Source organism: Bacteroides sp. AF32-8BH, from assembly GCF_003435205.1.
GTDB lineage: Bacteria > Bacteroidota > Bacteroidia > Bacteroidales > Bacteroidaceae > Bacteroides > Bacteroides ovatus.
This window is the reverse complement of record NZ_QVLZ01000023.1, coordinates 57,672-110,713: the sequence shown is the minus strand read 5'-3', so window position 1 is coordinate 110,713 and position 53,042 is coordinate 57,672. Positions and strand designations below refer to the sequence as shown.

The 53,042-nt window shown below is 41.0% G+C and carries 36 protein-coding genes (1 of these 36 only partly in view); 6 read left to right on the top strand and 30 right to left on the bottom strand.

Annotated elements, in window-relative coordinates; translation table 11 throughout:
- Positions 1 to 117: 117 nt before the first annotated feature.
- From DWZ47_RS17070 to mobV, 6 genes are all read right to left on the bottom strand, one after another.
- Entirely contained in the window at positions 118 to 2,418 is a 2,301-nt protein-coding gene (locus DWZ47_RS17070) for a DUF5703 domain-containing protein (RefSeq protein WP_117513919.1), read from the bottom strand.
- 33 nt (positions 2,419 to 2,451) lie between these two features.
- Entirely contained in the window at positions 2,452 to 3,885 is a 1,434-nt protein-coding gene (locus DWZ47_RS17065) for a sialate O-acetylesterase (RefSeq protein WP_117513917.1), read from the bottom strand.
- 311 nt (positions 3,886 to 4,196) lie between these two features.
- Positions 4,197 to 6,815 (bottom strand): UvrD-helicase domain-containing protein, encoded by a 2,619-nt coding sequence (locus DWZ47_RS17060; RefSeq protein WP_117513916.1) that lies wholly within the window; start codon positions 6,813 to 6,815, stop codon positions 4,197 to 4,199.
- Between the two features lie 15 nt (positions 6,816 to 6,830).
- A complete protein-coding gene (locus DWZ47_RS17055; RefSeq protein WP_117513914.1) occupies positions 6,831 to 7,490 on the bottom strand; it encodes a hypothetical protein in 660 nt (219 codons plus the stop codon).
- Positions 7,491 to 7,521: 31 nt separating this feature from the next.
- Positions 7,522 to 8,019, bottom strand: a complete 498-nt coding sequence (locus DWZ47_RS17050; protein ID WP_013611433.1) for a hypothetical protein — start codon at positions 8,017 to 8,019, stop codon at positions 7,522 to 7,524.
- A gap of 312 nt (positions 8,020 to 8,331) precedes the next feature.
- Positions 8,332 to 9,636 carry a MobV family relaxase gene (gene mobV / locus DWZ47_RS17045; RefSeq protein WP_004307704.1) on the bottom strand — a complete coding sequence of 435 codons (1,305 nt, stop codon included), beginning with the start codon at positions 9,634 to 9,636 and terminating at the stop codon, positions 8,332 to 8,334.
- 33 nt (positions 9,637 to 9,669) lie between these two features.
- Between mobV and DWZ47_RS30355 the strand changes: the two genes are divergently transcribed.
- Together DWZ47_RS30355 and DWZ47_RS30350 are read left to right on the top strand one after the other, a co-directional pair.
- Complete coding sequence (locus DWZ47_RS30355) at positions 9,670 to 9,897, top strand: hypothetical protein (RefSeq protein ID WP_147330786.1); 228 nt, start codon at positions 9,670 to 9,672, stop codon at positions 9,895 to 9,897.
- A gap of 25 nt (positions 9,898 to 9,922) precedes the next feature.
- Complete coding sequence (locus DWZ47_RS30350; protein WP_128857356.1) at positions 9,923 to 10,234, top strand: hypothetical protein; 312 nt, start codon at positions 9,923 to 9,925, stop codon at positions 10,232 to 10,234.
- A 252-nt stretch (positions 10,235 to 10,486) separates the two neighbouring features.
- Here DWZ47_RS30350 and DWZ47_RS17035 read toward each other — a convergent pair whose 3' ends face one another.
- The 15 genes from DWZ47_RS17035 to DWZ47_RS16970 all read right to left on the bottom strand — a co-directional run bounded on the left by DWZ47_RS17035 (position 10,487) and on the right by DWZ47_RS16970 (position 29,618).
- The gene (locus DWZ47_RS17035; protein ID WP_004307705.1) at positions 10,487 to 10,861 is read right to left on the bottom strand and encodes a hypothetical protein; all 375 of its coding nucleotides are present in this window, start codon (positions 10,859 to 10,861) and stop codon (positions 10,487 to 10,489) included.
- A 24-nt stretch (positions 10,862 to 10,885) separates the two neighbouring features.
- A complete protein-coding gene (locus DWZ47_RS17030) occupies positions 10,886 to 12,118 on the bottom strand; it encodes a site-specific integrase (protein ID WP_004307706.1) in 1,233 nt (410 codons plus the stop codon).
- Between the two features lie 268 nt (positions 12,119 to 12,386).
- On the bottom strand, positions 12,387 to 15,686 hold the full coding sequence (locus DWZ47_RS17025; RefSeq protein ID WP_117513912.1) for a glycosyl hydrolase: 3,300 nt from the start codon (positions 15,684 to 15,686) through the stop codon (positions 12,387 to 12,389).
- A 124-nt stretch (positions 15,687 to 15,810) separates the two neighbouring features.
- Entirely contained in the window at positions 15,811 to 16,428 is a 618-nt protein-coding gene (locus DWZ47_RS17020; protein ID WP_117513910.1) for an RloB family protein, read from the bottom strand.
- Positions 16,429 to 16,430: 2 nt separating this feature from the next.
- On the bottom strand, positions 16,431 to 17,642 hold the full coding sequence (locus DWZ47_RS17015) for an AAA family ATPase (RefSeq protein WP_004325956.1): 1,212 nt from the start codon (positions 17,640 to 17,642) through the stop codon (positions 16,431 to 16,433).
- A gap of 196 nt (positions 17,643 to 17,838) precedes the next feature.
- Positions 17,839 to 18,735 (bottom strand): AraC family transcriptional regulator, encoded by an 897-nt coding sequence (locus DWZ47_RS17010; protein WP_117513908.1) that lies wholly within the window; start codon positions 18,733 to 18,735, stop codon positions 17,839 to 17,841.
- Between the two features lie 52 nt (positions 18,736 to 18,787).
- A complete protein-coding gene (locus DWZ47_RS17005) occupies positions 18,788 to 19,171 on the bottom strand; it encodes a DUF4469 domain-containing protein (protein ID WP_117513906.1) in 384 nt (127 codons plus the stop codon).
- 41 nt (positions 19,172 to 19,212) lie between these two features.
- Positions 19,213 to 19,449, bottom strand: coding sequence for a hypothetical protein (locus DWZ47_RS31035; RefSeq protein ID WP_233525066.1), 237 nt, complete (start codon positions 19,447 to 19,449; stop codon positions 19,213 to 19,215).
- Between the two features lie 2 nt (positions 19,450 to 19,451).
- The gene (locus DWZ47_RS17000) at positions 19,452 to 19,985 is read right to left on the bottom strand and encodes a hypothetical protein (protein ID WP_233525065.1); all 534 of its coding nucleotides are present in this window, start codon (positions 19,983 to 19,985) and stop codon (positions 19,452 to 19,454) included.
- Positions 19,986 to 20,020: 35 nt separating this feature from the next.
- Entirely contained in the window at positions 20,021 to 22,327 is a 2,307-nt protein-coding gene (locus tag DWZ47_RS16995; protein ID WP_117513904.1) for a DUF4906 domain-containing protein, read from the bottom strand.
- Positions 22,328 to 22,355: 28 nt separating this feature from the next.
- A complete protein-coding gene (locus DWZ47_RS16990) occupies positions 22,356 to 24,842 on the bottom strand; it encodes a fimbrial protein (RefSeq protein WP_117513902.1) in 2,487 nt (828 codons plus the stop codon).
- A 21-nt stretch (positions 24,843 to 24,863) separates the two neighbouring features.
- The gene (locus tag DWZ47_RS16985; RefSeq protein ID WP_117513900.1) at positions 24,864 to 25,835 is read right to left on the bottom strand and encodes a FimB/Mfa2 family fimbrial subunit; all 972 of its coding nucleotides are present in this window, start codon (positions 25,833 to 25,835) and stop codon (positions 24,864 to 24,866) included.
- 3 nt (positions 25,836 to 25,838) lie between these two features.
- Complete coding sequence (locus tag DWZ47_RS16980; RefSeq protein WP_117513937.1) at positions 25,839 to 27,425, bottom strand: Mfa1 family fimbria major subunit; 1,587 nt, start codon at positions 27,423 to 27,425, stop codon at positions 25,839 to 25,841.
- 56 nt (positions 27,426 to 27,481) lie between these two features.
- A complete protein-coding gene (locus tag DWZ47_RS16975) occupies positions 27,482 to 29,023 on the bottom strand; it encodes a DUF3868 domain-containing protein (RefSeq protein ID WP_117513898.1) in 1,542 nt (513 codons plus the stop codon).
- 7 nt (positions 29,024 to 29,030) lie between these two features.
- Entirely contained in the window at positions 29,031 to 29,618 is a 588-nt protein-coding gene (locus DWZ47_RS16970) for a DUF3575 domain-containing protein (protein ID WP_004314797.1), read from the bottom strand.
- A 622-nt stretch (positions 29,619 to 30,240) separates the two neighbouring features.
- Between DWZ47_RS16970 and DWZ47_RS16965 the strand changes: the two genes are divergently transcribed.
- Together DWZ47_RS16965 and DWZ47_RS16960 are read left to right on the top strand one after the other, a co-directional pair.
- Positions 30,241 to 30,765 (top strand): hypothetical protein, encoded by a 525-nt coding sequence (locus DWZ47_RS16965; RefSeq protein WP_117513935.1) that lies wholly within the window; start codon positions 30,241 to 30,243, stop codon positions 30,763 to 30,765.
- 131 nt (positions 30,766 to 30,896) lie between these two features.
- Entirely contained in the window at positions 30,897 to 31,178 is a 282-nt protein-coding gene (locus DWZ47_RS16960; protein ID WP_008775716.1) for a DUF3791 domain-containing protein, read from the top strand.
- Positions 31,179 to 31,224: 46 nt separating this feature from the next.
- Here DWZ47_RS16960 and DWZ47_RS16955 read toward each other — a convergent pair whose 3' ends face one another.
- From DWZ47_RS16955 to DWZ47_RS16930, 6 genes are all read right to left on the bottom strand, one after another.
- On the bottom strand, positions 31,225 to 32,748 hold the full coding sequence (locus DWZ47_RS16955) for a TlpA family protein disulfide reductase (protein WP_117513896.1): 1,524 nt from the start codon (positions 32,746 to 32,748) through the stop codon (positions 31,225 to 31,227).
- Positions 32,749 to 32,910: 162 nt separating this feature from the next.
- The gene (gene mgtA / locus DWZ47_RS16950) at positions 32,911 to 35,562 is read right to left on the bottom strand and encodes a magnesium-translocating P-type ATPase (protein ID WP_117513894.1); all 2,652 of its coding nucleotides are present in this window, start codon (positions 35,560 to 35,562) and stop codon (positions 32,911 to 32,913) included.
- Positions 35,563 to 35,682: 120 nt separating this feature from the next.
- A complete protein-coding gene (locus DWZ47_RS16945; RefSeq protein ID WP_087322273.1) occupies positions 35,683 to 37,050 on the bottom strand; it encodes an ATP-binding protein in 1,368 nt (455 codons plus the stop codon).
- Positions 37,047 to 37,733, bottom strand: a complete 687-nt coding sequence (locus tag DWZ47_RS16940) for a response regulator transcription factor (protein WP_004296049.1) — start codon at positions 37,731 to 37,733, stop codon at positions 37,047 to 37,049. Before DWZ47_RS16940 ends, DWZ47_RS16945 begins: the two co-directional genes overlap by 4 nt.
- A gap of 145 nt (positions 37,734 to 37,878) precedes the next feature.
- Positions 37,879 to 40,728, bottom strand: coding sequence for a glycoside hydrolase family 2 protein (locus tag DWZ47_RS16935; protein ID WP_117513892.1), 2,850 nt, complete (start codon positions 40,726 to 40,728; stop codon positions 37,879 to 37,881).
- A 36-nt stretch (positions 40,729 to 40,764) separates the two neighbouring features.
- Positions 40,765 to 44,028: a glycoside hydrolase family 2 TIM barrel-domain containing protein gene (locus tag DWZ47_RS16930; protein ID WP_117513890.1), complete on the bottom strand. Its 3,264-nt coding sequence runs from the start codon at positions 44,026 to 44,028 to the stop codon at positions 40,765 to 40,767.
- Between the two features lie 126 nt (positions 44,029 to 44,154).
- Between DWZ47_RS16930 and DWZ47_RS16925 the strand changes: the two genes are divergently transcribed.
- Positions 44,155 to 45,684 carry a TlpA disulfide reductase family protein gene (locus DWZ47_RS16925; protein ID WP_117513888.1) on the top strand — a complete coding sequence of 510 codons (1,530 nt, stop codon included), beginning with the start codon at positions 44,155 to 44,157 and terminating at the stop codon, positions 45,682 to 45,684.
- Between the two features lie 172 nt (positions 45,685 to 45,856).
- A complete protein-coding gene (locus DWZ47_RS16920; protein WP_004310768.1) occupies positions 45,857 to 47,359 on the top strand; it encodes a sensor histidine kinase in 1,503 nt (500 codons plus the stop codon).
- Here the strand turns inward: DWZ47_RS16920 and DWZ47_RS16915 are convergent.
- The 3 genes from DWZ47_RS16915 to DWZ47_RS16905 all read right to left on the bottom strand — a co-directional run.
- The gene (locus tag DWZ47_RS16915; protein ID WP_004306159.1) at positions 47,356 to 48,201 is read right to left on the bottom strand and encodes a helix-turn-helix domain-containing protein; all 846 of its coding nucleotides are present in this window, start codon (positions 48,199 to 48,201) and stop codon (positions 47,356 to 47,358) included. The genes DWZ47_RS16920 and DWZ47_RS16915 overlap by 4 nt on opposite strands.
- A gap of 214 nt (positions 48,202 to 48,415) precedes the next feature.
- The gene (locus tag DWZ47_RS16910; protein ID WP_117513886.1) at positions 48,416 to 52,615 is read right to left on the bottom strand and encodes a malectin domain-containing carbohydrate-binding protein; all 4,200 of its coding nucleotides are present in this window, start codon (positions 52,613 to 52,615) and stop codon (positions 48,416 to 48,418) included.
- A 331-nt stretch (positions 52,616 to 52,946) separates the two neighbouring features.
- Positions 52,947 to 53,042 carry the end of a hypothetical protein gene (locus tag DWZ47_RS16905; RefSeq protein WP_165860915.1) on the bottom strand. 2,604 nt of this gene lie beyond the right edge of the window, so the window shows 96 of its 2,700 coding nt (coding positions 2,605-2,700); its start codon lies beyond the right edge, outside the window — the gene reads right to left on this strand; the stop codon is at positions 52,947 to 52,949.

Sequence of the window (53,042 nt, the reverse complement as noted above, 5' to 3'; positions counted from 1 at the left end):
AGGGCGGAACCGTATACAATTATGCCCTTTCAGGGCGCAAATTCAGATTGTCGTTTTTACGTAGGGCGTTGCCCTACGCTATATAATTAAGCCCTTTCAGGGCACCCCGCAAAATTATCATTTTTCCTTTTCAATCATTATAACAATATCCTTTTTTCTACTTTCCGGTAAAACTTTCAAGTCCGTCACTTTTCCGTTTTTGAGAGTGGCTTCTACTGTTGTTTCGCCCGGAGCATGAAGTTTGAAATGTACGTTCCATTCTTTCGGCCATGCCGGGAAAAGGAGTATTTGTTCTCCATTGGTTTGCAATAGCATTTCCTGAAGTCCTATCATGCCGCTACCTCCCCAGTTGTGATCGGGTGTCCAATCATATCCCGGTCCCCAAAATGCGGGGAAACGATGCGGTCCATTCGATAATTTGGCTAAAGATAGTTTCTTTGCTTCTTCGGTCAGGCCTAAACAGGCAGCCCATATATTATCTTGTTTCCATCCGGTATGCGAACGGAACTTGATGGCATCCGGGTCATAAAAGTAGGTATTACGGGCTATATCCAGATCCTCCTTTCCTACTCCATAAATACGCCATGGAAACACTGGATAAAGTTGTGGCGTTTCAACATTATTAATTCGTTCCCAACTTACGGCGGGCGAAATTGTTTGCTTCAAGACCGGAGCAATAGTCGGATTCAACGTATCTTTTATTTCTATGTACCGCAATGGAATCGGAGGGATTGTCTTTAGCATCTCTTTTTTCTTTCCGTATGTTTCTAATACCACTTTCAAGGCGGCGATGGTGCTGCTTGCGTTATTGGTCATTTTATATGTTTCACAAGCAGAACCCGGGAAAAGAATCAGATGTCCGTTGCCATCCAACGCTTTCCGTCCTCGGCGGGAAGCTAGTTGCCGGTAATGTTCGTCGAAGAATGTCAGCGAACTTTCGATCAGAGGTAAATAAGGGGTAATATCAGCATTTGCATAGTTCTTTGTTTCCAATATCATTTGGCAGAATTCAAGAACCGTATCCCATTCATATTCCAGCCAGGCATTATATTCCAATCCTTTGTCGAACCAGTCCGGTCGTTTGAAACCATATTCTGCGGGGTTCGGCAAACCGAAATTTTCGATCTGCTCGCTAAAGCAGGCTCCATTATGTTGCCAGTATACACGGCTCCGGAGTTCTGCATTCTTCAACATGCGGTTATAAAAATCAAACTGGGAAGGCATCATATCAAAGTCTCCGCTTTTCAGCATCGGCCAGTATACTAAACGTTGATTCTGTGCAGTCATTGTGCCACCTCCCCATTTCCGGTAGTCGGGAGTAAAAGATTGTTTTTCATCGACATGGCAAGGATCAAAGGTAAATAGTCCGCCATTGAATTTAGTCGGTACGCTGCCATAAGCATTACATCCCAGCATATAGCGGAAAAGGGTGTAGTTTCTAGTTATTTCTTTTGCTTCCCCTTCTGCTTCGATAAAACTGCGTTGCCAAAAGGAATTCCACCACGAACGTGTCTGTTTTTTATCCTGTATGATAGTTTTCGATGAAACTTTGCCTTTGGGGACTATTCTTTGTAAAGCAGTTTGTAGTCCCTGCTCCCATTCTTCTATTGTTTCTGTCTGGTCTGTATGTAACACAATACAGATATGTTCTTTCCGGGCTGCTTTGGAAGAACGAAACTTCCAGGCACGATAGTCTGTGCCGGCATATACATCATCCGCAGTGCCTGCAAATTCTAAGTTTTCACCCAAAAGAGTTCCTCCGAAAGTCAGGTTTTTCAAAGGATTCATCATTTGAGATTTGACTTCGTTCATTCCTTGTTGAGCTACAACTACATCAAAAACGGTCTGTTCGGGATTGCGATGATAGAACAGAAGTTGATTTGTATTTACGGAAACACAGTCGGCCTCCGTCACAGTACCTTTCGGGGGAGCCCATTTGTAGGAACACTGTTGCCCCTCTCCTTTTCTGACAGGTCGTTCCTGATAGCGCCAATTTTCATAAAAGACTTCAGTCTGCAACGGTTGTGCATTTGTTACCTCTACATGTATAATCGAATGAAAAACATCTACCCAAAATTGTATCTGTGTGTTTCCTGCCGCGATTTCTACATATCCGTCTTTCAGCTTCAACTCCTGACGAAAATCTTTAGCGTCTTTGAAAGGATTGGGCGACAGGCGGAGACGTACACGCCCTTGTTTTAACTGGCAGTTGTTTTCGTCGAATGTACCGCTACGGCTCATATAGAACATTACATCACCGTCTTCTACCCATATATTCATCCCAATATCTCCACCGCCACAGGGCATAGATTCAGAAGAATTACGACTGGGAGTATTCCAAATGACATTGGCATGCTGACTCCAAAGAGCCGACACGCCAACAAACAGTATGGTTATAATCAGATAAAATCTCTTCATATATTTTTCATATTTTACCTTGTCTATTTGCGATTACCAATCATCTGAACGAAAAGACCCTAAAGGCAATCCGTCGCAATATACATCTCCTTCCACATAGTTTTCAAAACAATATCGAACAGCTACCGGGTGCGGCACTTTATCGCTTTTCACCAGCATCTTACTACGTTCTATCCATGCTTTGGCCGGGTAAAAAACTTTATCTTCGCCGGCTACCTGAAAGTTTTTCGATTCGAAACAGTTCTTGCCGCTGATCCACATATTGGCACGTTCGAAGCTGACAACTACGGTGTCGTTCTTTATTTCAATGCTTTTATAATAAGGACTTTCGCCATTCACGCCTTCCACTCCATACGTTTTAGTTAAAGCCAGAAGTGCCAGGCGTTCACCTGCAACCTGTTTCTTTGCGGGATGAATACCTTTTTCCATTCCTGCATCCAGTAATACAGCCATACCGCTGTTAGCTACACGATGTTCTACTTTTGCCTGTGCCTCCCGGAGATATGCCGAATTTATCACTTCCTTTCCTTTTTCGGTAATAATCCCGTAATCATACGGAGCTATCTGGCAATAATAGAAAGGAAAATCTCCCTGTTTCCATTCGGCACGCCAACCATTAATCAATCGGGTAAACATATCAGCATACGTATGGGCACGATTCCAGTTATCTTCACCCTGATACCAAATCACTCCTTTCATGGTCATACCGATTAATGGATGCAACATACCATTATAAAGCACGGTCGGAGTACGGTTTTTAGATTTTATGTCGGTTTCCGTTTGAGGTATCTTCGCTTCCGGAAAGGCTTTCAGCCAGTCTGCCGTCATCCATGCTTCACAGGCGGAACCACCCCAGGCTGCTACAACTAATCCGACCGGAACATCTAATATTTCATTTACCAGTCTCCCGAAATAATAGGCTGTTGCACTGAAATCACGGACACTAACCGGATTGGCTTCTTTCCAGGAACCGATAACGTCATTCTGCGGAGTGAATGTAGAAGTACGTTTCACCGTAAACAGACGGATTTGCGGATTCTTGCTGTGAAGAATGTCCATATTGGCATTTTCTACCGGTTGGTTTTTGAAGCCTTTCATCGGCATTTCCATATTACTTTGTCCGGAACAAAGCCAAAGTTCGCCTATCAGAATATTATTCAGTGTCTTTTTGGTTCCATCATCAAAGGTCACAGTATAAGGACCTCCCGCTTCGGGAGTAGCTACTGTCAGTTTCCATGCCCCATTTTTATCTGCTGTTGCTGCATATTGTTTTCCATTCCAACTAGTGGTCACTGTTACTTTTTTATGAGGAGTCGCCGTCCCCCAAAGGTTTGCATTGGTCTGTTGCTGCATCACCATGCCATCAGAAAAAATAGCCGGTAGCTTTACTTCTGCGTGTGTTGACAGGCAGGCAGCAAGCAGAAAACCTGCCAACATTGTACCTGTTTTAATAATTGAACTTTTCATACTTTAGCTATATTATAATGAATTGGGCACGGATTATATGGATTGCGCTGTTACTTTATGTAATACGATTCTCATAAACCGTGTAATCCGCGTAATCCGTGTCTTAAAAATCTATTTTAGATTTTCAACGGTTTGGCACAACCATTTGAGAAATAAACATTTAACGGAGCATTTGAGAAATAATAGTAACGAATTGGCAACCGTGCGATTTTCAGCGTTTTGCGGTGCTATGCTGTCAAATAACTCGTTTCTGATGCAAAGGTAAGGAAATATCCAATACATGCAATATTGAAGAATAAATAAAATACCGACTATTGGGTAAGTTTGTTTAATCTCATTACGATTGAAGTTTGGCTTCTGCCAATTTTGGCTGCTATATATTTCACACTTTTACCCTCATCATGCAATTTCAATAAAAATTGGTCTGCTCCTCTTGTCCATCTTTTATTGGCATTAGGGTGCTTTACGTAGTTTTCTTCTGAAACCCTTTCGGGATGTAAGAACTCATCTACAAATACAGAAGGGAAACGCTTGTCATATAGCACAAGGGTTTTCATCTTTGCCCTTGTTATTGCCACATAAAACAATCTACGCTCTTCTCCATATGGAAATTGGTCACTTTTAGTGAGTACATATTTAAGCACAGGGTCATCACTCACAAGAGAAGGGAAGCCATACGTATCTTTATTACATTGCAAAAGTATTACATAATCGGCTTCAAGACCTTTTGATTTATGTACGGTCAAAAACTCGATTTTTCGTTCTCCTATTACGTAAAAGAACCTATTACCCTCTTTAATGGATTGATACATAAAAGAAAGGTAATAATCATCAAATGAATAACGCCCCAACAAAAATATAGATTTATCTGATGGAATAGATGCCACAAGTTGTCCTATCGTATTGCAATAATCTCGCCTATCGTAAGAATAGAACTCCAACTCTGTTTTCATTTCAGAACTGAACGAGTGTATATCTTTTTGTATTTGGGCTTTATTGCGCTGTATGAAGTGAGAGGACAACGAAACCAAAGGTTCTCCAAATCTGTACGTAGTTTCAATTTTGTTTATCTCCGTTGCTCCAAAGTATTCGGGGAATTGATTAAAAAGAGCCATATCACTTCCCGAAAAACGATATATGGATTGCCAATCATCACCCACGCAATACAACTTTGCAGGTGGATTTCCGTCTCGTAATACTTTCAAGAAATTGTAGCGGTCAACTGATATATCTTGAAACTCGTCCACAATGATATAGTCATACTCGACAAGGTGCGAAGTACGACATATTTCCGTGGCTTGAAGAATCGCATCGGTAAAATCAATTTGATTACTATCGCTTAATGCACTTATATAGCGCTCATATACAGGTTGAAATATATTCTTGATAATAAAAACACTTCGCTCATCATCTGCATTCTTTGCTTGTTTCAGAACTTCTTTAACTGATTTACAACTTGATTTTACTAATGTCACGAAAGTAACAGCAAGTCGTATAAATGCCTTTTCTTGCTTACTACCTTTTGGTAAAACCAAATCATATAATTCTTCATCTGTTTTCTCTTGAATTGGTACACCTGCGTCATCTAATAATTTTCGGAGTTTCCCCCTTATATCAGAGTAATGGAAATCTGCACTTGATGTTACTAAAAGTTGAGTGCCAAATTTCTCATGAGCTGCTTTCTTCCAAGTTATACCATCATTATATTTTTGATTGGCTTCTTCGTATGTTATATTTTTGTCTTTTGCAAACCAAGCGGGCACAAGACTATGTTCATCAACTCCAAAATGTTCCAAATAGATGCGTTTGATTACTCCTGCTTGCTCAAAATATATTGAGAAATCGGGGCGATATTGAGAATGCATTTCATCTGCTAATTGATGTTCGTATGGCTCTTCATATCTGAATTTTACTCCAAGTGATGATAAGACAAAGCATATCTTTTGCTCCTGTTCACTTCTCACATATATAGCCCGACCATCCATATCGGGAAACATCGCTTTTAGCTGCACGTTTTTTTGTTCCGACAACTTTTCTCGCCTTTCATTCTTGCGCTGTTCCCAATCCGCTTCATTAGATTGGTAATCAATGAAATATTCTACTACGCTATTCTTAAAAGCCTTATTCTCTAATAGAGTGTGATAAATATCTATAAACAAAGAATCTGTATTATCGCAAATAGATGGCTTTGTACCTGTCGCTTTTCCGATAATATCAATGGCTAATTTGTGAAATGTATAACCTTTCAAGCCATCAGTAGCCATTCTTTCCGTAAGTTCGGCTGCTGCTTTGTTCGTGTAACTAATGAGTAAGATTCTATGAGGTACAATGCCTTTTATTTCTGTTAGATACTTGACTTTTCCAACAATAGAAGAGGTCTTTCCACTACCTGCGCTACTAACAACCAAGCAATTATCTTCTTCTGAAACGATTGAGCGTCTTTGCTGCTTATCCAATGGATATTTCAAACAATGGTCGAAAAATTCTTTATGTGTATTAAGTAAAGAATTTATAACCGCATCATTATGTTGCTCGACAATCTTATTGATATTTCCAAAGTCACGAATTAGGTTTGAGATTGCTACAGATGGAGTGATATTGAAGGCTTCAAGTCTCTTGACTAATGAATGCGCCTCTTGAAAATATGGTATATAATGATTTGTGAAATCCTTTTCTTGCGTTGCAGAGATTATCTTACATGAAAAAACATTATTAAGGTCGGTCGGAATATCAATAAATGTTTCGTTATTTAATGCCGACAATCTCTCTTTTGCTTGCTCATAATTGGATTTATTACTATAAGAAGATATGTGGTTTAACTTTTCTGAAAGTTCCTTGGACTTGTTTTTTAGGCGTATTCGTATTGTGACTATTGCAATAACAGAAATAGCAACAAGAGAAACCACAACTATAAGTAAAACCAACTGCATATCAGAGGATGATAACTATTTAAATTTTTCAATCCACCTATAATCATCCCCCTTGGTACTCCATTGGAATTTCCATATGTCACCTGTTCTATCATTTATGAGATAGTATTGATACATGCTTGTCAATGGTTGAATAGAGAATATACAATTTTCGTTATCAGATACTAATTCGTACTTGTTTATAGGTATGCAAAATAGATTATCTAAATCTTGTGTACTATATTGGACTTGCCATAGTCGTCCATTATACGAATCTAACAGTATGAAAGTCCACATGTTTTGGGTGGCAAACATCTGAAACCTATTAGTCCAATTTGAAGTTGTTTCTGGATATGCAAGAGAGAGGATATTGATTGGGGCAGCAAACATATAATCTTCACCTTTTACACTAAATTGAACTTGCCAATTTTTACCTGTATATGTATCAAGCATTATGAAAGTCCACATATTTTGTGTTTCATAAAGACGAAACCTACTTTCCTTATCCCCTGATATTTCTCTTGCACTGCAAACAATCCAAGACTGACCATCATCCTGAATTTGCTGTACTTCACCTGTCATCGTATTTAAACGAAGCTGGTTATGATAGTTTCGCGTATTATACATTTTATAAACTTGAGCATATGATGCCAACGTAATAACCATCAATGCAAACAATGCTATAAACTTCTTCATAATCTATTGTATTATTGGTTATTAATTGATTTTATTTTTCAGGGAATAAACTTGACAATGCTCGTCTGATAGCTTGGCGAATATCATCAGCTTCTGTTTCTCCTTGTCCCTCTGCTGTGCAAGAACATATCATTTCATTGGTTTTTGCAGAACTAAATTGTATGGTTACTTCTATTGTATAGCCTAAACCTCTGTTACGCCTACCACTCTCGCCATAATTGACGATTAAGGTTTCATTCGCTAATTCGGATTTGAGTTCAGGCAATATAATATACCCCTGTTTTATCAATATTCCTGCTATCACATCACTCGGATTAACACTTTTGGTTGTCGAAGAGCCATAGATACCATATTGACCTCCATATGTACCTCCTGTGCTTGATGTCAATTCCTTTGTCGGAGAAATGTATGCGTATTTATACATTTCAATAGGAGCATTCCTTACTATTACAGGTGTTCGAAGTGGTGCACACCCATTTGCTAATAGAATGGTGCAAATAACTAATAGCCAATTTTTAATTGCGTTCATACACTACACATTTATCCTCCAGCTTCCACAAAGGATGGGTTAAATCACGAAGCGTGGAACTGTATGCCACACTCTTACTTGAAGGTCGTAGGAAACCTTGGATACGGATGTAACAATAGCAGCCCACGCTATAGCGTGAGAACCACTATGCTATCCTTGTATCCAATTTGAAAATTTCCTACGTTTTCAAGTACAAGATAAGCATAACGCTTCTTCTTTTTTCTTATGTCTTGGAAAGAGTTGCCTCAATCACGGTACAAAAGTACAAAAAAATCCGTGATGTAACTTCAACTATCACGGATTTGTTATGATTTACAGCTTAATACTCCTATTTTGTTTCTTTGTAGGCATTCCCAACGCTTCCATAAACTCGTCTTTCTTGCGTCTGAACCAACTGACGTGCGAAATACCGTCTATGTTGAGTTCAAATTTTCCCTCCGTGTTCTGTTTGAGAGAACAAACTGCATTGTCTGTTTTGAAATGCCGGTTAAACTCACGGGAATATAGTTCACCTTTAATGGAAACATCCTTGAACGTGCATAGTTTTCTAATGACGATATCGCCAAAGTGCAGAGTGTCACGCAGGAACTTTATTGTCGGCATCAACTTCTCCACGTATGGGAAATAGCATTTGACAAAGTTCACGAACTCGGACAGCTTACTATTCTGTTGGTCGTATGTGCTTTTCATTTCCTGCATCTGTTTGGCTTGTTGTCGTTCCCGTTGTCGGGCTTCTTCTTCAAGTTCAATGATGCGGTTTTGTAGAGCTGTGTTCTCCCTCTCCAGTGTCTTGACCTTGTTACTCCCGAAAAGAGAGCCGACACTCTCGGCGATGTTGGCGGCTGCGGTCGTCGCCGCCCCTTTCAACCGCTCGGTCTGTATCTCCTTTTTCGCCCGTGCAAGTTCCTCTCGTGCCGTATCTTTCCGCTCCTGCAAATCCATCACCTCCGCTTTCAGTTCCTCTGTCTGACGCTTTATGTCACGGTAGTACTGCTGCGTGGAAACGTGCCTCGCTTCCGAACCGTCAATTCCCCTTTGCAGCCCGTATTTTACCATCGCTGCGGCATAGCTGTCCTGATAGGATTTCAGTTTCAGACGGCTCATGATGTCATCTGCACACAGCCTCACGCTGTCGGCAGGTTTCTTGCGGTAGCGTTTCTTCGCCTGCTCCTCCCGTTTCCTGCGCTTGCGCTCCCCCTTGACTATCGGGACGAGCGTGACGTGCATGTGTGGCGTTTTCTCGTCCATGTGCAGGTGAGCCGCCACGATGTTCTCTTTTCCGAACGTGTCGGCGAAGTATTTCAAGTTGTCAGCGCACCACTCGTCCAGCCGTCCCTCCCGTTGGATGCGCTCCATGTCCTCGGGCGTTGCCGACACGTTGATGCGGATTGCCCTGACTTGGTTGCTGCCGACTTTGCGTGTCAGCCCGGCTTCTTCCAGCCTCCTTTGGATAGCCGCCGAACGGTCTTTCACACCGTCGGGATACTCGATGAGTTTCCGATTGAGGTGTGTGCGTGTGGGGTCGGCGTTCCTCGGTATGATTGAACGCTCGATGTGGGCGGTCGTTCCGCTGTCGGAACCGTGCGCCTTTTCCATGTGTAAGACTACAAATCCCATATAAAATTCCTTTCTTTTTTAGCTTATGAAACAATGATTCTTCGTATCTTCGGGGACGGCAAAAAGCCGTTCCCGATGGGGTGTGCAGAGGGGCTTTCCCCTTGCCTTATTGGGGAATTTTCAGCGTTGCCTGCAATGCGGCTCGGAAAATTCCCTAATAAGCTACGGTATTTCCTGTCTGTAAATACCCGTGCGCCGTCCGTCCCTGCCTGCTTTGCTTTGCCCGCCTTGTTTACCAACTTTGCATACATGACAATGTGAACAGAGTGTCGGTAGTCCGTCAGCATTGCAGCCGTCACAAACTCCCCTTGTTGTTTTTTCCTTTCGTCGTCGGTTGCCGGGGCGGTCGTTTCCGTTTACGGAGGCTCTTTTGCGTGGGGCTGTCGGATGCAAGGTTCATGGGAAGAATACTACCCGAAGCATGAGGGTGGAGATTGTTCCCATGACGGCGCAGCCGCCTGACCTTGAAGCCGACGTAAAGCCCCATGCTACCTTTGCCTCTGAAAACGGAAATGGCTGCTCCAGTTGCAGCAAATGGGAACTCTCCCTATCCCATTTCCCAGCCGGGTTGATGACGGATGAAAATCCGATAATTTGATGAAACGGCATATAAACATCTGTATATTAGCGGTATGTATGCTCATCAACTTCTCATCAGAATACTCGCCAAAAGAGAAACGACACGGTAAGGCATACTTTCCGTTCATCGACAAATATCCGTTGATGAGAATTTGATGAACACATATATATCTTATAATCATATATTTACTATATGTATTCATCATTTCATCAGAATAACGGTGTATCTTCCGACGGAAACAGTCGCACATGTTTCGTGTATGGGTACGTACTAACAGCAATACGCACCCCCGAATGATGGCAGGAACAGACATATTTTCTCTTTTTGCCGGTACATCCTCTTTAACAAGGCATTGCGCAGCCTCTCCGCACCGCATGAGACGATACGGAATGCGAGTGCGACAAGCATTTCAAAACTGTAAACGTCCAGCCCGTAACCGTTCTCCAAACGCAGACAACGCTTCGTGTCGTACTCTTTCAGAACTCCGCTTTTGTAAACAGCTCTGATTCCTGCACGGACTGTCGGGGCAATTACCCCGAACAGCCCGACAAGTTCCGGCTCGGACATCCACACATTGGCTGTATCGGTCGGCATGATGATATTGCCGTGTTCGTCCATCGTGATGGTATTTCTTTTTTCTTTCATCGGTATTCGCTTTTAAGGTCGTTATTAAATGGCACGGCAGATGTTCTTCTCCATATCCTCCAACTTGTGCGACAAGGCTTCCATGTCCCGGCTTATCTTTTGGGCGGTGATTTTGGCGTATATCTGCGTGGTCTTGATGTTCGTGTGCCCCAACAGTCGGCTCACGGTTTCAATGGGTACACCGTTGGATAAAAGCACGGTCGTGGCGTTCGTATGCCTCGCAACATGATAGGTCAAGCGCACCTTGAAACCGCACTGCCTGCCTATCTCTTTTAGTATCTTGTTGCAGGTGGTATTGCTCGGCATGGGGAAAACATGACCGTCCCGTGTCATTCCCTTGTATTTCTCTATTATCCTTTGCGGAACGTCCAACAGACGGATGTTCGATTCCGTGTTCGTCTTCTTCCGCCGGGTAATAATCCATAGATTACCGTCGAAGAAGGTTTGCAGGCAGTCGGCGGTGAGGTTCCTCACATCGGAGTACGCCAGCCCCGTGAACACCGAAAAGACGAACAAGTCCCTTACGAGTTCATGCTGCCCGTTCTTCATCGGTGTATCTATAAGCGTCTGTATCTCCGCTTGGGTAAGGTAGCCCCTATCCACGCTTTCGGGAGAGTTGATATACCCGGCAAAGGGGTTGAACGGCAACCGCCCGTCATTCCTCGCTATCGAGATGATATGTTTCAGCACAATCATGTAGCCCCACACGGTATTGGTACGGCATTTCTTCTCCGTGCGTAGGAAATACTCGAAATCGTTGATGAAAGAGAGGTTCAATTCCTTGAGAGGAATATCCTCACGCTTGTAGGTATGAGGCAGGAACTCCCGAATGTGCTTGCAGACGGTCGCATAACGTTGGTATGTTCCCTGCGCCCTGCTGTGCCCCACTTTCTTGGCGAACTCGGCGTTGTGCTGCTCAAACAGCTTCAACAAGGTCTCCTGCTTGACACCGATACCGAGATAGGTGTCTTTGAGCTTGGCGGCGGTTACATACCCGTCCGTCTGCATAAGCTCCTGATAGCGGCGGTTCACGTCCACACGGATTTTATCGACGGTACGGTTGATTCGCTGCGCCTCGACGCTCTTGCCCGAGGCACGGCTGTTTTTCACGTCCCACAAGCGTGGGGGAACGTCCAGCTTGCAGCTGAACTGTTTAATCTCGCCGTCTACTGTAAGACGGCACATCAGGGGCAGGTTGCCGTTGGGCTTTGCGCTGCCTTTCTTCACGTAGAATAAGACTTTGAATGTACTTCGCATAACTCACACTTTTTTTGGTTACAAAATTAAGTTACAGTGAGTTACCAACAGATATGCAAACCTGCGCAAATCGCAGAAATAGAAGCGTTTAACCGAAAACTTTCATCCGTTACGGTAGTAATGGGGTGGTAACTGAACTCCTGCCGCATTTGGCTTCAAAGTGGCTTTCAGTTGCTTCCTTACCACACAAAAACGAAGCGTAACGAACACTGTTTCAGTGCCATTCGCTACGCTTCGCTCAAATTTGTCTTCTCGCCATGTGTTTATTTTATTCTGTGGTAGAAAAACTCAAAGGTCCGAGTAATCCTGCCGGAAGTAACGTTTTTTCTGCCCTGCGATATTTTGCATTAGTCCAAATGCCATCAAACGGCGCTTTTCCTTCATCAGCTCCTGTCAGTGCATTCGCCCATGTATTTGTAACCTCTATTTCAAGCTCATTAATTCCTTTTTTCAAGGCACCTGTAATATCTGCACGATAAGGAGCTGTCCAGATTGTGCCACAATCTACGCCATTCACACGAACAGTTGCCAAATTATAAACTGTTCCCAGATTCAGATAAATCTGTTGGTCTTTATTCGGTTTATTTTTCCAGCGAAAAGTGGTTTTATAGGTCGCTGTCCCCGAATAATAACGTATCTGTTCGTCCGATTCTTGGCTCCAGTCGAAAAGTTCTTTTCGTGTGAGCGTTTTTTTGTTAGCTGCAAAAGTTATAGTATATTCCTTTGCCTCCAAAGCTATGTTTAAAGAGGCTTTGGCGGTGTCTTTTTTCTCCTTTTGCAGTTGGAGAGAGGACTCTCCATAGCCTTCATCTACTCCCTCCGCAGGATATACGATGAATACGGACTCGTTAGGAGCCAATGTGAGAGTAACTTCCGTCCGGTTTCCGTTGATACGATAAGAAGGATGAATATTCATCTCACCCGTCACCGGATTCCAACATTCCGGTTTCTTACCGTTAATACGCATACTTGCAGTAAACGTGCGTGTTTCGTTCTTTTGGTTGGCTACGAAATAGAGTTCGCCAAGTTCGCCACAACGATGCGTCCAGGCAATATCTTCTGGCACAATCATGTCACGTTCCAGACCATACACGGAAAAATCTTCTTCTGTATATGGTAAAGAAGGAACCAAAATGCCAGCTTCTTTTAATTCATTGATTTTCTTCTGCACTTCCGATGACAATACAGGTTCGGGATTCATAGGACGCGAAAGAGGCAGTACCAACACTTTATAACTTGCTCCACCCGGCAACGTTATTCGTCCGTTTTCGGCTTTCGCCAAACGAAGGATTGCATCTTTATTAAAACTATCGTATGCATATCCACGAAGCGGATTCACCCATTTCTCCGGATCAGCCATGTTGGCTGAATGAGTAACACCTATCGGGCGTACACGTAAAGGCTGTCCCTCATTGGCCAGACGGATGCGTTCACTTTCCACTCGTTCCGCACCGAAGATTCCCGGCAGAGAGGGAACCAATCGTTCCGGTAATATCGAACGCCTCGGCACTTCTTCACCTGTAAAGACTGCGATGTCTGTTACCGGATGCCCATATTGCAATAACGACTGACAACGGGTAGCATATTCGGAAAAGGCTTTTGCCCCTTTATCCCACCAGGTCTGATCCCGTTGGAAGAAAAGTCCGATGCCATCCAATGTCATGCCGGGCTTGCGGTCCAGCCAGGGATTATGTACATATACATGGTAGAAAAGGCGGTTGATTCCTAATGCGTAATTACGATCCAACAAGGCTTTCAACATTCCGGGGGATTCATCCCACGTGCCACGCACTTCGGTGAATCCTTCAGCCTGAATTATATTCTTTCCGTAGATATGTGCTCCGCTAATAGCGTCGAGCATATCATTCGGTTTGTCATGTGTGGGACTGTTCAACCAAAATTCACCCATCGGAAGATCTACTTTTTGATAATGTAGTAGACCATCGCTTACCATCGTCGGAGCTACACATTCTGCCGAGAACTGGCAATCATATTCTTTCGCACAGTCCGCCAATACCTGATAGAACACATCTACGACGAGTTCTGATATGGTAGTACGTACGTCTCGCAGAATCTTTTCACTTTGTTCGACACTTTCCATCGGAATACCTGCCAATAGAGGTAGATAAGGCATCAAATCGTAGCCACGACGTTTCTGAAATTCAATAGCGAAACGTTTATTCCAGTTTTGGCTGCCACATTCCCAACTGTCGACATGCATATATTTCAGTACGCGACGAGCTATTTCGGGATTAGTCTTTGTAAATGCCTGCGCAAACCAGTTATCGAATTGCTTCCGTACCGTTTTCGGGTTAAACTTATCACATTCCAATCCTTTTCCACCTCCCGCTGTCGCATTGGTATGCCCGGTAGCTGTATGTCCCATGCGAAGTAATTTCCATTTTCCTTTGGGGAGAGTGGCGGTCAATGTTTTTCCATTCGAATGACCGGTATATTGCTTTGTTAGATTGATGACTTGTGAAAGTGAATAGCAATCCTGTTTCCCGACTTCCTCTTCTTTAGTCGCTTGAGCAACACGCCATACCAGTCCGGCTTTTCCTTCCCATTGGTTCAGACGGGCTTCCCGGTGCAGGCGTAATTCTTTTATTTTCAGATTGGGCTTCCATTTGGCAGCATCCATATCTTCACTTCCCGGTTCGCTTCCTTCAGGAGTCCAGTAGAAACGGAAGAAACGGGCAGTAGTCGGAGGAATACTATGAGTTGAGTTCTCATCCGTATTCTGCCATCCCTGACGGGCAGGGACCAACTGCTTAACCAAACGATAATTCACTCCGTCGTCACTGGCCATTACTTTCAAGCGGTGTGCCTGATAATTATTACCATTTAAAACGATTTCGATGTTCCGGCAAGTGAAAGGTTGTTCGTATTCATACTGGATATAGCATGGATAGGATGAACGGATCACTCCCGCCGCGTCCATATTCACTGTTTGAGCAGCTTTTACGTTTCCTGTCGTGGCTAGATTGACACAGGTAATTTTTGCCTGCATCTCGTCCGCTGCGTCTTCTACCGGCAAAGCGAATAATGCAATATCTTCATAATAATTTTCATAGGCTTCCGGTTGTGGCAAGCGAATAGCCATCAACTTTCCTCCGTTTACAATCGTATCGCTCCAAACCACTTTCTGCATAGATTCTTCGGGAGTAATCCAGGGACCTCCCGCCAATGCAAAACCATCACAAATGTGCATTCCCAATTTCAGCCCCAAACGATCTGCTTCTTCCATGCTGAAACGCACCATCTCCCACCATTCGGGAGTTAGCTGCTGCGCTTTGCCATTGTACTGGGCACCTTCATGAATACCTTTAATCGGCATCAGGTAAGTACCTCCCAATCCGGCATGTTTCATTGCCTCCAAATCGGCTGTAATGCCTTCTTTAGACACGGCACCATACATCCAATACCAAAAGGTCCAGGGTTTTGCTTCATCGGAAGGACTTAAGAATTGATCGCGAAGCGAGCGTGTTTGCTGTGCATCGGCAGGGCATACGGCTGTCCATGCTAATAGAGAAAGTGCAAATATTCGTTGTTTCAGTCGGCTTTTCATTCCAGTCTATATTTTTACTTATAGATAAGACGAAAAACATTCTGTTTTGTACTCACTGTATTTTCCTGACTCAAATTAAATTAAGCTATTTAATTTGTCAGATAGAATTAAAACGATAGTTTATCTATCTCTTCTGTAATAGTTCTTCAAACACTTCAAATACCCTTGAATATGAAGTGTGCGGATTGTTTATATCAATGGAGATGCTACGTGCATGATTTATGGCAGATTCTAGCTTTTCTTTGAGTTGGAGATATAAGTTGTTCTTTGAAAAATACTCAATGCTTTTTTCGTACTTTTCAAGACGACCATTCTTTTTCAACTCTGTAATTACTTCGTTACAGTTACGAAACTGCCGGTCGGTAAAGACAAAGTGTAATAATAGCCAAAATTCAAAGGCAGGATTACTCTCTATGAAATAAATCTCATTTTTGTATGCCTTGATGCATGATGACTTCTCTTTATCATAGGCTTGTTTACGTACATTATCAGCATTGATATAATCCATATCAATCAAGCAAAAAACGACATCAAACTCTTTCGCTAATAGCGATTGAGCTTTCGTTATGATATCACTGTAGTCAGGATGTTTGGGTTTATCAGGTTTTAGGGTAACATTGAACTTCTTCAATAAGTCTTTTTCAACATTACGAAATCCATCAAAATAGAAAAACTCTGTGATTCCTTCACCGATAATCGCATAAGATTTCCGAATTTCTTTTATTCTTTTTTCGCGTGCCATACTTATCGTTTTTTAGAAATAAAAATACCGCCCAGCGTTGGTTTGGCGCCAAATTTCCCTGCATTATATGCATTGAGAAACGAAACGCCATTGCGGATATTGAAGTCATCAAGTGAAAACAGGTCTGTTGAACCATCATCCTTTTTTTCTGTAAACCAGACTACATCTTTACGTAAATCCTCGGTGTCTAATGATTGAAGATTATGCGTACTGAAAATCAGCTGCGAATAAGTCGAATTAACCAAAAATAAGTTGATGAAATGGGCAAATAAATCCGGATGCAGCGAATTCTCAAGTTCATCAACAGGTATGATAGCATTTCTTTCAAGCAATATATTCAGAATAGTTCCCAAACCATAATAGCGCATTGTTCCTGCTGATTCAAGTATATCAGGCAGGTAATGAACAGAAGATGTTCCATTGGCTACAATCGTATGTTCAAATATCAAATCCGTATCTTTTTTATTTTTCTCATTTTGTTGAACATCAAAACCGGATATATTAAAATCTGCACGGTGCAGTAAATCTAATAAAAAGGATTTATTCTCCTTCTCTGCTTCCATTTCTCCTGTTGTCCATGTTTTCAAATCCGTTTGGGGCAAGAGTATAGGCAACCACTGCTTCAAGAAATAGTTATAGACACGTTCTAATTCAGGAAACATAAAGTTAGCTGTAGCATAAGCTGAAACAACACTCATATTACTAAGCGTATTTACCTGCAACTTTTCCTGCTCGGCCACATTGAGTTTGACTTTGCTTCCTAATCGGATATGAGTGATTCCATTAATGGTCTCTCGGGAGAAAATTTCGGCTGGTTGCTTACCGGGATAATATTTAAGTGTTTCTTTTAGGACAGCACTATTATCTACTTCAAGATAATAGAGATGCTTCATATTGTTTACAAAAAAAGTCAATTCAAATACTCCACATTCTTTCTTTGTCGTATCATCCAAGAGAAACGGAGTAAACCCGATAGGTTGCATCTTGTTTATCTTAGGAGAAATGGCTATTTTTCGTATGAAGTCAAGTGCTAGCAACACGTTAGTCTTTCCTGAAGCATTAGCTCCATAGAGGATACCGAGTTTTAATACTTTCGTATCGTTGATAGTGGTACAGTAATATTCTTCTGAAACCTTATCTGCAGAGGCTTCAAAACTTAATATCTGCCAATCCTTAGCTGATCTGAAATTTCTAAATTTAAACTCTAAAATCATACTCCAATATATTAAAAATGCGACTATTTTGCAAATATAGCATTTTAAGCTATTTATTCCACATTTTAATCTATTCTTTTTTTAGCTATAAAAAAAGGTGCACCTCCTTTCCTACTCTCGGAAGAAGGTGCACCACACAAACAAAACAAACAATAGACGACCTTCACAGGCGGTATTTCATATATAACTCAACTAATTATAACTCAAATTCATTTTTAACGTAAATTCTCTCCCTGTATTCAGACGGAGTCATACCGGTATGTTCACGAAAGAATCTTGTCATAACAGAGTTCGACTGGAAGTTCGTGCGTGAGGCCACTTCTTTTATTTCAAGGTCAGAATCCCGTAAAAGAGCCTTTATTTCAAGAAGGGAGTAATCTATAATCCAGTCTTTTGCCGAACGACCGCTCATATCTGTAATTACCATTGTAAGATGCTTGGCGGACACACACATCTTTTTCGCATAAAACGCAACATCCCGACTTACGGTATGAAATTCGATCACCAAACAAAAAAAGTCGAATAAAAGTTTTTCCTTACGGGTGTATTTTACTAATTCGGCAGCTTTCGGATTTCTTTTATAAGACACATATATATCCCAGTAGAAAACACGTAATAACTGCATGATAGACTCCCGTCTGAATAAGTTGCGGGGCAAGTTGATACGAAAAATCAAAATATTGCAAAAGTGAATGAAACGTTGGCACTCTTCATCGTATAGCGGAGTACTGAAATTTTTCCGCATATAGAAAAAGAAATCAAGCGTAGGTATACATATCCCGCTTATTGTATCCATAAACAGGCTTTTGGGTACTTTTAGAAACGTCATTGAAAAGTCACTGCTAATCTCCGTGACAGAAGCCAGCTGAAAAGGGAAAATGACTACCAGATCATTGGAAACAATCCGTCGTTTGTTACCAAAAACATTGAATAACGCACTTCCTCCCGTGCATATCCCATTTATCCCTTCTTCAAGATACATAGGATTTTCATCAAGAGGTAAATCGTCAATTTTAGTATAGACGTTAAACTCTTCTGTTTCCAATATATTATCGAATACTTTATCCTGCTTATATGGCTGGTTCTTTTCCATGGACTGCTATTTATCAATTATGTTGTTTGCCGTTATTTTTATCATACGGATGTCAGTCGTGCCATTTCGATTGAGCAAACTGTACCACCAAAGATATGGGAAAGATGTATAAAAAACTTTCCTTATCTTTCATCAAAATCATCAGTGCCAGGAAATATTCACCTTCATTAATATCAGGAACTGTCATATAAATCTTATCGTCTGAATATTTATGGATATCTTCACATTCTATCAACATTCTGTCATTGACGGAAGAGACAAGATATAGATTGGTACTTTCCCATGTCAGCATATCCAGGTTCTGTCCGGTGATAACAATGGGAGCTTCCGGTGTAATGTTCCCATTACGCCTTTCATTTGAAGGATCATATATTTCTTTGATGACAGGAAACGGCGCTCCTTCAATCATTAATATTTCGGCTTTTATCGTTTTCATTTTGTATGATAATAAGTTACAGGCAATGATTTTGTCTCGATTCATTTTAATGGAATATCTCGAATACAGCGGAGATAAAGAGCATTACCCTTAGAAATAAGACCTGATGTATATTTCACAGTTGTAGGATAAAATTTTATAGACCATGCCGTCCCGCTGCTATTATTTTCTGTTGCCAACCAATAAGCTGTCCCCTTACTATCATTTGACGAAACGTCAAATGGCTGGAAATCGGTCCCTTTGCTTCCGGTTGCTTCTAATCCCTTATAAAAAATCATAATCAAGCTTCCTTCCCGTAATGTAGGTACCCGCCATGTTCCAGGTTCGTCTTTTCCATTCTTTCCACGATACATTGCGCATCCGTTGTGAAATCATTTGTGTTTGCTGTAGCGAGATAACCGTTTGCTGTAGCCCACTTCATTGTTGCCTCTCCCTTATTGTGTCCATCACCATCATTTCCATCGCTATATACAATATCTGGAGAAATGATAAAGTATTCTGATACTTTCCAGACAGTCTTTATTTTTGAATCATTTTCACTACCAGAATGTCGTGTAATCCGTTTTACAAAAACATTTTTACCGTCAACTTGAATGGGATTAGTATTCATGCCGTCTTGGGTGTACTCAAATAATTGAATAGTTTTATAAAAATCAGGGTTCTCACTTCTATTTTCCACCCTGTTTGCCGATAGCTCTTTCGATTTAATGGCTGCATACTTAATTCCCGCTTCCTCATATATTTCTATTTTTTGAGAATACCCTTTTAGCAGGATAAAAAGAGATACGAAGATTATGATTGTTATTCTTTTCATTTTGTTCATTATTTATTTTTTCGTTCATGTTATCATTAATTAATATCAAATGAGATATCTATATCCCTGACACATCTTGAAGAAGTTGTGTTCGCTTTCGTATAAGAATTTACCCCATAAAACCATCTTTTAACCTGATTATTTCCGTCTTCTGTTGTTGCAGCACCAGGAAAGTTATCATTATTTAAAATGCTACCTAGATACATACCGATCATTTGATTGGAGGCCGGGAAATACCATTCCATCTCCTCTTCATCTATTTGCCCGTTTCCATTTTTATCCCTATTTTTGTCATAACAAATTCTCGCTGAAAAGGAAGCGGCCGGATATTGATATTGATAGAGCAATATATATCCAGATGCATCTCTCTGCGGAGTAGCTATTTTTGCGTTATTCCAGGTAAGATTCTTAATATTTTCAGCTAGATTTCTTGTTGCCCCTTTTCCGTAATCCATATTATCGGTTCCGTATGAGTAGGCAGCTGTTTCAACATTATCATAACCATATTGTATTACCCCCATAGTTATGTCTTCTAAATAGCGTGCACTGCGCGCAGATAACCTGTCGTGCACTAGCCCCATCGTATAGTTCCCCTCTGCATCTTTCTCTCCTCCGAAACGTCCGGCATATACAGCAGGGCGCTGATCCATCCTGAATATATGATAAGCTTGTACCGCTTCTCCTCCCTCACCTTCAGTTGTGGTAGTTACCTTAATATATAGGGAACGCTTTCCATCCTTATCGTTTTCACCAGGATTGACTAATTTGCCGTTTTCATCATAAATGTATTCATCATTGTAAAGGTAAAACTTTACTTGTGTAGGAAGTATAGTATTCGCCTTAATAAATGTAGCCAGTGGCTCATCAGTATTGTTGAACGCATCAGTATAGTTAGATGAAGAAGACAGATGAAGCCAACTCTTATCTGAAGAGACTTTTTGGGTACAGAGATTATCCGTATATATCTCAACTTCTACTTTCCGTCCTTGAGTCTGTATGACCATGGGACGTACGTCGTAGGCTGCATCAAAGTCATAGTTTGCACCTGCTTTGTTGTATTTAGTATAATCAAATTTTGCTCCTCCACCAGTGTTTGTATTCTGAGTGGCATGAAACTCCAAATACTGACTGGCGGTGTAAGTTCTAATTCGTTCATCATTTTTTGCCGAGTTTATGTCTGCATTTATGGTAGTACGTAGATTATAAAAATGGTTAGGCTCCACGTCGAAGTTATTGGTATTGTTATTGCCAACATACATTTGGTAAATTGCATATTCGCCAGTCGCTGACGCAATTATCGGGTATGCCCATGCCTCAATCTGCGTACCCAATGGCGGAGCATCACCTGAAGTTTTTTTATCAACTATTTTATAATAACGTTGATTTTCACTAAGAATACTTTCTATCGTCCCTTGGCAATTCTGTGCGACGTACCAAGTTGCTGAATAGAAATTATTGGAATCGGGTCCTTCAAAATCAATCGTTTCAAGTGTAGCATAAGTGTCCTCGGTGGTATTTTTTGGAAGGTTGGCAAGTCGAATCGTACTATTGACATTTAATAATTTCAGTCCTTGTAATTGATAATTTTCCACTTCAAATTTATAGTGTAATGTAATGCGTGCCATTAACCTTCTGATTTCGATGCCTCCAACAAAACCGACAGGTTTGTTATATTCCACTAAACCACGCTTACCATCATCAACGTTTACGACAGTGACTCCCGAAACTTCTCCGGCAAATGGTACCTCGTCATCAGCGGTGATAAGTGATTGGGTATGTCCTTCAATATTAGTTAAATATTTAAAATTCCATTTTTTAAGATCGTCAAGCGTTTCCACCTCACTCATATCATAGTCCAGTTTAGGGCCCAATACAAGCAGATATAATGTCTGATTATCTGCCACTACCAAGGGAACATCTATAGTCGCCATGTCATTAATAGCTGTCTCTACATCACTTAGTTTGTGAGGTTTCCCGTTAATAGAACCATTCTCATGAAACTGGAAAAGCCAAAGATTATGTAATGAGGTTGTACCATCGGACACCCGGGTAGTGGAATTCGTTGCATATTCCTCTTGCTCTTCTTCTAAAATCACCGTAAACGGAGAACCGGTATTGGTTTGGTTTCTAAAAAATGACTTGGTCGCTGCATACTCACCTGCGGATATTGGCTTTACGGCAGGGGGAAGACTGACATTTAGGCTGACCATCACCACTTTGTCGATAACATTCCCTGAACTGAACTCATCCAGTTTATCTTTTGTACAGCCTACGATTATCAATGAAAACAAGGTAGCGCAAACTGTTCGGAAACTCATATTATATTTTATTTTCATTGTCATATTATATATTTGTCATCATACTTTCACTTCAATTCTCATTATTGAATAATACTGTCCCATCTTGTTCAATTTTGGGACTGCCGAGCGAAATCGTTAATCCGCTTTCATATCTTAAATATATGTTTCCTACAAGTTCAATACTACTTGGACTATTGTTTTCCGGAATGGTTATATCAACATTATAGCTATATTTATTCGGTTCGATATCTATTTCAGTACTTGTACATCTTAGTATATTTCCATAAGCAATTTGCAAATACAACTTTCCGGCAGGCAAGGTTACGTCCGTAGGAGTAATGTCAATAGCCGTAGTATAAGAGTGTCCCCCTTGCGGTATATTACCTATGCTACTTAATCCCGTCTTTGCACGTAGAATATATCCGCTTTGCGAAACTGTGAGCATTTTAGTCTCTGTCTTTCCGTCCAACCCAATGCCCTCCACTTTCACTCTGAATGAACGAGATGAAGTGCTTTCTTTACGTTTGACGTATATAGGAATGTTTTGACTGTTACTACCATGAGTTGTATGTGTAGTTTTTCCGGACGCAAATGAGAAATCGTTAAATTCTGTAGCTGTTCCTACATATATTCCATCTGTGACAAGTGTTGCTGTCCAGTAAGGAATATTTGATATAATACCGAAACTGGAATTTTCGCCTGTTTCGGTTCCTTGATAAGTTGGACTACTGATAACACCTATCTCCAGTTGGCTTTTAGGTATCACATTGCGCACGCAACGGATCATATACGCATTTTGCCTGTTCATATTTTCTCTAAGTTCTGAACTTTGCGGATCTCCTCCGGAAAAGTAGAATACAGTGGCATTGCTATCCCAATACCATCCATTAGAACAGTCTCCTCGCGATATACCATCCGTATCCCTATACCTGTTATGTGGAGAAAACAGCCAATGGAATGAAGGGTAACCATGTGAATTATTTTCATTATCTGCTGCCGACTTCAATATTTGATTTTCAGTCGGGGTAGCCATGTGCCATTGCTTATTATCTACAATCCCCAAAGTCTTGATTTGGGATTCGGACAGTCCGGCAAGTTTGCAAGGATCTCCCTTCCCAACTGCTATTTGGGCGGCGGTATTATTTGCAGGTATTTTATCCGTGTCCAAATAAGGGATATCCGCCCATTTCGTGATACTTGAGGGAGCGTATGAGCCCGGATACCAAAGTACATCGTTTAACATATCGGTATTGGCAGGTGGGCTGAACCCCGTACCTGCATCCGGAGAACTGATAGCTATCAGACTGCCGTATTTGAACAAGACATCCTTATATCCCGTCTCCGAATGATATGCTTTCAGTATACCCGAATAAACACTAAAATCATTCCATATATTTACATTTCTGGATGTATCGGCAACCGCGTCATAATCTGCCGCTTTATCACTCACAATGACCAGCCCGTCGATAGGTTTCCAGTTGATGGTAATATCATGTTCCTCCATTGCCACTATTTCCGCATATAACCCCATAGCACCCATACCGGTAATGGTGGCGTATATCTGATAATGGTGGTTTCGTGTCAGATTATGGTTCCCAGGGGGATTCTGACCGATATTCAGTAGATAGATACAGTTCAATACTTGCGTACCTCCGTTTTTAAGCACGCATTGCGCGTCGATTTTAAGATAGGTTGCGTGTGATGCATTTTGAGGGTCGGACAATATATGTTCGGGAATATAGGTAGCGGGAGTTGTTATACAATCCACTCCGTCTTGTATGGTGTAATTATTTCCATCTATTGTATATGTACCATTTTTATCGAGTTCGCCTGTTCCCGGGATAGTAAGGTCATCCGACCAAATATCTTCCGTATATGCCTGCCCTTCTCCTATAGGAGTGGCGACCGGCATACGACATACTTTAACATTCAGTTTGGTTACTTTAAAATCCTCATTCTCACTAGCGATATTTTTAATTGCCATAAAGCTGATGCGGGATACCATACGGTTTACCTTAACCGGCAGTTCCGTCATTGTAATATTATTGATTGTAACTTTAGCATTTGTTCCGTCGCTGCGGGATTCCACATAGGCATGTATCACATTTCCATACATGGGTGGAGGAGCAACGATACCTACGGCAGAGAATGTTACTTTTTCTATTTCATTTTCCAGTGTAATAGCAGCGAGCTTTTTGGCAAGCTCCGATGTTTCATTGCAGATGATATAAATGTTGTTATATCCCCGTGCCGCTCTTATAGAAGCGGTGTATGTGCCATCGATTATGGAAACATCAGAAACGCTGTTGTATACCAGCTCGTTCTTGTCATTAAATACAATTGCACGTACGGAATTTATGGCTTCATCTTCGTTGGTGGTAGCATTGCGCGTCCCCATTTTAATACTCATCGGTATCTTTTCTCCTTCGTAAATACGTGCGCCTGTTACTTCGTTCTCTTTTGTACAAGAGTAAGTAAACAGGGCAAACATTGTCAAAAGCAGGACATTTGCCGAAAATTTTATGTTGATAGTTATATTCATCCTTAATCGTGCCATAATTCCGTTTCAAAAAACGATTTACATATCTGTTGGTTGGAACCAGTAGGTCCAATTATTGATGGTTATACTCAATGCAATGTAGCCATTCTCTTCCTTATCTCCGATTCGAATGTTGATATCCCATTCGTATCTGCGGTCGAGGTATTCTTGATCGCCCATCATTTCCGGTTTGCTCATCAACAGGTAGTCAATAAGGTTTATAGTTGTTTTTCCTCCGATATCTATTGTTTTTCCTGACGCTTTTTCGGTGATAGAAAAAGTCGTGTCAGCATCCTTAATAAACCTAAGAGTATGAAGGCGGGTTTGTAGGGCGGTCTTACTGTCTTCCTCTTCAACTGAACAAGGATGGTAAATTATATTCTTGCTGTTCTCACCTACATTATTTTTATAGTCATAAAAATTGTTTGCAGTTATTAGTTGTATGTCATATTTTGAAGCATCCACCGGATTATTTCCTCGCATAATGCCTATCGTTATATCATTAGTATTGCGCACCAAGCTGACGTTTTCCGTATTACTGATATTTTCCGAAGAAAACATTAATAGAGGACCGCTATGCCATAATGCATCAAGATGGTTGTTACTTGTGTTGTTTTCCGGCTCATATTTCAGCGTTAATTTATTTATTGGATCACCTGTATCCATTGTCGGAAGCTGATAGAATTTATCCGTTTTTCCAGCCCATACAACAGCTGTACAGCCTTTCAAACGATAGGGTATCAGCATACGATAGTCCGGACTTTTTAGCGAATGGCCATTATCAGTAAGTGTCTGTATATATTTTCCTTGCGTATCGAACACGAAAACCTTTACTTCTTCCACCTGTTCGGCGAACCAATCTTCATTTGCCATATTATAGTCATATCGGAATTTTAGAAAGAGGTCACATTGATCGAGGTCGTTATGAAGGACATCGCAACCGGTAATCCCTGCCACCATCAAAGCGGCAAGGATTATTTTGTATTTCTTTATGTGTCTTTTAATTCTCATTTATCAATGCAAATCAACACCTTGTGTCCAGTAAGTCCATGGATTGATAGTGATTTTTACAGAAAGGTAAGCATCTGATTCGTCATCATCAGTTCTCGGAGGTGTAGGATTTTCAGGATCAGACGGATCGGGAATCCACGGTGTTCCGGGACCGCTCACACTCTGAAGGTCAAGGTGATACCAGTTATTGCGCACTACTCCGTATCGGCCTAAAGCCATCTTTTCGGTTACATTCTGATCGTGACGGATCAGGACATCGTAATAGCAAACAGATTCATGATAGTAACGCACGGCACAAAAACGTCCGATGATACCGGTTTTCGCAGTAAGTCCGTTCGCTTGAAGGTTTGTAATAAAATTGTCTATAGTGCTTTGATCGGCATCTCCAGCCACGAGCTTTGCTTTCTTTAAGAATATAGGTAAGTCTGTTTTTAGTCCGCCACTAGGAGTGTTTTTATATTCAGTTTTAAGCTGTTCTAATGTATAATAGTTTCCTTTCCAAGAAAAATAGCTACTATTTTCAGTCAAACTATTAGGAGTGTACTGTGCCTTTACTACCACCTTGGTAGTGAATCCTAATTGCTGTGCCTTAGCTTCCATTGTATTTTCAAGACAATACAGACTTGTTCCCTTACTCTGTGCAACAGCAGGCATCTCCTCACTTTCGCTATCTATATTTTTTAGATAATTGAAAGCTGCATCCATATTAGTTTCCATAGTACTATTATCACTAATATCAGGTTGTTCGCTCTTTAAATAGTTCTTATCCCGACGATAAACCGCTCCAGGCGTGGCATTATCGTAAGTGATAAGTTCGCTATACAGTTTCACACTTTTATTGGTAACGCTTAATTCCCAACCGCCAAAAGTAAATTTGGCACCGTCAGGTTTTGTAGAAAAAGGATTTTTAACCGCAAGTTCTACTTTTGCACTCAATCGATCCACAGAGATTTCTGCAGGATGGTCTTTTGCTTCTTTTTTTGCCGCATCTATTTTGTCTTGGGTATATCCATCCGGCTTATGCACCGTTACTCCCATCAATGCTCCTTCTATGCCAGCTCCTTCGCCTGCACTCGCCATCATGAAATTATCATTGGTAGCGATGTTGGCAATAACTGCTTCAATAGCAGTGTTAATTGCAGACCAAGGTTTACCTTTTACAGCATCCGCAGTTAAATTCCACCCTTTGCTCCCGTCGGTGTAAGGATTGATAACCACAAATACTTTTTTTGTTTTCTCTGGTACTAATTTTGCATCGCTAGCTACAGCTTCCGGGGTCCCTGTTCCACCGGATTCTCCTCCGCTATTCCCAACGGTCAAACCATCAAAATCAGCCACATCAAGGCACACATCATCCTCGTCAAATAATAAAACTTTGACGGCCTCTGCTTTACTTTCCCCAGAACTTCCCGGTTTTTCTTCTACATTCACTGCTCTTGAAGTAGCTGTGTGACTTTGCAGCGAAAGCGACAGATACGCTTTGCCATCCAGTTCACCACCCGGAATATTCCCTTCCCGGGCATCTTCACTACTACAGCCGGCAAATATAAAAACTGCCAATGTAGATAATAGAAAACTTCTTGTTTTCATCATTGTTAAATGTTTAAATGTTGTAAATAAAAAGATAATTATAATATATAAAAAAATCAATGATCTAGTTTGCTCATCAATTCGATATTCTCTTCTTTTTTGGCTAATTCTTCCAGATTGAGAGATGCTTGTTTCAATCCGGATTCAGCAGCCTTATTTAGATGTAACTTTGCTTGTTCATAGTCACCTCTTAGCAGATGTAATACTCCCACGGCATTTTCATATTCCGGTGTGGAAGTCTCCGCCCTCTTTAAATATTTTTCGGCCAAAAGAGTGTCTTTACGTGAAAGTGCAGCCGAAGCGGCATTCAGATTGGCAATCTTATCATCAGGAAAGACACTAATGGCTGTTTCAAATAATTCAATAAACTCCGGTGAACCATTTTTGTAAGTTAGAGCAACCAAATAAATTTCATTCAGGCTCAAATTTTGTGGCCGACTATGAATCAGCACTTTTGCTTGTTCTATATTAAAATTCTGAACATCGTACTCTATTTTACAGATTGCTTTACGCAGATGTGGGTAATACTCACGTAACATAAACCGATAAGGATTGCCATGTTTATATAACATCAACGATTTCTTGCGACTGGTATTCGTTCGGTAGTTTATTTCAACTGGTATGTGATCTATAATATGAAGAATTCCATCCTTTTCTGCCATGTCAGACCCTGCAACCATTTTACGTAGTCCTTCCCAGTTTTCGCCACCATATTCCACCTTATATAATTCCTCGGAGAAAGGGAAACGAGGGAGAAGGTAATTAACAAGTGCCTTTGCACGTCCTTCGGAAAGCTGTTTGTTAAAAAGGACAGAACCCTCCGGTGAAGCATAACCAATGACTGATATTCCACGAATGGTAATGGCTGTATCATTTTTCACTTCGGCAAGCATGGAGGATATCTTTTTTAGTTCAGTCGGATTATTCATATAGTCCGGTTTAATGTCGGTTTTTGATACGACAAAGTCCAGAAATGCTTCACATGACATCTCACGACTTTTGACTGGTTCAACTTTTGGCTGTACGTAACTAATATGTGGAGTGATTTGATAAGGGACGGGAAGTTTCTCCAAAGTAACAGTACTAAAAAGAGGAATAGCTGATAGTAACCTGCCTGGCCTGCAACAGCCCATCACTTCTTTCTTTACATTCAGATATGCATCCTTCATCCATGGCTCGAATGGAATTGTCAACGAGTACCGAATCTGTTCTTTTCCAGTCATTCCATACCCTTTTAATATGGAGTATGGAGCTTCTGACTGGTAAAAAGCACGTTCCTGCGTATTCATCAAAGCAAGTTTACGTTTCAGATTCTGATAGTTCTTACGACCTTTAATGGATATTTCCGGCAATTCCATCTGATGGTTTGCAGCAATCAATACTGGTATCAGTTCTATAGAATGATTGGAGCTGACTTGTATATTATCAAAGTTGTAAAGTATTTGAATATGTAATGAATCTCCCGCTTGCTGTAGTTCAAGAGCTGTTGGCTGTATAATTCCTGTATACCATTTCTTGGGATTTTCTTCTCCGTATGATAAAGAAGAAATGGTTAGGAATATGATTAACAGGTATAGGAATGATCTTAATTTTGTCATGGTTGTATTATTTTATAAGAAATATAAGTGAGATTGCAGCTTTAGTTGGTCCAAAATAATTGCGGTTTTCTGTTCCGACCTTTTCACCACAAGTCTTACACCGGAACTTGTCATAATGTAGCCGCACATATCCTGCACCTATATTTGCTTCAAGGCTCCAACGATTACTAAGAAGGAAGTGATAACCATACGAGATGCCTCCTCCTGCTCCCCATCCTTCATATCGGTAATGGCTGGAATTGTCCCCGAATAAAAGTGGCAAGTGATGACCTGCTATGTTATATTGTGTTCCTATTATATGTATTCCCCAAAAATGTCCGCTAAATCTTTCACATGTCCAATAACGATATTCCATTGTACCGAGCCAGTGCACCAGTTTTTTATTTGAAGATGCTTTATTGGGTGTAAACCAGTTAAGTCCAGCGCCAAGTTCTATTGTAGTGCGTGGAGAAAGTCCCCACTCTACTCCCAAGTTAGGAGTACCTGAATATGCACCGTAGAACAGGTTTGTTTTTACTGCTACCTTTTGGGCCGAACATTTTAAAATGCTTCCCCAACATATCAAAAGTAGAATTGCTATATATTGTATTTTCATCAGATGCGTATATTGAATATTTTGCTTTTGCTTGCGTTAATAAATAATTATCGAATGCGAAATTACAAAATAAATATATATTAAAGTAAAACGTTCTGAAATTGCACATGGATTCCGAAATTTCGTCCAAAATAGTTCTATAAATCACTAAAATGAGGGTTAGATAACTATAAAAAGGCCTTATCGGATAAACATTGTTAAATTATTATCCAACTTATTCAATTATCTTTTGTGACATACTAAACGTTTATACACGCGCAAAACAAACGATGTGTAAGGGTGGTTATTTATATTTACATATTACTTGTGGTATTTCAACTATGCGTTTTGAAAGATCAGAATATTACAGCTAGTTTTGTTCCCGGATTTTAAGGAACCATCCGTTTCTTTAAAAGGAACAAGGCGTTCCTCGGTGAGAAACAGGTCGTTCCTTTAAAAGGAACGGCTCCTTGGTTTTAAACCAAAAAACAGTATCTATAATACACTGTATATCAATTTATTATAAAAAAAGAAGAATTCCGTCCCGATAACCATGGGAATATTCTCAATAAACCAAACGGAATTCACAGTCCAAGGGGTTGTATATACATACTTTTTTATTACAAACTTAAAAAAAAATCCCATGGTTACAGTTACAATTAATATCAAGCCATATTTGGCTGGATATATGTATGTCCGATATCGACAAAGTTTAGAACCCGATCCAGAGAACCAGTCTCATTCCTCCTCTCCTTCTTCTGCCAAACGACTTATCCCTATCCATCTCTCCCACATTACTCCAGTTTATCACTTCCTTCATCAACTATCTGTCCCTCATCCGCAAAATACTTCATGGAAAGAAATTGGAAATATTTGCTTTGTACTGCCCAAACCGCGTAATGGGAAGAATCCGGAAGTCTATAACTATATCGGAAACGATAGTGCATTGATTATAGAAAAGGAAATAGAAACGGAGATGAAAGCGGAATTATACTCTTTTCTATTGGATAATAAGTTTAATAAAGGAGTGATGTTTAAAAAGTCAATAGAACAATTCGTAGAGCACTACGAAATGGTAGGACTGGTACAGGAAGAAACGCTGATGAGGGCATTTCAAAGATGGAGGAAATTGGTGAAAGAAGAAAAAGCTATAATAAAAGTATATTGATTTTGATTTAATATTCCATAAGGAAACGTGATATACTATACTAATTAATTGCAAGAAAGAAGGAACTTTTCTATCTTTGCTAATACTAATCTTTTTCGCTAATGGATTAAGATAAGAAAGGAGAAAATAATATGACCCTCAAAGAAAAACAATTAGAGTTTATTATCTATTGTATAGAGAATACAGCTGAACGGTTAGGACGCTATAGTGCAGATGTATATAATAAACTAAAAGAATTAGGTGCTATAGACGGCTATATAAATGCTTTTTATGATACTTTGCATACCCAAGGCAAAGCCTACATAGTAGATTCTTTATTAGAATATATCTATCATCGTGATCCACAATGGTTACCGAAAGATTATCGTCCTTTTCAAGTTTCGACACAGCAAAAAGGAGATAAGTCATGTTAACTGTTTATCATGGTTCTACTTACCGTGTAGAACAACCTATCTTTTGTTACTTGCTGTCCTTTACAGCTTCCTCAATTCGAGATACAAATTGCGGATTGCTGGGACGTGCTGTAGTTCCGAAATCTACAATTTGCCCTTTTCTATTAATCAACAGATAATAGGGCATTCTATCTATTTTCCATTGTTTGCGAATTTTCTGTAAGTTCTCTTTTCCAAAATAATCAGATGCATAAATACATTCAATTCCCCGGTTTTTCAATGAATACTCATTCAGGCACTCTTCCCATTCTTCCTTGGGTTCACTTACACATATGGAATATATGACCAGGTCTTTGGTGGAATACTTACTCCGCAATTGTTTCAAAGGTTCCATTTCTGCCAGGCATGGTGGACACCACCTAGCCCAAAAATCGAAATAGATCACTTTCCCGTGATGCTTCTCAAGTATATTATAGACGGGTTCCATGTAAGGCATAGATGTTTTTAGCTTTGAGTTTTCGTGAAACTCACCATATAATAAATTGTTGGAAACTGGTTGCGGATTTTCCAGGTAAGATTTAGTCTGATTATATATCTGCATCACTTGTGCACGCAAATGCGGCATTTTTACAATCGAATCAAACTGTGTATGCCTCGTTGTTAAAGCAAGTGTATCATTTGCATTCAAAGAGCCAACTGCCATTTTTGTATATATATACTGGTTCAGTTCATTCTCTCCTACTGCCGACATTATCTCTTCTACAGATGGATTTTTTTTATCTTTGTATGTTATCCCATAAGCTATATAGCGTTCTACCTCATCAGCAATATCATATAAACGTGCCGAAAGAATCCCTTTATTATAAAGTTTATTGATTGCAGGCAGAAGTTTATGATACCGATCCATTTCTTTTCTTGTTTTAAACTGGCATTGGTTACCATAGAATAACAAAGCGTAATAATAGTCCTGTTTCAGTAACTCTTCAGTAAATAACGTAACATCGTCCATTGGCTTATACTTTGTCAGATACTCGTTTCTCCGCTCCAAACGAAAGTCATATTCCTTCTTTAATTCAGCCTCAAAATCCTTAATATTCAAATTCGGGTTTATACTATAATTCTGTATGTAATAGTAGGCGCTTTCTGTAAATGCCAGTATTTCTTGATTCAACTTTTCTGCATCACCTGTTACTTTGGGATGAAAAAGATCTTTGAAGTCTATTTCCACGTGTATGCTATCTCCCGGGTGGATATACAAATGTTCCGCATAATTGCGAATGGAAACTTCTCTTAATTTTGCATAAACCGGAAAGCGGAATGAAAATGAGCCATCTTCTTGTATGGGGGTGCGATATTGATTTTCCATTTTCCAAAAAAATGGAATGATGAGAGTTAATTCCTTTTCTTGAGGATAAAAATCCCGGTTCAACACTTTTCCTGTGATAACAGCTTCTTTAATATATTCTTTCGCTAACGAATAACTTTCTTCTGTCTGTACAGATGATTCGAATTGAGATTTTGTCCGGTCTTTTTGCCCGCATCCGGCTAATAACAAAGAGGTTATTATCAGAAAGGAATAATAGTGTTTCATCGTGCCTGAATATTAGAAAGTTTACAAATCTAAATAAATAAGAGTTCTTGCTCCTAAATATATGAAATTAATTTTAGGGGCAAAAACTCTTGACAGACAATTCGTCTCAATTTTAAATCTTTTACAATATATACATTTAATTTGCGAGATAAACAGACAAAGCTATAACCAGCGCACAAACTTCTTGATATACCAGTTCTTCACGATCTGCGTCAAAATGCAATAAGAGAGCAAAATTCCAACCAGCCAGGGGAAATAGCTCAAAGGAAGAGCTGTCAATCCGATGGAACGCCCGAAAGCGGTGAAAGGAATAAGAATACCTATTGCCATGATTAAGAAGGTCAGTCCCATCACAGGCCATGTGGCACGGCTTTGTATGAACGGTATCTTGCGGGTACGTATCATGTGGACAATCAATGTCTGTGATAACAAACCTTCCACAAACCATCCGGTTTGAAACAGTGTCTGGTGTTCGGGGCTGTTGCAGCTAAATACGTACCACATGACCAGATACGTGATAATATCAAAGATAGAACTGATGGGACCTACATAAATCATAAAACGACTTAGATCGGACGCATCCCATTTACGGGGTTTCTTCAGGAACTCCGGGTCCATACGGTCAAAAGGAATGGTGGTCTGCGATATGTCATACAACAGGTTCTGGATCAATAGATGTATCGGCATCATGGGCAGAAACGGCAGGAATGCACTGGCAAACATCACACTGAACATATTCCCAAAATTGGAACTGGCAGTCATCTTTATGTACTTATTGATATTGCCGAATGTCTTTCTTCCTTCGAGCACTCCGTCTTCCAATACCATCAAATCTTTTTCCAACAAGATAATATCTGCGCTTTCTTTGGCTATATCCACAGCAGAATCGACTGATATACCAATGTCCGACTGACGTAATGCACCTGCATCATTGATTCCATCTCCCAAGAACCCTACCGTATTGCCTTGCTCCTGCAACAGAGAGATGATTTGCGTCTTTTGTAATGGAGTCAGTTTTGAGAATAAAGTGGTATCCTTTACCGCTTCTTTCAATGCTGTTTCGTCCATATTCTCTATTTCTATCCCGGTAAGAAAATGACTGGTATCAATTCCTACCTGTCGGGCAATCGCTTTCACTACGACATCATTATCTCCCGATAGAATTTTCACTGCTACTCCATGCGCATATAACTGTTCGATGGCTTCGGCAGCAGAAGGTTTCGGAGGATCAAGAAAAGCAAGATACCCAATCAGTACCATTTCTTTTTCATCTTCGATGGCGAAATTACAATCTTTCTCGATAAAACTTTTTTGGGAGACTGCCAATACCCTCATCCCCTGCTGATTCATATCTTCACTAATCATCTGTGCTTTGATTTTCAAGGCATCAGTCAAGGGATGAATCTGCCCGTTGAACTCGGCATAGGAACAGACATCGAGAACCTCTTCTACCGCTCCTTTGGTGATGATTTGCCGCTTTCCCTGCCTGTCTTCTATTACAACAGACATTCTTCTGCGCGTAAAGTCGAAAGGTATTTCATCCACTTTGGTATAGTCATCCTTCAGATGTTCCAGGCTCAAATCTCTTACATGGGAAAGAATCGCTTTATCCATCAGGTTCCTTAAACCGGTTTGGAAATAACTGTTAAAGTACGCATGACGAAGAATACGTTTACTGTTGTCGTCACTGCCATCTGCATTGATATATTTCTCCAATACGATTTTATCGCAGGTCAATGTACCGGTTTTGTCAGTGCAGAGTATGTCCATCGCTCCAAAATTCTGAATGGCATTGAGATTTTTTACGATTGTTTTCTTTTTGGACATGGCTATCGCTCCTTTGGAAAGGTTGGCAGTCACAATCATCGGTAACATTTCCGGGGTAAGACCAACCGCAACGGATATGGCGAAAATGAAAGCTTCAAACCAATCCCCTTTCGTAAAGCCATTCACGAAAAATACAAATGGAACCATAACCAGCATGAAGCGAATCAATAAAAAACTAACCTTGCTAATGCCTTTGTCAAAAGCTGTAGTGGCACGATGTCCGACCAGGCTTTTTGCAATAGTACCCAGATAGGTTTTGTTCCCCGTTTCAAAAACGATTCCTTTTGCCGCACCACTTATCACATTGGAACCCATATAGCAAATATTGTCCAATTCAATGACACTTCCTTTTCGGAACTGCTGTCCCCGTACTTCCGGAAACTTTTCTATCGGTTCGGACTCTCCTGTTAATGAAGCCTGGCTGATAAACAAGTCTTTAGAATCGATGATCCGAATATCAGCGGGAACCATGTCCCCAGCTGCCAAATACACGATATCCCCCGGGACGAGTTCCGTAATCTCGATCTCTTCTTCCTGTTCACCGGCACGTTTGGCAAGACATGTGTTTTTTACCATTTTCATTAAAGAATCCGTAGCCTCACTTGCTCGCCATTCCTGCCAAAAACGCAGGATAGCACTGAACAGCACCATGGATGAGATGATAATGACTCCCGTCCATTCCTGCTCTCCAGGATCAGCCATCAATACATCCAAAAATAAGGATATTATGGCGAGCCCGGTCAGAACGCCAATGAAAGGATTGATAAACGTTTTGATAAACAGGATAAACGGATTCTTTTTCTGTTCATGTACCACTTCGTTTCTTCCATAAATGGATTGTCGCTCCTGCACTTCTCCCTGTGTTAATCCAAGCTTGGTTGTCTGCAAGTATGAATAGATTGACTTACCGGGTTGTGTGGCAACCAAAAATACTTTCTCTGAATTGAATGTGTACTGTGGTGAACGCAGTTTTTTCTTCCATACCATAATCTCTAATTTTTTTTAGTTACTAACTGCATTTATTAATTCGATGCAAAAGTAAGGAGGACTTCACCGGGAAGCTGTTAGAGAATGATTAGAGTGGTATTAGAAAACGATTAGAATTTCTTAGATATGCGGGAGCTTCACCACAAAGGTAGTGCCCTCATCCTTATGGGAAGATACGGTAAGTTCGCCTTTGTGAAGGTGGATGATCTTTTGTGTCAAGGCCATACCTATACCATTTCCGGGAGCAATATTCTTGTTTTCTCCGCGATAAAACAGTGTAAACAGGTTTTCTTTATCCGTATCAGACATGCCTACACCGGTATCTGACAGGCGGATGATTGCCCATTGCTCCCAATAGGCTATCAAGACTGACGAAGTTCGGTTGGAAGAATATTTGCAGTTATTCTCTATTAAATTCACAAAAGCGGTAGTCAGCAAATAGCTATTCCCGATTACCGTCAACACATTATCTTCTTCGGCTTCCTGCTCAAATACTAATTCGATGTGATAATCTGGATGGGCTTTTAATACCAACTCTCTGGCGTCCAGCAACAGTTCGTCCAAACGGACTTCTTCCATCGTTATCTGTTCCGACTGATAGTCCGCTTTTGCCAAATTCAATAATCCGTCGATCAGGTTTACAATTCTGTGAGAATCCTGCAATGCATTGCCGATAGCTATCTGATATTGCTCGGAACTCCGTTCTTTCAATAAAGCTAAATCCAGTTCAGCTGTAAGGGCTGCCATGGGGGTACGCAATTCATGAGATACATTACTGACAAACATCTTCTGTGAATTGAAAGACTTTTCCAGGCGTTCCAGTAAAGCATTAAATGTCGTACTCAATTCTCCCAGTTCATCCTGTTCATTCTTTACGGGCAATCTTTTATCAATATGCGATGCCGTGATTTTCTCCGCTTCTTTCACGATGTTACGTATCGGTTTTAAAGTGCTTCGTGAAAGGATATATCCCACAACTACCAATACGCTCAATCCACCGATAAATAGGAGAATGAGCATGTTTCTTAGCGCATCCCGGTTGGCGTATCCATAACCGTCGTAGGCTGCGGCGGTAACCACATAGTCTTTGCCTTCAAACGGATATACCAGTCCTATGGCCTGATATTCGTCCACATAGAAATTGATGTTCTTCCGCTGCAAAATACGCTTTATCATTTCCGGAGTTTCTTTGACAATATCGTTTTGCAGAGCATCATGATATAATATTTTAAAATCTGTTGTATAGACGGCAACCTCTACTTCATTAATAAACTTCTGATTATTCAGGTAAATAGACTGCATGGTTTTGGCATCTACTTGATCCTTAAGGAATAAATGTGCTTTGGTTATAGCTTCACTTTGAAGATTACGAAAGAAAGCATTACTACGCGAATGTTCACTGACATAGTAGACAGCCATCACAAAAACAAAGAATACCGCAGCTGTAAGCCCTGCATATTGTAGAGTCAACGTTGTCCTGATCTTCATAATTTATCAGTCAGTATGAAACCCATTCCGGCTTTGGTATGAATAAGTTTCGGTTCAAAGTCCCTGTCTATCTTTTTGCGGAGATAGTTGATATATACATCTATGAAATTCGTTCCTGTATCAAAATGGGTGTTCCATACTTTTTCTGCTATTTCAACCCTGCTCAATACTCTTTCGGCATTTTCTACCATATATAACAGTAAGTTGTATTCTTTAGGAGAAAGTTTAATGGATATGCTGTTTCGTTCTACGTCTTTACGTTGAAGGTCAATACGCAAATCTGCATAGACAAGTTCCTGCGGCAATTCCTGTGCATTACCCGCCACACGTTTCAACAGCACTTTGATTCTGGCATTTAACTCTCTGAAATCAAAAGGTTTCACCATGTAATCGTCTGCACCGGCATCGAAACCGTCCAGTTTATCGTTCGTCGATCCTAATGCCGTCAACATCAATATAGGGATATGGGGATTGGTTTTGCGAATTTCTTTCGCTAGTTCAAATCCGTCCATCTTAGGCAAAACGATGTCAGATATAACCAGATCGAATGTGTGCGTCTGGAAAAGCCGTAACCCCATTAGTCCGTCATAAGCCACCATTGTCTGATAGCCATTTTCCTCCAGTCCGTTCATCAGCAAACTTGCAACCCGGGGTTCATCTTCTATAATTAGTATTGTGTACATAGGAAAGAATTCATTAATCTGAATGTATAAAACGAAACAAAAATAATGATTATTCCCCACTTATAGCCTTTTTCCTTGAAAAATCGGTGAGAAGGCCAAATAAAAAAGGTACCCAACGCAATGTGGATACCTTTATATGATTCATTTACATAAACCGGAAAATGACTCGTCCGGTTTGTGGACCATTTACCCATTTCGGTTGTGAAGAGGGACCACACAAATCGGTGGAGTTTACTTTATTACGTACCGGAGGAATCACGTTCAGGACAGAGATTCCGCTTTCGGGAAGAGTATAAAGCAAACGGTCGCGGCCATCACGAGGCTGATATACTCCTATATACGTGTCGGGAATTTCGTTTGTTAGACTGATAGTGCCTTCTTTCGTTTGGATATTCATCCAGGAAACATCACCAAAGTATCCTTTGAATTCGGGATATGTGAAGGTCTCACCCGGAATAGGATCGTTATAGTCGTTTTCCCATACATCGTATTGCGTCCCGTGAATACGGTTTTGCCATACACGGTAAGGTCCGGCACCCAGCCAGCGTTTGCTGGTTACCTGATCTTCAGGATAGTCGAAACGAATACCCATCAAGTCTACGACACCGGAGAAATTGTAGGTGTAGTCCAAAGCCAAATCCCCACTCGGGTTGATTGTCCATTGAGCTTTATCCAAATTACCCAGTTTATAATTGGCGGTAACAATCAGATCACCTCCATCTTGTTTTACGTCCAGTTTCGTAAATACGGCAGCATCAGGGAATTCGCTATATGTACGGTCTTTTTCTTTTGCTTTCTCATCATCATGGTTATAGAACTGATCCAATGAGCGGTCTGCACGACGGGCTCCAATGAAACGGGGACCATTGGCGAAACTAATCTTACGGTTATCTACAGATACCCCTTTCAGTTGTCCGTCTTTCTTTGAGAAGATGAATGTACGCTTATTCGCTTTCACAGTAAGATCATTTTCTGTCTCTGTATAAGTAGGACGACTGGACAAGGGAGAAAGCTGTTCTGTCTGCTGATTCAGTTTGTTGACCGGGAAAGTCCAGCGCCAAAGTTCATGGCCGTATGGATCGATTGCTGTCAGGAAGAGGGCGTCTGCATTGGGGAGGATATTTGTTTTTATATCCAAAATGCCTGCCGAGTGAGCAACCACGTCACTGCCTTGCACTTCACCTTCTTTCAGTACTTGAACAGCGGCATTGGAAGCATCTGTTGCCAACGGGAATTTTACTTGCTTCCAAAGGAAACGGCAAGTATTCAGATTCAGATAATCGTAACGGTTTTCTACGGAGAATTTGCCATCAAATTGCTTGTCGATAGAAGTATTCATGATTTGCACCGGACTCCATAACTGCTTGATAGTGTAGTAGCTACCCTCCTTTTCGTGATGTGGTCCTACAATACCATCTGCTCCAAAGTTTCCCTGGTTATCAATGAATCCGTCCATATCTACACGCTTCACACCTTCGTCTGCCAATACCCAAAGGAAGCCACCGATACAACGGGGATGCTTGCGCATCATTTCCCAATAATCATATAATCCAGCACCATGGCCGCCATCGTACAAACCATGCAAGAATTCCGTAGGCATAAAGATTTCCGGTAAGCGCATGTAGTTCTGGCTTTCTCCGTAAGAGCGGTAATGCATGGTTTCAAAACCGGAGAAGTTACCTTGCGGGTGAATAACCGGACGTTTCTGCGGATCGTATTTATGAAACTCTCCATCCAGTTCGGTATTCCATCCTTTTTCATTACCATTACTCCACCAAATAATAGACGGATGATTCACGTCACGTTCTATCATGCCTTCAATCAGACGTACTCCGGTGGGGGTATCATACTTGCCATGCCATCCTCCCAATTCGTCCATCACATAAAGTCCGAGAGAATCACAAGCTTCCAAAAATTCCGGGTCTGCCGGATAATGGCTCAAACGGACGGAATTCATATTCATGCTTTTCATCAAAAGAACGTCTTCGATATTCTTCGCTTTACTTAATGTACGGCCACTTTCAGGACGGAAACTATGACGATTGACACCACGTACATTGATACGTACTCCGTTTATATAAAGTCCGTCGCTTTCACGTACTTCAATGGTACGGAAACCAAAGTTTTCCGTTTCACTATGCAGCACTTTACCGTCCTTATCCAACAGGGAGAATTGAGCTTTATAAAGATTCGGAGTTTCCGCAGTCCATAGTGCAGGGTTAGAGACATTCAGTTGCAAAGAAGTCCAGTCGCCACCCGCTTTTACAGGTACAGTGCCTTCCGCTAACTTCTTTCCTTTTTTATCTAAAATCTGTGTACGGATGCTCATTCCGTCATTAGAAATATTTGTGTAGCAGTTGGCACGGAAAGTTCCATCCATCTTTGCGTCAATGGCAATGTGCCGCAGGTTTACGGCTGGTTTCACCTCCAGGAACACCGGACGGAAGATACCGCCAAAATTCCAATAATCAGCACGACGTTCGGCAAGGTTCACACTGGCATTTTCACTCTCTTTGGCAACAGTGACTTCCAGTAAATTCTTTTTGCCATATTTCAGAAAATCCGTGATGTTGTATGAAAAACGATAGAAGGCCCCCTGATGTTTGGAACCAACTTTACGTCCGTTCACTTTTACTTCCGTATCTGTCATTGAAGCTTCGAATACAAGATTGACCTGTTTGCAGCGAAACTTTTCCGGAACTTCAAACTCGTACTTATACATACCTTTTTCATTGGCAACGCCTTCAGGGAATGGTTTACCATAGAAAGTGATTCCATACTGATAGGTGCCGAATCCTTGCAGCTCCCAGCAGGAAGGTACACCGATTTTCGTCCATTTCCCGGAATTGCGTCCGTCGGTACAAAAGAAGTCCCATTCAACCATATCGTCGCATCCGTGACCGGAGAGATATTGCCTTTCCGTTTGTGGAAGGTTTTGAGCAGCCAGGGTAGTTGCCAACGCTAAGGTCGATAATAAAGTGGTTACTTTTTTCATTGTTACTTTTATAATTGTGTTAGTTATTTATTGCTATCATTGTTTACTACTGATGCGGATATGCAGCGTATGTTCTTTTTTCTCTATGGCATATTTCTTCAATACACCCGGTCCGCAACTACTGTTTCCTAATCCAAGTACGGCAGCATCCATACTAAGAATGATTTCCGCACGTGGTTTTAAATTACAATCGTGAGTTTCTTCATAGATGTCCTGTACGGTGTAATGCAGGGCAGATGCAGAAAATGCGTTTTCTACCGCGTCAACACGAATACCTTTATTCTGTTTGTCGGTCAGGGTCAGATAATGCACTTCCTCTTTGTTCCCACTATCCTGCGGACGTGGATAATGTACGTACTGTTCTGCAACGCTTCCTTTCCAAAGCCCTATCATAGCAGATGTTTTGCGGTCAGGATAGTTATCCTGTGGCCCTCTGCCATACCAGGTAAATGTATCATAAGCAGGCGCCAGACAGAATGCGATACCTAAACGGGGAATTTCAGGAAGAACTCCTTGTGGCAAGAAAGTTGTTTTCAGATCAATTGTTCCATCTGAAAAGACTGTATAGACAGAAGTAGTCACCACTTTTCCTTCTTTATATAAATTACTAGTTTGAATCCGGACAATGACCGCCCCGTCTGCACGTTTTTCATGGTGGAAAGATTCCAGATTTATCTGCGGATGATCCATTCCATGCAATTTCCAGTCTTTAGCCAACCAGTTTCCGAAGCTCTTGTCATTATCTGTCGGAGCACGGAAAACTTGAGTGACAGGCTGAACCGGAAAATCATCGGAGTGAGCCAGCATTTCTTTGTTCTTATATATAAGGGAGGTCATACTTCCGTTCACTTTCTTTTCCCACTGAACAGAAAAACCGCGTCCGCTAATCAATAAAGATTTATCATCCTCTTCCACTTGAAGCGTTCCTTTATTAATTAAATCAGCAGAAGCTAAATCTCCTTTTTGCAAACAGAATTGTTCCCAAGTTACTTCATGTCCTGCCTTTGCCCAAAGAGCATCCGATTTCAAAACAATGCTTACTTTCAGTTGGCAATCGGAAAGAGAATAAATATCTTTTAATGATCGGAAAGCCGGCAAATCAATCGTTTTACTTTCGCCTGGAGTTATTTCCGGCAATGTTATTTCTCCCCGTTCTTTCTCCTTACCATCCACTGATAATGTCCACAGGCAACGATAAAGTGATAAATCAATATGATGATTCCGGTTGGTTACTCTCAACTCTCCATTCTCAACTCTCAACTCAACCGGTGCATATACCTTCTTTACCTCCCAATATTTAGGCGTAGTTTCACGGTCACTCATCAGTAATCCATTAAAGCAGAAAGCTTTTAAGTTCGGCTTATCGCCAAAGTCACCACCATAAGCCACCATGGTATGACCGTCGGGTAAAGTCTTGTAGATTCCCTGATCTACCCAATCCCATATAAAACCACCCAGCATACGGGGATTACTATATATCTCATCCCAATATTCCTTGAAATTTCCTAATGCATTCCCCATGGAATGTGCATATTCACTCGTCATCACCGGACGGTCGTCATTGGTACGCTCCGCAATCTCCAGCAACCGTTCCCAACGTGCATTTTCAGCGCGTTCTTTATCCTCTCCTTCTGCAATACCGGGATTTAAATATTCTTGTTTCACCCGGGTATAAAAGCGGCTGATAACATCTACCGTCTTCGGGTCAGGATTTCCGTCCACTCCCTGTGCCCCCTCATAGTGTACAGGGCGAGTGGGATCGAAATCATGCAGCCATGCCGAAATAGCAGCGAAGTTTGGTCCGTAACCGCTTTCGTTTCCCATGCTCCACATTACAATACATGGATAATTCTTATCACGTTCCGCCATACGGACTGCACGGTCCATAAATGCCGCATGCCAGTCGGGGGTACTTGCGAGTGTGCCACGTAATCCGTGTTCTTCTATATCTGCTTCGTCCATCACGTACAGCCCCAAGCTATCGCATAGCTCGTACCAACGGCTGACATTCGGATAATGGCTGGTGCGTACGGCATTTATATTCGCCTGTTTCATTAAAAGAATATCCTGAAGCATCCGTTCTTCGCTCATGACACGTGCCGTCCGTGGATCATGTTCGTGACGGTTCACTCCACGAAAACGAACCGGATTACCATTCACTAACAGTTGTCCTTTTTTGATTTCTACAGAGCGGAAGCCCACGGCCTGTTCTATCTGTTCTACGACTCTTCTTTCTTCATTTTGGAGAGTTAAGTGTAATTTATAGAGATAGGGCGTTTCTGCCGTCCATCTTTCCGGTGATTTTATAATAGCTGACAAGCGTCCCATCTTACGCGGGCCACGCTGCGGATACCATTCATTCATCCGGCTTGCTTTATGCTCCAAATCAAGAATATCTTCCACATCGCCTTTCAATGTGGCAACTTCTTTGCCTGAAGCATCCTTTAATACTCCCTGTAAGACATACCCTTTTCCGGTCATCCCTCGATATACACTGAATTGCGGATCAATCTGCAAAATAAAGTCTTTATAATCACCCACAGATGCGGGAAGAGTGCGTACCGCATAATCACGGACATGAATATCCGGTGTATGTATCAGATGAATACTACGATGAATACCACCAAAACGCCAGAAATCCTGATCTTCCAGATAAGAACCGTCACTATATCGGTAGACTTCCAGTGAAATCTGATTTTCTCCGGATTTCAGATACTTCGTGACATTAAATTCGCTCGGTTCCATACTGCCTTGGCTATACCCTACCCGCTCACCGTTGATCCAAACATAAAAGGCGCTCATTACGCCCTCAAACCGTAGAAAAGTCTGTCCATTCACTTCCCATCCGGTCGGCAATACAAAAGTGCGGCGATATTGCCCTACCGGGTTTCTTTCTTTATACGTGGTATAGTCAGTTTTCGGTTCTCCCATCACCCGTGGAGGATCTATTTTAAACGGATAGCCTGCTGAAACATAGATAGGCGTGCCATATCCGTTCACTTCCCAATTGGCGGGAACAGGAAAATTCGTCCAATCTTTATCATCAAAATTTATCTGATAGAAATTCATGACTCTTTCATTGGGAACGGGAGTCCAACGGAATTTCCAGATTCCGTCTAAAGAGATTGAGCCGTCTCCTTTCTGTACAGAGAAAGGGGTAAAAGCGGCTCTTGCCGGTTCACGATTGATCTGGAGAACATGATGATTCTCCCAATCATGCATTGTTTGTGCCTGTGTAGGACTTACAAACAATGCGCCAAGCAGTAAAGTATATATTTTCATTCGTTCTTTTTTCTTCATATCAAGTAGACGAACGAAAGGGCATTTTGTACCCCTTTCTTTTACAGAAATATTAAAGAACAATAAAAGGAGTAACACTCTATAAAGAAAAGCTTTACCTTGTGGCGTATAATTACTTCTAATATTATGATGATGAAAAAACTACTATTTAGCAGCCTCTTTTTATTTGGCAGTCTCGTTTCACAAGCACAGCACGAGTATACGATTGAAGGTAAAGTGGAAGGTGTAAAGGATGGAACTCTTGTTTCTCTTTTTCTACTTGACGGAAATGTAGGAAGTACAGTAGCCATGGATACCATACAAAACGGTACTTTCTTCTTCAAACGAAATGCCGGAGAAGATGGTTTAGACAAATTATCTCTAATGTGTACCCGTAATGATGATTTCCCTTCCATGTCGCTGGAGATTTATGCGACTCCTAATGCAAGAATCAAAGTAACCGGAACGAATACCTTGATACATACGTGGACAGTAGACAGCCCTGTAAAGGAACAAATAGAATATAATAGGTTTATTGAAGATTCACACGATTTATGGGATGAGTATCAACGTTTGTCTATCAAAGCAAGAAGTCTGCGTTCTGCCCCGGAAGCAGAACGGAAGGCTCTACGTGCGAAAGAAGACAGTATTTCAGCTTTAATCAGCAAACGTGAAATGAAACTGATGCAGGAACTTCCTGTATCAAACATTTGGATGGACAGGCTATATAAATTGAGCATGTCAGTGAAGTACAATCCAAATTTCTCTTATAAAGATGAAACACTGGCTTTGTATAATAGAATGAATGAAGCACAAAAAACTTCTATAACAGGACAGGAAATTGCAGTTAATCTTTTCCCGCCTACAGTTGTGAAAGAGGGAGATAAAATGGCAGATACCGAACTTTTCGATTTGGATGGAAAGATTCATCATCTGACTGATTTCAATGGAAAATATATATTGCTTGATTTCTGGAGTAGCGGTTGCGGTCCTTGCATTATGGCTTTACCAGAGATGAAAGAGATTCAAGAACAATATAAAGAGCGTCTTACTATCATTAGTCTAAGCTCCGATACGAAAAGCAGGTGGAAGGCAGCTTCGGCAAAACATGAAATGACCTGGCAGAATTTAAGTGACTTAAAACAAACAGCCGGATTATACGCTAAATATGGAGTTCGAGGTATTCCCAACTATGTCCTTATCTCTCCCGAAGGCAAAATCATGAAAATGTGGTCGGGTTATGGCAAAGGTAGTTTGAAACTAAAAATGCGCAGGTATCTGGATGCTGTCAAACATGAAATGAGTATTACATGGCAAGGAAATACAAAAGTCGTTAACTATCCGGTGTCGGAATCAACCAATACCGATATTCTTGAAGTCAAGCAAGTGGTACTGACAGACACCGCTACCATCGTACATTTCAACGCTTATTATATTCCCAAATACTGGATACGAGTCAGCCCGAATTGTAGATTGGTAGATGAGAAAGGTGAAACGTATACCTTAAAGAAAGCAGATGGGATTAAACCCGGTGAGCACTTTTATTTGCCTGAAAGCGGCGAAGCAGAATTTTCACTCACATTCGAACCGTTGTCTTCTTCTGTGCAATCATTCAATTTCACTGAAGGAACAGAAAAAAATGACTGGCAAATAAACGGAGTGAGGCTTAATAAATGAGTATCGAATCTTAAAAAAGGAATATCGTATTAACATTCAATGTGTTGCAAATTAAAATAGCTGTATAAACAGGTACAAAAGGTTTGTTGAAATAATGTTTTCTTCAGTAAAATGGCTTTCTTTGTTATGAATTTAATTATTATCTTGTACATTGAACGAAAAATAACAAAATATGGAAGCGAACGGACAAACACTCTACAATGATGATTTGCTGAATATCCTACCTGACGGAGTTATCATATTGGATATAAATAGAGAAGTCATACAACTGAATCAGCAAGCTTTTACGGAACTTCATGTACATTCGTCAGTCAATGCGATGATGCCTCTTCCGACCAACAAGATATTCAAGCTGTTAAATAAGAAAGAAGATATACTCTCGACCATTTTGGAAGAAATCCGTCAGGGCAAAAAAGTATACTCGCTGCCTGAACATACATTTATGCAGGAACAAGTTGACTATACACAATTCCCGATAAGAGGAGAATTTGCTACAATGGAAAATGAAGAGGGCGAAAAAAACATCTTATTCTTTTTCCGCAATATTACAGTAGAACTTACACAGGAATATATTCTGAATACTGCTTTGCAAAGAACCAGAATCTATCCATGGTATTATGATATAAGCCGGAGTGAATTTACTCTTGATGATCGTTATTTTGAACATTTAGGTATTCCAGCCGGAGAGAATAATACTTTGACAATGGAGGAATATGTGAATATGATTCATCCGGACGATCGGCAAACTATGGCTGACGCCTTTGTTGTACAACTTAGTGGTAATACAACTTTTGACAAAACAGTTCCATTCCGTTTGCGCCGGGGGGATGGTACTTGGGAATGGTTTGAAGGGCAGTCTACTTATATTGCAAACATATCCGGTCATCCCTATCGGTTAGTGGGAATCTGCTTGAGTATTCAGGAATATAAAGACATAGAAAACACCTTAATCGAGGCACGTAAAAAAGCAGAAGAAAGCGATCGTCTTAAAATGGCATTTTTAGCCAATATGAGTCATGAAATCCGTACGCCGCTGAATGCAATAGTCGGCTTTTCTGATGTTATAGGTTCTACTTATGATGAGTTAAGTGAAGAGGAACGTGCCGATTTCGTGCGACTAATCAGCATCAATAGCGAACATTTAGTACGATTGATTGACGATATACTTGATTTGTCCAAGATTGAATCAAACACTATCAAGTTTACTTATTCCAATTATTCCCTCAAATCCATAATGAAGGATATAGAGAAAGAGCAGGTCGTGAAAAATGTGCCGGAAATCGAAATAAAAGCAATCTTGCCGGATGATGATATTTACATAACTACTGACGCTACACGCTTGAAACAAGTAATATGCAATTTCATAAATAATGCCCGGAAATTTACAGAAGAAGGATATATTCATTTCGGTTTTATGGTTAATCCGGAAAATGACGATTCAGTTTGTCTGTTTGTGGAGGACACGGGGGAAGGTATTCCCCAAGAATGCCAGAAAGAAATATTCGACCGTTTTTATAAAGTCAATACTTTCAAGCAGGGTACGGGGTTGGGACTCTCTATCTGCAAAACGATTGTAGAACATCTGCAAGGGAGTATTTCTGTTGTATCGGAAGTAGGAAGAGGCAGCCGTTTTACCGTTACATTACCACTCGAAAAACAGCCGGTGGAAGCTTAATGTCCTCTGTATTCCTGTGGGGTAACACCCGTATGTTGCTTAAAAAACTTATTGAAGAAAGAGATATTATTAAATCCCAAAGATAAGGCTATATTCTTCACCGGTTCATTGGTTGACTTCAGCCGGGATTTGGCATCCATCAGAATGATGGAAGCTATGACTTCTAAAGGAGTGTTTCCTGCAACCTTTTTTATTGTTGAACAGAAATGCGGCAAGCTAAGTCCTAGATGTTCGGCATAAAAAGAGGTTCCGTGATGAATAGTATAATATTTCATGACCAATTGCAAAAATTCCTGATAAATCTCGTACTTTCTTGACTGGGAAGATAAATACAAGTTATTTTGCATTTTATAAATTTCAGTGGCTCCCTGAAGGAACATGGTAAGAACCGCCTTTACTATTTCCTTGTTTGCCAATGTTTTTGGAGAAGCATACGAAAGAATTGACGATTCATAGAACATTTTATAACTGCAAGCCTGCAATGGAGATAATCTTATTATCGGATTTTCCATAATTATAGGGAGAAGATGTTCTGTAGACTTCATTAGATTTATACCCTCTATGAATCCGGATGAGAACCCGGCATAATAGATATGAATATCCGGTGAAAAATCAAGAATTTCCATAAAATATCCGGGCGGTAAGGTTATCAAATCATTTTCACCAATATTTTGAAGATTCCCATTGATTGTCGTTTGCATTATCCCTTTTACACAAAGAATGAAAAAACCGGCTTTTACCCTGCAAGGAAAGTTTTTATACCTTTTTAATAAATTTATCCCATACCCTTCTCCAACCATATAATCAGACGGCAAATCAAAATTAGGTAAATCGCTCTCCATTGTGTTATTTTGTTTTTGATTTCAAATATAGGGATTATTTGAAGTTTCTCCCTCGAATAATTAAAATCAGAACATCGAATCTTAAAAAAATAACATCTATATTTTATTTATAAGAAAGTATCAGAATATGAAAAGCAGGACACCGGAAGTATATTCAAACTTCTTAATGTCCCGCTTCTATTTTTCTGTTTATATGTGTGTTTTTCTAAAAAACTTATTGAACATCCAATGCATCGAATGCCAGACCGTCCATATTTTCTGCCGAAAGTAATACTTTGTAATGTCCGGCATTGATAAAGGTTCCGGTAGTGGTGCTCATCATCTTCCATTTATCCGGTGTTTCCGGGAAGTTCAATATGTCCTCTTTCAATACTACTCCTTTTGAATCAATGAATTTCATCAAGACAGGTATTGGCTTTCCGGTAGTGTTCATATATTTAAAGCGAAGCGCGTACACTTGCGCCAACCCGGTAGAAACATTCCATTCAATGCTGTTGCCTTTTCCTTTACCAAAAAACACTCCGATCTGTTTGCGATGTTCTTTCTTTTGGAATTTGCCTTTCAGTACAGCCATTTCCGCTTCGTATGATATACTGACACGAGCATTTTTGTCTTCCGGAAGCAACTCTTTCGGAGTCTTTTCCATCACTTCTTTATCCGCCTTTTTCCAGCTCCAACCGGATGCAGGGAATACCGTCGGTTTCAGTTCCTGATCTGTGCTGGCAATAGCAATGCCTGAAATCAAGGCTTGTCCTGCTTTCACTTCCGGGAAATGAATTTTCAACATCCCACCTTTCACTGTGGCATATACCACTTTCTTACAAACTCCATCGTGACCGCTTTCAGCCCAAATATCCAAGTCATCTAATACAATAGAATCATTCACGGCAACATCAAATATACGCAGTCCTTCACAGTCGGTAGAAGCGCTTCCGCCCGTACCATGCCACGGCTCTGTGAAATACAGTTCAATACGATATGTTCCGTCTGCCACAGGGAAACGATATTCCAGTTGGTGACGTCCGAAGCGGAAATGTTGGAATAACGTCCAGTCACGAGTGCCATGAATCGGATCATTGGTGGTACATTGACTGGCAAGATAAGGATTCAGATCCTTGAAATTCTCCGCCCATGAACGGGAATAATTCGTATTGTCCTGCAACCAGAGCTGTCCGAAGCTATCTGTATAATCATCCCCTCCACAGTTGAGACGATACAGATAATTATATCCTGCCTCTCCTTTCAATATCTTTTTATCATCCTGATAAAGAAGTTTGAAGTTAGGGGCTTGCTCCAGACCATTCAATAGGATCAGGTCTTCTGCTACCGGTTTACCTTTATAATATCCTACAGCACGAAGCACATTATAACGAATATCCCGGTTTTCCCACATAAAATGAGTGCCTGTTCCGTTGTTCTTTTTACGTCCGAGGAAGGTTGCCTTTTCATTTGTCAGATCATTATATAGCAATACAGAATCACAATTGCTGTAAGCCTCGATAGTGGCACGGCGACGTCCTTTTTCAAAACGGTTGGCCCATGTATGTGATACCAGGTAAACCATCGGATCTTTTGCAGCCGGAACATAGTTGGCACGATACATATAATATACATCCAACGGTTCTTCCCATGGAGTAACCAATCCTTTATAATTGAACGGACCTACTTTATCTATTTTGCGATACGCTTCATCCGGCTGACGACGTCCGGGATTATCATGACTGCTGTATATCCACTGGAATTGTCCGCAAACACTATCTCTAGCCTGTTCTGCCAAACGGATTTTAGTTTCCATCAGCTGACACATACGGTCTTCACTCCACACTCCGTTCACTTGAAAATCCCCTGGTTCCGTATGCAGACCGATGCTTCTCCACGCTCCATATTCCCCGTTCAATAATTGGTTCGTTTGAGAGAGTTCACGACCGTATTTCGTCACATCTCCTCCATACGTACCACTCCAATTTTGAATTACATTCCAGTCTGTACCTTCACCGCCATTACAGGTTGTTATGACACGCATTGTCTTTGCAGTCGGATCCATCTCCCGAATAATATCACTGCACTCCTGTGCAAACTCACGAGGCAAAGTGCTTTCATTCTGCAATCCCCACATCACTACTGACGGAGAATTACGACGTTCTTTCACCCATTGACGAAGCAACTTTTTAAAGTTCTCACGAAACTCCGGAGTGTCATACCACACGTGGGCGGAAAATTGTGTCCAAAACAAGATTCCCTCTTCATCCCAGTACTTCTGATAATCGAGATGATGGGGCTGATGAGCATCCCGGAATGCATTGAAACCGGCTGCACGTATCTGTTTTACCCTTGCGGCAACTTGTTCATTACTGAACGCATGGCTTTGTCCGAACTGATGCTCATACTCGCATACTCCATTGATAAACACGGGCTTCCCATTCAGGTAAAAACGTCCGTCTCCATCGTTTCGTTTTACCGGCCAGCTAATGGTACGAATACCGAAGGGTGTCGAAATTTCATCCGTCGTCTTCGTATCACGCTTTATCATGCTGGCCAATTTATAGAGATATGGATTTTCCGTATTCCATAAGACAGGATTCTCAACAGGAGCCTGCTGGCGAATCACTTTCATTTCTCCCGGAGCTAAAGTAACTTTCTCAACCAAACGGAAAACTTGTTTTCCATCGGCATTGCTTAGTTTATTGACTAACTCTACCGTTTCTGTTGTTTTACTATAATTCTTGACCTCTGTTTCTACAAATACGTTAGCAGCCTTTTCGTCATTCCAAATATGTACACCGAAAGGTTCTATGCGAATCTCATCTGTTACTTCCAATACCACAGGACGGAAGATTCCTAACGGCTGGGAACCCTCACTGAATCCCCATTCCGACGAACATCCCCCACATACCCAAGGCATATCGGCAATCATTTCAGGATGCTCGGCTTTCACTTCCAGGCGATTTACTCCCTGTTTCAATTCATCTGTGACATCCAAAGTCAATGTGGTGCGCCCTATGGGATGGCGACCGAAATTCTTTCCGTTCACTGTAATGGTGGCGTATGTACCCACTCCGTCAAAACGAAGGAAATACCGTTTCCCGGATTTTACATCTGCCGTGAAATCTTTCACATACATAGCTGTTCCATGCAGGTTTCCATGTGTCAACTGGCGGTATCCATAATAATCGTCCCAGTTATGAGGAATGTTCACCGTTTTCGCACGCATCATAAAATTACCTTTCAAATGAGTTGCCTCTGTAATCCAGGTTTTCCAACCCTCATTCAATGTAGTGATCTGCCGGCGGTTCTTGATTTCCGGTTTCGGGAAACGGACAGTCGAACGTCCCATCGGCTTACTGGTAGCAATGGCAATGCCACGTTGCTCTGTGTTGTTTACCGCACAATAGAAATGATAAACCACTCCATCATGTTTTACCACATAGCTCTTATGAGCAAACAGTTCATCGTAGTTCTTGGAGGGAATAATCAGGTCGGCCCCTTTCCAATCAGTCCAGTTCACCAAATCATAGCTGGCGGCAAATGTATTGAATGCTTTATATTTACGCGAAGGTTCAAAAGCAGAGAAGTAAAACATCACATACACATCTCCCATCTTTTGGATATGCGCATCTCCTGTAATGGTTCCATCTGCTTCATGCGCAAAGACCGGATTGCCGGAGTAGCGTTTCCATGTTTTCATATCTTTGGAAAGCGCAATGCCGACACGTTCGCCCTTTAAATCCGTTTCCGGATGACGCCCGCCCGCATTGTAATACATCACAAACGGAGCTCCCAATGTTTTATCTTTATCCCAATAAACAGTACTCTTATATTGAGTCAGTTTTTCCCACCATTGGGCATCTTTATCATGGATGCTCAAAATCGGTTTGTCCAGAGATTCCCATTCATGTGCCGTAGAAATATCTCCTTTTGTCCATGCCAGTCCGACATAAAGCGGGGCTTTTACAGCTTCGTAGCCCGTTCCTTCACCACCGATATAAGTCATCCAATGGCGACCTTTATAAGTCTGAAGCTCATAGCTTCCACCCCATTCCATATCCGGCAATGCAGGAAATCCGCCACGCTGATTGCAGTCCCATTTTCCATCCCGATAAGAAAGAACCCGTCCCAAAGTGCGCCATTCGAGCAGATTATCACTTTCTGCTATCCACGTTTCGTAACCACGACCATCGGTTCCACCTTTACCGTTGTAAACCACATAAGTCATCAGCCACTTGTCTCCCTGGCGAAAAACGGTAGGACAATCAATCTTATGATAATTGTCTGCCGGGGCAACTGCGAGCCCGTACTTGTATGGTGTCTTTACTTCCTCGTAAATCTGCTCCATTCGTTCTTGCGGAACTTCCCGTTGCGCATATAGAGAGAAAGTGGTGGTTATACTAAAAACTGCCAGCAATAACTTCTTCATGATACTTTTTCTAATCGTTTAATACTTAAATAGTGCATAACCACTAAATGATAATTTTGCGGAGTGCCCTGAAAGGGCTTAATTATATAGCGTAGGGCAACGCCCTACGTAAAAACGACAATCTGAATTTGCGCCCTGAAAGGGCATAATTGTATACGGTTCCGCCCTTTCAGGGCTTGTGGCTGGTGTGTTTTTTTCGTAGGGCGTTGCCCTACGCTATATAATTAAGCCCTTTCAGGGCACCCCAATAAATATATAATTGTAAGGCTTTCAGCCTAACTGCAAAATTCCCATTTAACCGATAAATTCTCATTTAACTGCTAAATTCCCATTAATAAAACAACCAATCCATTGTTTCTTCATCCCCGGCAAGCCCGGCATTACGCACTTTCGTTTCCGCAGCCGTGAATCCCAACACTTGCAGATA

Excerpts from the sequence above, each read along its gene's own strand:
- mobV (WP_004307704.1), bottom strand. The coding sequence starts at position 9,636 with ATGGGATTTGTAGTCTTACACATGGAAAAGGCGCACGGTTCCGACAGC.
- DWZ47_RS17060 (WP_117513916.1), bottom strand. The coding sequence starts at position 6,815 with ATGCAGTTGGTTTTACTTATAGTTGTGGTTTCTCTTGTTGCTATTTCT.
- DWZ47_RS16985 (WP_117513900.1), bottom strand. The coding sequence starts at position 25,835 with ATGAGAATTAAAAGACACATAAAGAAATACAAAATAATCCTTGCCGCT.
- DWZ47_RS16975 (WP_117513898.1), bottom strand. The coding sequence starts at position 29,023 with ATGACAAAATTAAGATCATTCCTATACCTGTTAATCATATTCCTAACC.
- DWZ47_RS16915 (WP_004306159.1), bottom strand. The coding sequence starts at position 48,201 with ATGGAGAGCGATTTACCTAATTTTGATTTGCCGTCTGATTATATGGTT.
- DWZ47_RS16935 (WP_117513892.1), bottom strand. The coding sequence starts at position 40,728 with ATGAAAAAAGTAACCACTTTATTATCGACCTTAGCGTTGGCAACTACC.
- DWZ47_RS16995 (WP_117513904.1), bottom strand. The coding sequence starts at position 22,327 with ATGACAATGAAAATAAAATATAATATGAGTTTCCGAACAGTTTGCGCT.
- DWZ47_RS17015 (WP_004325956.1), bottom strand. The coding sequence starts at position 17,642 with ATGATTTTAGAGTTTAAATTTAGAAATTTCAGATCAGCTAAGGATTGG.
- DWZ47_RS17000 (WP_233525065.1), bottom strand. The coding sequence starts at position 19,985 with ATGAAAAGAATAACAATCATAATCTTCGTATCTCTTTTTATCCTGCTA.
- DWZ47_RS16965 (WP_117513935.1), top strand. The coding sequence starts at position 30,241 with ATGGTTACAGTTACAATTAATATCAAGCCATATTTGGCTGGATATATG.
- DWZ47_RS17030 (WP_004307706.1), bottom strand. The coding sequence starts at position 12,118 with ATGCGAAGTACATTCAAAGTCTTATTCTACGTGAAGAAAGGCAGCGCA.
- DWZ47_RS30355 (WP_147330786.1), top strand. The coding sequence starts at position 9,670 with ATGATTCTTCGTATCTTCGGGGACGGCAAAAAGCCGTTCCCGATGGGG.
- DWZ47_RS16940 (WP_004296049.1), bottom strand. The coding sequence starts at position 37,733 with ATGTACACAATACTAATTATAGAAGATGAACCCCGGGTTGCAAGTTTG.
- DWZ47_RS16910 (WP_117513886.1), bottom strand. The coding sequence starts at position 52,615 with ATGAAGAAGTTATTGCTGGCAGTTTTTAGTATAACCACCACTTTCTCT.
- DWZ47_RS16955 (WP_117513896.1), bottom strand. The coding sequence starts at position 32,748 with ATGAAACACTATTATTCCTTTCTGATAATAACCTCTTTGTTATTAGCC.
- DWZ47_RS17035 (WP_004307705.1), bottom strand. The coding sequence starts at position 10,861 with ATGAAAGAAAAAAGAAATACCATCACGATGGACGAACACGGCAATATC.
- DWZ47_RS16925 (WP_117513888.1), top strand. The coding sequence starts at position 44,155 with ATGATGATGAAAAAACTACTATTTAGCAGCCTCTTTTTATTTGGCAGT.
- DWZ47_RS16990 (WP_117513902.1), bottom strand. The coding sequence starts at position 24,842 with ATGGCACGATTAAGGATGAATATAACTATCAACATAAAATTTTCGGCA.
- DWZ47_RS17025 (WP_117513912.1), bottom strand. The coding sequence starts at position 15,686 with ATGAAAAGCCGACTGAAACAACGAATATTTGCACTTTCTCTATTAGCA.
- DWZ47_RS17010 (WP_117513908.1), bottom strand. The coding sequence starts at position 18,735 with ATGGAAAAGAACCAGCCATATAAGCAGGATAAAGTATTCGATAATATA.
- DWZ47_RS17005 (WP_117513906.1), bottom strand. The coding sequence starts at position 19,171 with ATGAAAACGATAAAAGCCGAAATATTAATGATTGAAGGAGCGCCGTTT.
- DWZ47_RS16980 (WP_117513937.1), bottom strand. The coding sequence starts at position 27,425 with ATGAAAACAAGAAGTTTTCTATTATCTACATTGGCAGTTTTTATATTT.
- DWZ47_RS16970 (WP_004314797.1), bottom strand. The coding sequence starts at position 29,618 with ATGAAAATACAATATATAGCAATTCTACTTTTGATATGTTGGGGAAGC.
- DWZ47_RS16930 (WP_117513890.1), bottom strand. The coding sequence starts at position 44,028 with ATGAAGAAAAAAGAACGAATGAAAATATATACTTTACTGCTTGGCGCA.
- DWZ47_RS31035 (WP_233525066.1), bottom strand. The coding sequence starts at position 19,449 with ATGATTTTTTATAAGGGATTAGAAGCAACCGGAAGCAAAGGGACCGAT.
- DWZ47_RS16920 (WP_004310768.1), top strand. The coding sequence starts at position 45,857 with ATGGAAGCGAACGGACAAACACTCTACAATGATGATTTGCTGAATATC.
- DWZ47_RS16945 (WP_087322273.1), bottom strand. The coding sequence starts at position 37,050 with ATGAAGATCAGGACAACGTTGACTCTACAATATGCAGGGCTTACAGCT.
- DWZ47_RS16960 (WP_008775716.1), top strand. The coding sequence starts at position 30,897 with ATGACCCTCAAAGAAAAACAATTAGAGTTTATTATCTATTGTATAGAG.
- DWZ47_RS17055 (WP_117513914.1), bottom strand. The coding sequence starts at position 7,490 with ATGAAGAAGTTTATAGCATTGTTTGCATTGATGGTTATTACGTTGGCA.
- DWZ47_RS17050 (WP_013611433.1), bottom strand. The coding sequence starts at position 8,019 with ATGAACGCAATTAAAAATTGGCTATTAGTTATTTGCACCATTCTATTA.
- mgtA (WP_117513894.1), bottom strand. The coding sequence starts at position 35,562 with ATGGTATGGAAGAAAAAACTGCGTTCACCACAGTACACATTCAATTCA.
- DWZ47_RS17065 (WP_117513917.1), bottom strand. The coding sequence starts at position 3,885 with ATGAAAAGTTCAATTATTAAAACAGGTACAATGTTGGCAGGTTTTCTG.
- DWZ47_RS17070 (WP_117513919.1), bottom strand. The coding sequence starts at position 2,418 with ATGAAGAGATTTTATCTGATTATAACCATACTGTTTGTTGGCGTGTCG.
- DWZ47_RS17020 (WP_117513910.1), bottom strand. The coding sequence starts at position 16,428 with ATGGCACGCGAAAAAAGAATAAAAGAAATTCGGAAATCTTATGCGATT.